The 54,379-nt window shown below is 59.8% G+C and carries 45 protein-coding genes; 27 read left to right on the plus strand and 18 right to left on the minus strand.

Features of this window, described 5'->3' with window-relative positions; all coding sequences use genetic code 11:
* On the plus strand, window positions 1-288 hold a 288-nt coding region (locus tag BM026_RS28125; protein WP_139217589.1), incomplete at its 5' end, for a transposase.
* Between the two features lie 172 nt (window positions 289-460).
* The gene (locus tag BM026_RS29085; RefSeq protein ID WP_092243576.1) at window positions 461-958 is read left to right on the plus strand and encodes a hypothetical protein; all 498 of its coding nucleotides are present in this window, start codon (window positions 461-463) and stop codon (window positions 956-958) included.
* Window positions 959-983: 25 nt separating this feature from the next.
* Here the strand turns inward: BM026_RS29085 and BM026_RS28140 are convergent, their stop codons facing one another.
* The gene (locus BM026_RS28140) at window positions 984-1,781 is read right to left on the minus strand and encodes a M949_RS01915 family surface polysaccharide biosynthesis protein (protein ID WP_071488310.1); all 798 of its coding nucleotides are present in this window, start codon (window positions 1,779-1,781) and stop codon (window positions 984-986) included.
* A gap of 377 nt (window positions 1,782-2,158) precedes the next feature.
* On the opposite strand from BM026_RS28140, the gene arnC reads away from it, so the two are divergent.
* The 12 genes from arnC to BM026_RS28200 all read left to right on the plus strand — a co-directional run bounded on the left by arnC (window position 2,159) and on the right by BM026_RS28200 (window position 15,158).
* Window positions 2,159-3,184, plus strand: coding sequence for an undecaprenyl-phosphate 4-deoxy-4-formamido-L-arabinose transferase (arnC, locus tag BM026_RS28145; protein WP_093530837.1), 1,026 nt, complete (start codon window positions 2,159-2,161; stop codon window positions 3,182-3,184).
* A gap of 2 nt (window positions 3,185-3,186) precedes the next feature.
* Window positions 3,187-5,178 (plus strand): bifunctional UDP-4-amino-4-deoxy-L-arabinose formyltransferase/UDP-glucuronic acid oxidase ArnA, encoded by a 1,992-nt coding sequence (arnA, locus tag BM026_RS28150; RefSeq protein WP_093530839.1) that lies wholly within the window; start codon window positions 3,187-3,189, stop codon window positions 5,176-5,178.
* Complete coding sequence (gene arnD, locus BM026_RS28155; RefSeq protein ID WP_093530841.1) at window positions 5,178-6,062, plus strand: 4-deoxy-4-formamido-L-arabinose-phosphoundecaprenol deformylase; 885 nt, start codon at window positions 5,178-5,180, stop codon at window positions 6,060-6,062. The genes arnA and arnD overlap by 1 nt, the downstream gene beginning before the upstream one ends.
* A complete protein-coding gene (arnT, locus tag BM026_RS28160; protein ID WP_093530843.1) occupies window positions 6,059-7,714 on the plus strand; it encodes a lipid IV(A) 4-amino-4-deoxy-L-arabinosyltransferase in 1,656 nt (551 codons plus the stop codon). The genes arnD and arnT overlap by 4 nt, the downstream gene beginning before the upstream one ends.
* Entirely contained in the window at window positions 7,711-8,058 is a 348-nt protein-coding gene (gene arnE / locus BM026_RS28165) for a 4-amino-4-deoxy-L-arabinose-phosphoundecaprenol flippase subunit ArnE (RefSeq protein ID WP_071488305.1), read from the plus strand. The genes arnT and arnE overlap by 4 nt, the downstream gene beginning before the upstream one ends.
* Window positions 8,055-8,468, plus strand: coding sequence for a 4-amino-4-deoxy-L-arabinose-phosphoundecaprenol flippase subunit ArnF (gene arnF / locus BM026_RS28170; RefSeq protein WP_092243593.1), 414 nt, complete (start codon window positions 8,055-8,057; stop codon window positions 8,466-8,468). The genes arnE and arnF overlap by 4 nt, the downstream gene beginning before the upstream one ends.
* Window positions 8,465-9,844: a UDP-glucose dehydrogenase family protein gene (locus BM026_RS28175; protein ID WP_092243595.1), complete on the plus strand. Its 1,380-nt coding sequence runs from the start codon at window positions 8,465-8,467 to the stop codon at window positions 9,842-9,844. The genes arnF and BM026_RS28175 overlap by 4 nt, the downstream gene beginning before the upstream one ends.
* A gap of 3 nt (window positions 9,845-9,847) precedes the next feature.
* On the plus strand, window positions 9,848-11,470 hold the full coding sequence (locus BM026_RS28180) for an ArnT family glycosyltransferase (protein WP_093530845.1): 1,623 nt from the start codon (window positions 9,848-9,850) through the stop codon (window positions 11,468-11,470).
* A gap of 168 nt (window positions 11,471-11,638) precedes the next feature.
* Complete coding sequence (locus BM026_RS28185) at window positions 11,639-11,872, plus strand: type VI secretion system contractile sheath small subunit (protein ID WP_139212853.1); 234 nt, start codon at window positions 11,639-11,641, stop codon at window positions 11,870-11,872.
* A gap of 175 nt (window positions 11,873-12,047) precedes the next feature.
* Entirely contained in the window at window positions 12,048-12,758 is a 711-nt protein-coding gene (locus BM026_RS28190) for an HPP family protein (RefSeq protein ID WP_093121009.1), read from the plus strand.
* Between the two features lie 141 nt (window positions 12,759-12,899).
* Window positions 12,900-14,003 carry an enoyl-CoA hydratase/isomerase family protein gene (locus BM026_RS28195; RefSeq protein ID WP_093530847.1) on the plus strand — a complete coding sequence of 368 codons (1,104 nt, stop codon included), beginning with the start codon at window positions 12,900-12,902 and terminating at the stop codon, window positions 14,001-14,003.
* A gap of 3 nt (window positions 14,004-14,006) precedes the next feature.
* On the plus strand, window positions 14,007-15,158 hold the full coding sequence (locus tag BM026_RS28200; RefSeq protein WP_092243608.1) for an acyl-CoA dehydrogenase family protein: 1,152 nt from the start codon (window positions 14,007-14,009) through the stop codon (window positions 15,156-15,158).
* 59 nt (window positions 15,159-15,217) lie between these two features.
* On the opposite strand, the gene BM026_RS28205 is transcribed toward BM026_RS28200, so the two are convergent.
* From BM026_RS28205 to BM026_RS28220, 4 genes are read right to left on the minus strand one after another with little or no spacing between them, the layout of a single operon-like run.
* A complete protein-coding gene (locus BM026_RS28205; protein ID WP_093530849.1) occupies window positions 15,218-15,991 on the minus strand; it encodes an enoyl-CoA hydratase in 774 nt (257 codons plus the stop codon).
* Between the two features lie 11 nt (window positions 15,992-16,002).
* Window positions 16,003-17,130, minus strand: a complete 1,128-nt coding sequence (locus BM026_RS28210; RefSeq protein WP_092243613.1) for an acyl-CoA dehydrogenase — start codon at window positions 17,128-17,130, stop codon at window positions 16,003-16,005.
* Between the two features lie 9 nt (window positions 17,131-17,139).
* Complete coding sequence (locus BM026_RS28215; RefSeq protein WP_093530851.1) at window positions 17,140-18,324, minus strand: acetyl-CoA C-acyltransferase; 1,185 nt, start codon at window positions 18,322-18,324, stop codon at window positions 17,140-17,142.
* A 12-nt stretch (window positions 18,325-18,336) separates the two neighbouring features.
* Window positions 18,337-19,104 carry an SDR family NAD(P)-dependent oxidoreductase gene (locus BM026_RS28220; RefSeq protein WP_093530853.1) on the minus strand — a complete coding sequence of 256 codons (768 nt, stop codon included), beginning with the start codon at window positions 19,102-19,104 and terminating at the stop codon, window positions 18,337-18,339.
* A 201-nt stretch (window positions 19,105-19,305) separates the two neighbouring features.
* Between BM026_RS28220 and BM026_RS28225 the strand changes: the two genes are divergently transcribed.
* The 5 genes from BM026_RS28225 (at window position 19,306) to BM026_RS28245 (ending at window position 29,447) form a co-directional block, all read left to right on the plus strand.
* Entirely contained in the window at window positions 19,306-20,199 is an 894-nt protein-coding gene (locus BM026_RS28225; protein ID WP_093530855.1) for a bestrophin family protein, read from the plus strand.
* 70 nt (window positions 20,200-20,269) lie between these two features.
* A complete protein-coding gene (locus tag BM026_RS28230) occupies window positions 20,270-21,328 on the plus strand; it encodes a tetratricopeptide repeat protein (RefSeq protein ID WP_092243621.1) in 1,059 nt (352 codons plus the stop codon).
* Window positions 21,329-21,434: 106 nt separating this feature from the next.
* The gene (locus BM026_RS28235; protein WP_092243624.1) at window positions 21,435-22,940 is read left to right on the plus strand and encodes an ATPase domain-containing protein; all 1,506 of its coding nucleotides are present in this window, start codon (window positions 21,435-21,437) and stop codon (window positions 22,938-22,940) included.
* Entirely contained in the window at window positions 22,937-24,607 is a 1,671-nt protein-coding gene (locus BM026_RS28240; RefSeq protein ID WP_092243627.1) for an ATP-binding protein, read from the plus strand. The genes BM026_RS28235 and BM026_RS28240 overlap by 4 nt, the downstream gene beginning before the upstream one ends.
* Before the next feature lie 163 nt (window positions 24,608-24,770).
* The gene (locus tag BM026_RS28245; RefSeq protein ID WP_093530857.1) at window positions 24,771-29,447 is read left to right on the plus strand and encodes a hypothetical protein; all 4,677 of its coding nucleotides are present in this window, start codon (window positions 24,771-24,773) and stop codon (window positions 29,445-29,447) included.
* Between the two features lie 47 nt (window positions 29,448-29,494).
* Here the strand turns inward: BM026_RS28245 and BM026_RS28250 are convergent, their stop codons facing one another.
* The 5 genes from BM026_RS28250 to BM026_RS28270 all read right to left on the minus strand — a co-directional run bounded on the left by BM026_RS28250 (window position 29,495) and on the right by BM026_RS28270 (window position 36,068).
* The gene (locus BM026_RS28250) at window positions 29,495-29,872 is read right to left on the minus strand and encodes a response regulator (protein ID WP_092243633.1); all 378 of its coding nucleotides are present in this window, start codon (window positions 29,870-29,872) and stop codon (window positions 29,495-29,497) included.
* Window positions 29,873-29,950: 78 nt separating this feature from the next.
* On the minus strand, window positions 29,951-31,144 hold the full coding sequence (locus tag BM026_RS28255; protein WP_092243636.1) for a hybrid sensor histidine kinase/response regulator: 1,194 nt from the start codon (window positions 31,142-31,144) through the stop codon (window positions 29,951-29,953).
* Window positions 31,138-31,743, minus strand: a complete 606-nt coding sequence (locus BM026_RS28260; RefSeq protein ID WP_092243639.1) for a chemotaxis protein CheB — start codon at window positions 31,741-31,743, stop codon at window positions 31,138-31,140. The genes BM026_RS28255 and BM026_RS28260 overlap by 7 nt, the downstream gene beginning before the upstream one ends.
* Entirely contained in the window at window positions 31,740-32,570 is an 831-nt protein-coding gene (locus tag BM026_RS28265; protein ID WP_012724198.1) for a CheR family methyltransferase, read from the minus strand. Before BM026_RS28265 ends, BM026_RS28260 begins: the two co-directional genes overlap by 4 nt.
* On the minus strand, window positions 32,571-36,068 hold the full coding sequence (locus BM026_RS28270; protein ID WP_092243642.1) for a response regulator: 3,498 nt from the start codon (window positions 36,066-36,068) through the stop codon (window positions 32,571-32,573).
* Between the two features lie 269 nt (window positions 36,069-36,337).
* On the opposite strand from BM026_RS28270, the gene BM026_RS28275 reads away from it, so the two are divergent.
* The 3 genes from BM026_RS28275 (at window position 36,338) to BM026_RS28285 (ending at window position 42,325) form a co-directional block, all read left to right on the plus strand.
* Entirely contained in the window at window positions 36,338-40,168 is a 3,831-nt protein-coding gene (locus BM026_RS28275; protein ID WP_093530859.1) for a hypothetical protein, read from the plus strand.
* A gap of 231 nt (window positions 40,169-40,399) precedes the next feature.
* Window positions 40,400-40,765 (plus strand): response regulator, encoded by a 366-nt coding sequence (locus tag BM026_RS28280; RefSeq protein ID WP_093530860.1) that lies wholly within the window; start codon window positions 40,400-40,402, stop codon window positions 40,763-40,765.
* Window positions 40,766-40,924: 159 nt separating this feature from the next.
* Complete coding sequence (locus BM026_RS28285) at window positions 40,925-42,325, plus strand: DUF1254 domain-containing protein (protein ID WP_093530862.1); 1,401 nt, start codon at window positions 40,925-40,927, stop codon at window positions 42,323-42,325.
* A 60-nt stretch (window positions 42,326-42,385) separates the two neighbouring features.
* Here the strand turns inward: BM026_RS28285 and BM026_RS28290 are convergent, their stop codons facing one another.
* Both BM026_RS28290 and BM026_RS28295 read right to left on the minus strand, forming a co-directional pair.
* A complete protein-coding gene (locus tag BM026_RS28290) occupies window positions 42,386-43,054 on the minus strand; it encodes a DUF3313 domain-containing protein (RefSeq protein WP_071488282.1) in 669 nt (222 codons plus the stop codon).
* A 90-nt stretch (window positions 43,055-43,144) separates the two neighbouring features.
* On the minus strand, window positions 43,145-43,639 hold the full coding sequence (locus tag BM026_RS28295) for a hypothetical protein (RefSeq protein ID WP_071488281.1): 495 nt from the start codon (window positions 43,637-43,639) through the stop codon (window positions 43,145-43,147).
* 166 nt (window positions 43,640-43,805) lie between these two features.
* On the opposite strand from BM026_RS28295, the gene ccoN reads away from it, so the two are divergent.
* The 3 genes from ccoN (at window position 43,806) to BM026_RS28310 (ending at window position 46,227) form a co-directional block, all read left to right on the plus strand.
* Window positions 43,806-45,233 carry a cytochrome-c oxidase, cbb3-type subunit I gene (gene ccoN, locus BM026_RS28300; RefSeq protein ID WP_093530864.1) on the plus strand — a complete coding sequence of 476 codons (1,428 nt, stop codon included), beginning with the start codon at window positions 43,806-43,808 and terminating at the stop codon, window positions 45,231-45,233.
* A 1-nt stretch (window position 45,234) separates the two neighbouring features.
* Window positions 45,235-45,444, plus strand: a complete 210-nt coding sequence (locus tag BM026_RS28305) for a cbb3-type cytochrome c oxidase subunit 3 (RefSeq protein WP_092243660.1) — start codon at window positions 45,235-45,237, stop codon at window positions 45,442-45,444.
* 90 nt (window positions 45,445-45,534) lie between these two features.
* Window positions 45,535-46,227 (plus strand): aspartate/glutamate racemase family protein, encoded by a 693-nt coding sequence (locus BM026_RS28310; RefSeq protein ID WP_092243663.1) that lies wholly within the window; start codon window positions 45,535-45,537, stop codon window positions 46,225-46,227.
* On the opposite strand, the gene BM026_RS28315 is transcribed toward BM026_RS28310, so the two are convergent.
* From BM026_RS28315 to BM026_RS28340, 6 genes are all read right to left on the minus strand, one after another.
* Window positions 46,224-46,736 (minus strand): GNAT family N-acetyltransferase, encoded by a 513-nt coding sequence (locus tag BM026_RS28315; RefSeq protein ID WP_092243666.1) that lies wholly within the window; start codon window positions 46,734-46,736, stop codon window positions 46,224-46,226. The two genes, BM026_RS28310 and BM026_RS28315, sit on opposite strands and share 4 nt — an antisense overlap.
* A gap of 61 nt (window positions 46,737-46,797) precedes the next feature.
* On the minus strand, window positions 46,798-47,811 hold the full coding sequence (locus tag BM026_RS28320) for a DUF1176 domain-containing protein (protein WP_093530866.1): 1,014 nt from the start codon (window positions 47,809-47,811) through the stop codon (window positions 46,798-46,800).
* Between the two features lie 62 nt (window positions 47,812-47,873).
* Window positions 47,874-48,596: an HNH endonuclease gene (locus BM026_RS29090; protein ID WP_139216851.1), complete on the minus strand. Its 723-nt coding sequence runs from the start codon at window positions 48,594-48,596 to the stop codon at window positions 47,874-47,876.
* Window positions 48,593-49,870: an AAA family ATPase gene (locus BM026_RS28330; RefSeq protein ID WP_092243674.1), complete on the minus strand. Its 1,278-nt coding sequence runs from the start codon at window positions 49,868-49,870 to the stop codon at window positions 48,593-48,595. The genes BM026_RS29090 and BM026_RS28330 overlap by 4 nt, the downstream gene beginning before the upstream one ends.
* A gap of 102 nt (window positions 49,871-49,972) precedes the next feature.
* Window positions 49,973-51,112: a glycerate kinase gene (locus tag BM026_RS28335; protein WP_092243677.1), complete on the minus strand. Its 1,140-nt coding sequence runs from the start codon at window positions 51,110-51,112 to the stop codon at window positions 49,973-49,975.
* Between the two features lie 91 nt (window positions 51,113-51,203).
* On the minus strand, window positions 51,204-52,310 hold the full coding sequence (locus BM026_RS28340; RefSeq protein WP_092243680.1) for a sugar diacid recognition domain-containing protein: 1,107 nt from the start codon (window positions 52,308-52,310) through the stop codon (window positions 51,204-51,206).
* A 160-nt stretch (window positions 52,311-52,470) separates the two neighbouring features.
* Between BM026_RS28340 and BM026_RS28345 the strand changes: the two genes are divergently transcribed.
* Window positions 52,471-53,781: an MFS transporter gene (locus BM026_RS28345; protein WP_093513256.1), complete on the plus strand. Its 1,311-nt coding sequence runs from the start codon at window positions 52,471-52,473 to the stop codon at window positions 53,779-53,781.
* 333 nt (window positions 53,782-54,114) lie between these two features.
* Window positions 54,115-54,379 (plus strand): transposase (locus BM026_RS28355; protein WP_175507987.1); only part of this gene is annotated, 265 nt, incomplete at its 3' end.

Raw genomic sequence — 54,379 nt, forward strand, 5'->3', positions numbered from 1 at the left:
GCTGCATGGCGTCGCGCCTGGGATCGGGTTATACCGTTTTTTGTTTTCCCGGCGGGCATCCGCAAAGTGGTTTACACGACCAATGCCATCGAGAGCATCAATGCCCAGTTACGCAAGATCATCAAGACTCGAGGGCACTTCCCGACCGATGAGGCCGCGACGAAACTGATATGGCTTGGGTTGCGCAACATCACCGCCAACTGGGGTCATGCGGCACACGACTGGAAAGTGGCAATGAATCAATTTGCGATCCTGTACGGAGACCGATTTACCAGACCGAGCTGGTAAAACAAGGGCCTGCCTGACGGCAGGCCCTAACCAGCCCGAACACAAAAAAACTGATACTCCCCGATAAGCCTAATCACTACCGGTCGAAGCATTTTCCTATGCTGCTTTGTAGGCGCCTTGCTTTATTTTCAGCTTTTCATCCCTGCTCATTCACTCAGACAAAGGTTACTTTATGCCTATTGACACTCCTACCTCGCGTTATGCGAACCCTAATCCCTGGGCTGTCAAGCACTCATCCATTGCTCCAGACAGCCAGCCCCCTGCGTACAACACAACACTGTATGCCCCCTCGTATTTTGCGACGGTGGAAAACAAAGCCAAGGTTGATATCTCCCGGGATGACTTCAACCAGATCAATAAGCAGGTCAATGCTCTCGATAGAAAAATCGAAAAGATAGAGCGATTTTCAACCCGATATCCAGCCGCTATAACAGGCAAAGACACTCAAACATTGCGCCAGACAATGCTCAACCTGCGCAATCATGTAGCGACTGGGAACGGCAAAAGCAATGAAATGCAGGCATTGGCCCAAACGGTCAACAATCAAACGACAGCCATTGCACTGAAAGCGTTACAGGGCGTGCAGAAGAATGAACATGGCACGCCGGCTTTCGCTCAGAATCTGCAATTGCTTTCAGATGTCGAAAATATGCAGCAAAAAAAATACTGATGGTTTTACCTTGAGGCCTTGGCAGCTAGTCGGGCTCAACCGGGCCGTCCTCGGTTTGCGGTTGGCTCCAAGTCTCATCCTGTTTCTGCATCAACGCAAACCATTGGGTGCGCATGAAATCCAAGTACGGAGCGGGCGCCTTGGCAAAGTCCTTCTCATCGCCATAACACCCCGGCAACGGCAACTCGGTGCCCTGCTCCTTGTACTGGCTGACCAGCGCCTGCTGAGCGGCCACGCTGCAGTCCTTGGGCAGCGGCATGCCGCGCAGGGCGCCGGCCTCTTCGTCCCACCAGGCCGCACCGACGCGGTCGACCCCACGCAGGCGGTACTTCTGCGACTTGCCGACGTGCATGATCAACTTGAATTCGTTGGGGCTGACATCACTGGTGCAGGTGCGCGAATAGCCCACGGTGGCCTGGGTGATGCCGTCGCCAGTGAGGTCGGTGACTTTGGTTGCAGCCCGGTCAAAGCGCAGGGACGCATCGAATTCGCAGTGCTGCACATCGTCGTAGAGCATCCACACGCGCTTGGGGCGGTTGCCGTCGATCAGGTACTGGGCCGCATACACGAATGCCGACTGGGTGCCGTCGTCATCGCGCTCGCTGACTTGTTCGGCGAGCACCAGCAGGTTCTTGCCTTGTTTATCGTCCCAGGTATACGCGGCGATCTGCTTGCCGCGCACTTCCACGCCGTCCGGCACCTGGTCGATGCTGGTCAGCGCCACCCCATCATCGGCGCATACGGTGGTGATGCACGCGACGCTCATCAACAACCCCATCAACACTGGCCGCAATTGGCCGCGTAAAAGCTGCACGCTATTCATCCGTTCACCCTGGCAAGAGACGGCTTACTTTACCGGCACTTGGCGGGCATTGCAGAGAATATTCTTTACTGATCACCGGATTGAATAACATCGCGTCGCGCTCGCCCGGACGCCTTGCCTGGCACCTCGTCCACTTAGCTGAACCCTAGCTGTCTACCTGTCAAATAAACGAGTTTTTCATCTGCCTTTCATATCTGTTCCACATTTTTACGCTTAATCTTGGATACAGCACTTCATAGCAAACCGCGCTATATCGTCTAACCTCTTGATTACGTTCTATCTTCAGTGCCGCTTTCCAACCTGCATTCTGGACGTTTGCCTAATGATTGCTGCTGTTTCCACGCTCCAAGTTGCTCTAACCCCGAGGTCATGAATCTTTGAAACCCTACCCTATTCATTGCGTGTCGATCGTTATCCCGGTCTACAACGAACAAGAAAGCCTGCCTGAATTGCTGCGCCGTACCACCGCAGCCTGCAAGCAACTGGCCTACGAATACGAAATCATCCTGGTGGATGACGGTAGCCGCGACAATTCGGCCCAACTGCTGGAAGACGCCGCCTCGGAAGACGGCAGCAACGTGGTCGCGGTAATTCTCAACCGCAACTACGGCCAGCACGCGGCGATCATGGCCGGTTTCGAGCATTGCCGAGGCGAAGTGGTGATCACCCTCGACGCCGACCTGCAAAACCCGCCCGAAGAAATCCCGCGCCTGGTCGAGCAAGCGGCCCTGGGCTACGACGTGGTTGCCACCGTGCGCAACAATCGCCAGGACTCGGCCTTCCGCCGCTGGCCATCGCGCCTGATCAACCTGGCCGTGCAGCGTTCCACCGGCGTTGCCATGAGCGACTACGGCTGCATGCTGCGCGCCTACCGCCGCACCATTGTCGACGCGATGCTCGCCTGCCGTGAGCGCAGCACCTTCATCCCGATCCTGGCCAACGGCTTTGCCCGGCACACCACGGAAATCCTGGTGCACCACGCCGAGCGGGAACACGGCGAATCCAAATACAGCGCCATGCGCCTGATCAGCCTGATGTTCGACTTGCTGACCTGCATGACCACTACCCCGCTGCGACTGCTGTCCATCGTCGGCTTCAGCCTGGCGGCGCTGGGTGTGCTGTTTGCCTTCGCATTGATCATCCTGCGCCTGGCCTTTGGCGCCGACTGGGCTGGCGACGGTTTGTTCGTGCTGTTCGCGGTGTTGTTCGTGTTCACCGGCGGCCAGTTCATCGGCATGGGCCTCTTGGGTGAATACCTGGGCCGCATGTACAGCGACGTGCGCGCCCGTCCACGCTTCTTTATCGAAAAGGTGCTGCGCAACCAACCGGCAGCACCGGCTCCCGTGGTCGTCGTGGACGGCCTGGTGTCCTCCCATACTTCTACTTCTGCTGATCAGGTCTAATCATGAGTTCAAAAGCTGTTGTATTCGCGTACCACGATATTGGTTGTGCAGGCATTGAAGCGCTGCTCAACACCGGTTACGAAATTGCTGCCGTGTTCACCCATGCCGATGACCCCAAGGAAAACAACTTCTACGGTTCCGTCGCACAACTGTGCGCGCGCAATGGCATCCCGGTGCACGCCCCGGAAGACGCCAACCACCCGCTGTGGATCGAGCGCATCGCCAAGCTGAACCCGGACTACATTTTCTCGTTCTACTACCGCAACCTGCTCAGCGAGGCCCTGCTGGCCACCGCCAGCAAAGGCGCGTTCAACCTGCACGGCTCGTTGCTGCCGAAATACCGTGGCCGCGCCCCGGCCAACTGGGTACTGGTCAACGGCGAGACCGAAACCGGCGTGACCCTGCACCGCATGGTCAAGCGTGCCGATGCCGGCGCGATCCTGGCCCAGCAGAAAGTCATCATCGAACGCAACGACACCGGCCTGACCCTGCACGCCAAACTGCGCGACGCCGCCAGCACCCTGCTGCGCGACGCCCTGCCGCAACTGGCCCAGGACAAGCTGACGGAAACCGCCCAGGACGAAAGCCAGGCCACTTACTTCGGCCGCCGCACTGCCGCCGATGGCAAGCTGGAGTGGAAAAAACCGGCTGAAGAACTGTTCAACCTGGTGCGCGCCGTGACCCAACCGTACCCAGGCGCCTTCTGCGCCGTGGGCGAACACAAGTTGATCGTCTGGCAGGCCGAAGTGGTCAAGGGCAACGAAGGCCTGGCGCCGGGCCGTGTGATCAGCGTCAACCCGCTGCGCATCGCCTGCGGTGAAGACTCCCTGGTGGTCAAGTTCGGCCAGCGCAACGCCGACGGCCTGTTCCTCGCCGGCCCAGCCCTGGCGGACGCACTGGGCCTGGTCGACGGTTCCGTACTGCGCGGCGCCGAGTCCGGCCGCAAGCCACGGCGTACCCGGGTACTGATCCTGGGTGTGAACGGCTTTATCGGCAACCACCTGTCCGAGCGCCTGCTGCGCGACGACCGTTATGAAATCTACGGACTGGACATCGGTTCGGACGCCATCGAGCGCCTGCGCAGCCACCCGAACTTCCATTACGTCGAAGGCGATATCAGCATCCACACCGAGTGGATCGAGTACCACATCAAGAAGTGCGACGTGGTCCTGCCGCTGGTGGCCATCGCCACGCCAATCGAATACACCCGCAACCCGCTGCGCGTGTTCGAACTGGACTTCGAAGAAAACCTCAAGCTGGTGCGCTACTGCGTCAAGTACAACAAGCGCGTGATCTTCCCGTCGACCTCCGAAGTCTATGGCATGTGCCAGGACCAGTACTTCGACGAAGACACCTCCAATCTGGTGGTGGGTCCGGTCAACAAACAGCGCTGGATCTACTCGGTTTCCAAGCAGCTGCTGGACCGTGTGATCTGGGCGTACGGTGACAAGGGCCTGAAATTCACCCTGTTCCGTCCGTTCAACTGGATGGGCCCACGCCTGGACCGCCTGGATTCGGCGCGTATCGGCAGCTCCCGCGCAATCACCCAATTGATCCTGAACCTGGTGGAAGGTACGCCGATCCGCCTGTTCGACGGCGGCGAGCAGAAGCGTTGCTTTACCGATATCGCTGACGGCATCGAAGCCCTGGCTCGCATCATTGATAACGAAAACGGCGTGTGCGACGGCCAGATCATCAATATCGGCAACCCGGAAAACGAAGCCAGCATCCGTCAGTTGGGCGAAGAACTGCTGCGTCAGTTCGAAGCGCACCCGTTGCGTGGCAACTTCCCACCGTTCGCCGGTTTCCGCGACGTAGAAAGCAAGGCGTTCTACGGCACCGGTTACCAGGACGTGGCGCACCGCAAGCCAAGCATCGAAAACGCCAAGCGCCTGCTGGACTGGGAGCCGACCGTGGAAATGAGCGAAACCATCGGCAACACCCTGGACTTCTTCCTGCGTGAAGCCATGCTCGAAATCGCGGACAAAAAGTAATGGATGCAGGTCTTCGCATCGACGTCGACACCTACCGCGGCACCCGTGAAGGTGTGCCACGGTTGCTCGAGTCCCTGGATGAAGCCTCGGTGAAGGCAACGTTCTTCTTCAGTGTCGGGCCTGACAACATGGGGCGCCACTTGTGGCGTCTCATCCGCCCGCAATTCCTGTGGAAGATGCTGCGTTCCAATGCGGTCGGCCTGTATGGCCTGGACATCCTGCTCGCCGGCACCGCCTGGCCGGGCAAGCCGATCGGCCGTGACCTGGGGCACTTGATGCGCCAGGCCAAGGCCGCCGGGCACGAGGTGGGCCTGCACGCCTGGGATCACCACGGCTGGCAGGCCAACACCGGGCGCTGGAGCGAGGCGCAGTTGATCGAACAGATTCGCCGTGGCGTCGACACCCTCAGCGACATCCTCGGTGAGCGCATCGACTGTTCCGCCGCCGCCGGTTGGCGCGCGGATGAGCGCGTGGTGCAAGCCAAGCAAGGTTTCAACTTTCGCTACAACAGCGATTGCCGGGGCACCAGCCTGTTTCGTCCAACCCTGGCCGATGGCAGTGCGGGCACCCCACAAATTCCGGTAGACCTGCCGACCTTCGACGAAGTTGTCGGGCCGGTGGTGGCTGCCAAAGACTTCAATGGGTTCATCCTCGACCGTTTTGCCGAGTCGAAACTCAATGTCTATACGATCCACGCCGAAGTAGAAGGGATTCTGATGGCCAACGATTTTCGCCAGTTGCTCGCCCAGGCCGGGCAGCGCGGCATCGACTTCAAACCACTGGGCGACCTGTTGCCGTTGGACGTGACCACCCTGCCCCAGCAACAACTGGTACGTGGCGCCTTGCCCGGCCGCGAGGGTTGGCTCGGAGTGCAGCAGGCATGATCCGCCGTTGGGCCTTGCCCCTGCTTCTGTTGGCGTTTGGCGTGTTCTACCTGCTGCCGCTGGCCACCCATGGCCTGTGGATCCCGGATGAAACCCGCTACGCACAGATCAGCCAGGAAATGCTGCTGACCGGCAAGTGGGCTTCGCCGCACTTCATGGGCATCCGCTACTTCGAAAAACCGGCGGCGGGTTACTGGATGATTGCGCTGGGCCAGGCGATCTTCGGGCAGAACCTGTTCGGCGTGCGGTTTGCCTCGGCCCTGAGCACCGGCTTGAGCATCCTGCTGGTGTACGGGGTGTCGCGTCGGCTGTGGAATGACCCGCGCAAAACCCTGGTCAGCACCGTGCTGTACATGAGTTTTGTCAGCGTGGCCTTGCTCGGTGGCTACGCCAATCTGGATCCGCAGTTCACCTTCTGGGTCAACCTGACCGGAGCCGCCCTGTGGTTCTGCTTCGACAGCACCACCCGCAACGGGCGCCTGGGGTCCTGGGCGTTGCTCGGTTTTGCCTGCGGCATGGGCTTTATGACCAAGGGCTTTCTGGCGTGGTTGCTGCCGGTGTTGATCGCCCTGCCCTATGCGATCTGGCAGAAGCGTTTGCGTGAGCTGCTGGGCTACGGCGTGGTCGCCGTGGTGGTGGCGATTGTCGTCAGCTTGCCATGGGCGCTGGCGGTGCACCGGCAAGAGCCGGACTACTGGAATTTCTTCTTCTGGCACGAGCATATCCAGCGCTTCGCCGGTGACGATGCCCAGCACGCCCAGCCGTTCTGGTATTACCTGCCGCTGTTGGTTGCGTTCTGCCTGCCGTGGGTGGCGTTGTTGCCGTCGACCCTCAAACAGGCGTGGCGGGACAAACGCAGCGCAAAAATCGGTTTTGTAGTGCTGTGGCTGCTGATGCCCCTGGCCTTCTTCAGCCTGGCCAAGGGCAAGCTGCCGTCCTACATCATGCCGTGCCTGCTGCCCCTGGCCTTGTTGATGGGCAATACCCTGGCGGACAAACTGGCCCAGGGTCGCAGCCGTGCGCTGCGCATCAACGGCTGGCTGAACCTGATCATCGGTGTAGTGGCATTGCTCGCGCTGACCTGGCTGCAAATGAAGAAGCCGGTGTACGAACACGGCCAGGAAACCCTCAGCCTGGTGTTGGTGTTCACTTTTCTGTTTGCCTGGATCCTGGTCAACCTGCTGCAGGCGGCCCGGCCTTTGCACCTGTGGGCCGCACCGGTACTCGGCAGTTGGCTGATGGTGGCCTTGTTGCCAGCTGCCCTGCCGCATTCAGTGGTGTACAACAAGACGCCTGACCAATTCATCATTGATCACCTGCAAGAACTGCAACCGGCCACGGCCCTGCTGAGCAATGACCTGGGCGCAGCGTCGGCGCTGTCATGGCGCCTGGCGCGCCCCGACGTGACGCTCTACAACACCGTTGGCGAAGTCAAATACGGCCTGGCCTACGCGGACGCCACGCACCACAAGGTGGATACCAACCAAGTCCAGCAATGGATGAGCGATGCGCGCCAAAAGGGGCCGGTCGGCGTGGTCATGCGGGTCAAGGGCGACGACGAAATCGCCGAAGTCGACTTGCTGCCCAAGGACGGCAAGCGCTACGAACAAGGCAACATCGTGATCCTGATCTTCCCGCAGGCCGCGCAATGATCACCTTGCTGCTGTTACTGGCCGCCTGCCTGCTCACCTGCATGGGACAGGTCTCCCAGAAGTTCGCCGTGGAACGCTGGCGCGACCTGCCGGATGGCTGGGCGCTGAAGCTGCGCTCGCCCTGGTTGTGGTCGGCGCTGGTGTGCCTGGGCCTGGGCCTGCTGGTGTGGCTGCTGGTGTTGCAACGCCTGGAAGTCGGTATTGCCTACCCGATGCTCAGCCTCAACTTCGTGCTGGTCACGCTGGTCGCGCGTTTTGTGTTCAAAGAGCACATCGATACCCGCCATTGGCTGGGTGTCGCGCTGGTGATCGGCGGCGTCGTGCTGCTGGGTCGCCAGGTATGAGCCGGATCCAGGGGTTTGCCCTGGCCCTGGGCAGCGTCGGCCTGGTCAGCGCGGCCCAACTGGGCATGCGCTGGAGCATGACGCGCCTGCCGCTGCCCAGCGCATGGCTGGATGCCTTGAGCCAGAACAGCATCGACCTGGGCGCCCTCGGCGTCGTGACCCTGGCGATCCTGGCATACGCACTGTCGATGCTCTGCTGGCTCGGTGCGCTCAAGCATTTGCCGCTGGGCCGCGCCTATTCGCTACTGAGCATCAGCTATGCCTTGGTGTACCTGCTGGCGGCCAGCCTGCCGGTGTTCAACGAACATTTTTCCGTTTCAAAAACCCTGGGGGTGGCCTTGGTCATCCTCGGTGTTCTGGTTATCAACTCTCGTCGTGCTAGCGCCACAAGTCCCAGGAATGCCCCATGAAAATCAGTGTATTTGGTAGCGGTTACGTCGGTCTGGTGCAGGCCACCGTGTTGGCTGAAGTCGGCCACGATGTCATTTGCATGGACGTTGACAAGAACAAGGTCGAGTCACTGCAAAAAGGCCATGTGACCATCTTCGAGCCGGGGCTGGCTGCGATGGTCAAGGAAAACCTGGAGAGTGGGCGGCTGCACTTCACCCATGATGAAAAGTTGGCGGTGGAACACGGCGAAGTCCTGTTCATTGCCGTGGGCACGCCTTCGGACGAAGACGGCTCGGCCGACCTGAAATACGTGCTGTCGGTAGGCGACGCCGTCGCCCGCCACCGCAAAGAGCCGGTGATCCTGGTGGAAAAATCCACCGTGCCGGTCGGCACCGGCGACACCCTGCGCGCCCACATCGAAAAAGCCCTGCACCTGGCCGGCCGGCACCTGGAGTTCGATATCGTCTCCAACCCGGAATTCCTCAAGGAGGGCTCGGCCGTGGCCGACTGCCGCCGCCCGGACCGCATCATCATCGGTTGTGAGCGCGAAGAAGTGCGCGACGTGATGCGCGACCTGTACGCACCGTTCAACCGCAACCACGACCGCATCATCTTCATGGACCTGCGCAGCGCCGAGCTGACCAAGTACGCCGCCAACTGCATGCTGGCGACCAAGATCAGCTTTATCAACCAGATCGCCGAGTTGGCCGAACACCTGGGGGCGGACATCGAAGCCGTGCGCCTGGGCATTGGCGCCGACTCGCGCATCGGCTACCACTTTATCTACCCTGGCTGCGGCTACGGCGGTTCGTGCTTCCCCAAGGACATGCGCGCCCTGATCCACAGCGCCCGGCAAGCCAACTGCTCCAGCGACCTGCTGGAAGCGGTAGAAGCCATCAACCAGCGCCAGAAGAGCAAGTTGTTCGAGCGGATCAAGGCGTTCTTCAAGGGCGACCTGCGCGGCAAGACCTTTGCCCTGTGGGGCCTGGCGTTCAAGCCCAACACCGACGACATGCGCGATGCTCCCAGCCGCGTGCTGATGGAAGCGTTGTGGGCCGCCGGCGCCAACGTGCGCGCATTCGACCCGGAAGCCATGCAGGAAACCCAACGTATCTATGGCGATGACCCACGGCTGATGCTCATGGGCACCCCCGAATCCACACTGGGCGGTGCCGATGCGCTGATCGTCTGCACCGAATGGCAGCAATTCAAGGCGCCGGACTTCGACCTGATCCACCAGCGCCTGAAAACCCCGGTGATCTTCGACGGCCGCAACCTCTACGACGGCGAGCGCCTGGCACGCAAAGGCTTCCAGTACTACCCGATCGGCCGCGGTGATTCCTGCCAGTTGCCGATTCCCCAGCAACAGTGGCTGCCACAGGTTGTGGAAGCCTGAGACGTGAACAAAGCTCAACCGTCCCCGCTGAATGCAACGATCCGCCGCCAATCCCTTGGTCTGGGATTGCTGGCGTTGTTGCTGTTTATCGCCGGCAACTGGCACCAGGCAATCATCGGCTTCGACTCGCGCTTTGTGTTGTTTGCCCAGGAAATGCTGCGTCATGGCCCCAGCGTCTTCCCCACCACCTATGGGCAGCCTTATGCGGATTACCTGGCCACCTCGACACTGTTGACCTGGCTGGTTTCACTGCCCCTGGGCCAGGTCACCAGCCTCACGGCCTGGTTGCCCACGGCGATCGCCTCGGCGTTTATCGTCACCCTGGTGTATCGCCTGACAGCGCCCTACTCCCAGCGCTGGGGGCTGCTGAGCATTGCGCTCCTGTTGTTGAGCAGCAACTTCATCAGCGAAACCCGTGCGGTGTCCCTCGACCAGATGCTGGCCGCCATCGCCCTGGCGGTGTTCTACCTGGGTTATGCCCATGATCACTTCCGGTCCGCTAAACGCCTGCATTGGCTGTACCTGCTGCTGATCCTGGGCTTTGCCGTGCGTGGGCCGATTGGCCTGGTGATTCCTACGGGCGTGCTCTGCAGCTACTACCTGATCAACCGGCAATGGCGCCAGCTGTTCAGTTTCGGCTTGCTGGCGCTGGCGCTGCTGGTGGCATGCGTGGGCCTGTTGCTGCTGATGGCCAAGTTGAGCGGTGGCGAAAGCTTCATGCAGGACGTGATCCGCATGCAGTTCCTCGGCCGCATGGATGGCAGCGAAGGCTCGAGCGGCCTGCTGTACTACTTCACCAGTTCGCTGGGCAACTACGCCTTGGCGTATCCGATGGCGCTGCTGGTACTGCTGGCCATGGTGCTCAGCGGGCGCCGCGCGCCGGGACCGGCATTGCAGTTGGTGTGGTATTGCGCCGCCGCAGGCTTGCTGGTGATGGTCGGCCTGTCGATTCCCCAGGCGAAAAAAGCACGTTACGTGCTGCCGATGTTGCCCATGGCGGCGATCATTGCGGCATACCCGTTCCAGGTCGCACACGGACGGCTCTTCGCCGGGCTGCGTGGGCTGATGCTGGGGATCTGGACGTTGTTGCCGACGCTGTTGATCGTCGGCCTGCTGTTGGCACGACCGCGCTACCCTGAGCAGTTGAGCCATCTCGGCTGGGTGTTGGGCGTGCTGGGCGGCCTGCAGGTGCTGGCCTTGGTGACACTCTTCAAGAGCCGCCTGCGTGCGGTCGGACCGGCTTTTGCCGCGGTGCTGGCAGTGTGGGCCTCCTATATCCTGGTGGTCGAGCCGCTGGAGCGCAGTATCTACGACACCCGCACCTTTACCTTGCAGGTTCATGAGCAGGTGATGCAGCAACGCGCGCCGGTGGTGCTGCATGGCTTGGGCAAAGACGCCAAGGCCATCAAGTACATGGTCAACCTCGATTGCGACCAAGTGCCGTTGTTCACTCAGCAACCCGCCGACCTCAAGCCACTCCAGGGACCCGCCTGGCTGGTGATGAGCCAAGTGGATTACGAAGGCTTGCAAGACCCGCGCTTTCGTTCCATCACGCCGACCCTGACCGGCGAATTCGACCGCAACCCTTACGTGCTGCTGCACCTGGCCAAACCTGTGCAACCTTGAGTCTGCGCCAGCGCTGCCGGCGCGGAAAATTCCCACGCAGCTTTACGTAATAACTGGTGCCGTTTCTCTTTCCTGCGTCCAAAACCCAACGGTAAACTCGCTTGCCTGGTGCGGTATTCATGTACCGCCACAGGTCATGGGTGACCACAAGGACGAGAGGACAACGCCGTGCCAGATGATGCTTCGCTTGATAACCCAGCCTTGACCAGCACCGAAGTGCATGTCGGCTATATTCCCCTGCCACCGCTGGACCGGCTGATGGGGTTGCGCGACGCGTTGGTGGCGTTGAAAGGCCCGCTGGCCAGTGAACCCGGTTTGCAGGAGAACCTGCGCAAGCGTTTTTTCGATGAAGAGTTCAGTAATCGGGTGCTGGGTAAAGTCTGCTGCTCGATAGTAGTCTGACCGTATTCCAATTCATTATTTTTGCATTCAACCCTCATTAATATGCATTGGCGCCTCTGTTCCACGCGCGGCACACTGCATGGGTTCCTTCCCCCAAATGTTGGAACTTTCAAAGGGCTTTTCCGGGCAACCAGACAAGCCTTTTTTTTGCCCGCTGTTTATGGACTGCCTCCCAATGCTCGCTCGCTGGTTCCCCGCTGCTATCAATACCCGCCCCACCGAATGGAGCCGTGCCGCGATCGGCATGGCCCTTGGCACCTTGTTCAGCGTCTGGTTGTGCTCCCAGGTGTTTGGCATGGATGTCGCGTTGCACCTGCTTGGCCCGCTGGGTGCGTCGGCCGTCCTGTTGTTCGCCGTGTCATCGGGTGCCTTGGCGCAACCCTGGTCGATTATCGGCAGCTACCTGTGCGCAGGCGTGATTGCCTTGCTGGTCACCCGTGTCCTCGGCCCGTCCCTGGGCGGCGCCTGCCTGGCGGCCGGCATGACCGTAATACTGATGTGCTGGTTGCGCTGCCTGCACCCGCCCGCCGGTGGCCTGGCCATGACACTGGTCCTGGCAGACCCGGCGTCCGCCGCCCTGGGCTGGTATGAGCTGGGTGCGGTATTGCTCGGCGCCGGTGCGCTGCTGGCCTGCGCACTGGCGTATAACAACGCCACGCGCACGCGTTATCCCAAAGGCGCGGTGGAAGCACCGGCACCGCTACCGTTCAGCCCCAGGGCCGACCGAGACCCTGGTATTACCGCCGCTGATTTGACACTGGCGCTGGCGCAAATGGAGCGGTTCTACGATGTGGAGCCCAGCGAACTGGAACAACTCATCCACGCGGCGCAAACCCACGCCAGGCGCCGTAGCATCGGCGAAACACTGGCCAGCCGGTTACCCTGAGCCGGTCGTGCGCTTGCTGCATAAATGCAAAAACGACCTGCAGGATTGAAGGTTGTACTAGGCAAATTTGCACTGGTACGATCGCGAGAAGGTTCATCCGTGAACATCTTGATAAAGAACAATAAAAGCAGGGAGTTATCGATGACTGCTCAGGTTTCATCCGAAGCAAGCCACGCCCAAGTACTTCAGGACGAAGTCCTCGCCGAGGTCCGCAACCACATCGGCCACCTCACCCTCAATCGCCCCGCCGGCTTGAATGCCATTACCCTGGACATGGTGCGCAGCCTCACGTCCCAGTTGCAGGCATGGGCTGACGATCCGCAGGTGTATGCCGTGGTCCTGCGCGGTGCCGGTGAAAAAGCTTTCTGTGCAGGTGGCGATATCCGTTCTCTGTACGACAGCTTCAAGAACGGCGACACCCTGCACCAGGACTTCTTCGTCGAGGAATATGCTCTGGATCTGGCCATCCACCACTACCGCAAGCCAGTCGTGGCACTGATGGACGGGTTTGTCCTCGGCGGCGGCATGGGCCTGGTGCAGGGCGCTGATTTGCGCGTAGTCACCGAGCGCAGCCGCCTGGCGATGCCGGAAGTGGCCATCGGTTATTTCCCTGACGTGGGTGGCAGCTACTTTCTGCCGCGCATCCCCGGCGAACTGGGGATCTACCTGGGCGTGACCGGGGTACAGATCCGCGCGGCCGACGCGCTGTATTGCGGGTTGGCTGATTGGTACCTGGAAAGCCACAAGCTCGCCGACCTTGACCAGAAGCTCGACCGCCTGCAATGGCACGACTCGCCGCTCAAAGACCTGCAGGGCGTGCTCGCCAAGCTGGCCGTGCAGCAATTGCCCGATCCACCGTTGGCCGCTCTGCGCCCCGCCATCGACCACTTTTTCGCGCTGCCGGATGTGCCGAGCATCGTTGAACAATTGCAGCAAGTCACCGTGGCCGACAGCCATGAATGGGCGTTGACCACCGCTGACCTGATGCTGACCCGCTCCCCCCTGGCCATGGCCGTTACGTTGGAGATGTTGCGCCGCGGCCGGCGCCTGCCCCTGGAAGACTGTTTTGCCTTGGAGCTGCACCTGGACCGCCAATGGTTCGAGCGCGGCGACCTGATCGAAGGCGTGCGCGCCCTGATCATCGACAAAGACAAAAGCCCGCGCTGGAACCCGCCCACCCTGCACGGGCTGGCCCTCAGCCACGTTGAGAGCTTTTTTCATCACTTCGAGAAGGTTGCGAAATAAGCCATGCAAGACATTGAATACACTGAAGAACAAGTAATGATCCGCGACATGGCGCGTGACTTCGCCCGGGGTGAAATCGCACCGCACGCCCAAGCCTGGGAGAAAGCCGGCTGGATCGACGACGCCCTGGTGGCAAAGATGGGCGAACTGGGCCTGCTGGGCATGGTGGTGCCGGAAGAATGGGGCGGCACCTATGTCGATTACGTCGCCTATGCCCTCGCCGTCGAGGAGATTTCCGCAGGTGACGGTGCCACTGGCGCACTGATGAGTATCCATAATTCAGTGGGTTGCGGGCCGATTCTCAACTACGGCACAGATGAACAAAAACAGACCTGGCTGGGCGACCTCGCCAGCGGCCAGGCGATTGGCTGCTTCTGCCTGACCGAACCCCAGGCCGGTTCCGAAGCGCACAACCTGCGTACCCGTGCCGAACTGCGCGACGGCCAGTGGGTAATCAACGGGGCCAAGCAGTTCGTCAGTAATGGTAAACGCGCCAAACTGGCGATTGTATTTGCGGTGACTGATCCCGACCTGGGCAAGAAAGGCATCTCGGCGTTCCTGGTGCCCACCGCAACCCCGGGATTCGTGGTGGATCGTACCGAACACAAGATGGGCATCCGTGCGTCCGATACCTGCGCCGTGACCCTGAACCAGTGCAGCGTGCCCGAGGCCAACCTGCTGGGTGAGCGTGGCAAAGGCCTCGCCATCGCGCTGTCCAACCTGGAGGGTGGCCGCATCGGCATTGCCGCCCAGGCATTGGGCATCGCCCGCGCGGCATTTGAAGCAGCGCTGGCCTATGCCCGTGATCGGGTGCAGTTCAACAAGGCAATCATCGAGCACCAGAGCGTGGCCAATTTGCTGGCCGACATGCAAACCCAGCTTAACGCCGCACGCTTGCTGATCCTGCACGCCGCACGGCTGCGCAGTGCCGGAAAACCCTGCTTGTCGGAAGCGTCCCAGGCCAAACTGTTTGCCTCGGAAATGGCCGAGAAGGTTTGCTCATCGGCGATGCAGATTCACGGTGGGTACGGATACCTGGAAGATTATCCGGTGGAGCGTTACTACCGGGATGCGCGGATCACGCAGATTTACGAAGGGACCAGTGAGATTCAGCGGATGGTGATTGCCAGGGAGCTGAAGAACTATCAGCTCTAGCAATGTGGGAGGGGGCAAGCCCCCTCCCACCTTTGATACTCAGTGTCTTTGACACCGGGTTATTTGTCCTTGAACTCCGGCGCGCGCTTGGCCACGAATGCCGCCATGCCTTCCTTCTGATCCTGCGTGGCGAACGCCGCATGGAACACCCGGCGCTCAAAGCGCACGCCTTCCGACAAGCTCACTTCGAACGCTCGGTTCACGCTTTCCTTGACCATCATGCTGATCGGCACCGACTTGCCGGCAATCAGCGTCGCGACTTTCAGCGCTTCGTCCAGCAGTTCATCGGCGGGTACGATACGCGCAACAATCCCGCAGCGCTCCGCTTCCACCGCATCGATAAAGCGCCCGGTCAGGCACATTTCCATGGCCTTGGCCTTGCCCACCGCACGGGTCAGGCGCTGGGTGCCGCCCATGCCGGGCAGTACGCCGAGGTTGATTTCCGGCTGGCCGAACTTGGCGCTGTCACCGGCCAGGATGAAGTCGCACATCAACGCCAGTTCGCAACCGCCGCCCAGGGCGAAGCCGTTGACGGCGGCGATGATCGGCTTGCGGCGGTTGGCCACGCGGTCGCTGTCGCTGAACAGATCGTCGAGGTAGATCTGCGGGTAGGTCAGCTCGGCCATTTCCTTGATGTCGGCACCGGCGGCGAAGGCTTTTTTCGAGCCGGTCAACACGATGCAGCCGATCTCCGGGTTGGCTTCAAGGCCATCCAGCGCCTGGTTCAACTCGTTGACCAGTTGCGCGTTCAGGGCGTTCAAGGCTTGCGGGCGATTGAGGGTAATCAGCCCGACGCGGCCCTGGACTTCAAGCAAAATGGTTTCGTAACTCATGTATCGGCTCCTTAGAGATTGCGTGAGATGACCATGCGCTGGATATCGCTGGTGCCTTCGTAAATCTGGCAGACCCGCACGTCGCGGTAAATCCGCTCCAGAGGGAAGTCGCTCAGGTAACCGTAACCGCCCAGGGTTTGCAAGGCGGCCGAACAGACTTTCTCGGCCATTTCCGAAGCAAACAGCTTGGCCATCGAGGCTTCCACCAGTGCAGGCTTGCCGCTGTCGCGCAGTGCAGCGGCGTAATGCACCATCTGCCGGGCAACCGCGATTTGCGTGGCCATGTCCGCCAGACGGAAAGCGACGGCCTGGTGCTCGATGATGGGTTTGCCGAAGCTTTCGCGCTCGCGGGCGTAGTCGCGGGCTGCTTCAAAGGCGGCGCGGGCCATGCCCACCGATTGCGAGGCAATGCCTACGCGCCCACCTTCCAGGTTGGCCAGAGCAATCCTGTAGCCTTCGCCCTCCTCCCCCAGACGGTTGGCGACAGGAACCTTCACGTCCTCAAACAGGATCTGGCAGGTATCGGAGGCATGCTGGCCCAGTTTGTCCTCAACCCGCGCCACGCTGTAGCCCGGCGAGTCGGTCGGCACGATAAACGCGCTGATCCCGCGCTTGCCCGCCGCCGGGTCGGTCACGGCAAACACAATCACCACGCCGGCGTTCTGTCCGGAGGTGATGAACTGTTTGCAGCCATTGAGTACGTAATGGTCGCCTTCAAGGCGTGCGCGGGTCTTCAGGCTACTGGCATCAGAGCCGGCCTGGGGCTCGGTCAATGCGAACGCACCGAGCATGGCACCACTGGCCAGGGGCTTGAGGAATTGCTCTTTCTGCTGGTCGTTACCGAACTTGAGAATCGGCACGCAACCCACAGAGTTGTGCACGCTCATGATGGTCGAGCAGGCCCCGTCACCGGCGGCAATTTCTTCCAGCGCCATGGCGTAGGCCAGGTAACCGGTGTCGCAACCGCCCCACTGTTCCGGCACCAGCATGCCGAAAAAGCCCAGCTCGGCCATTTCACCAATGGCTTCCCTGGGGAACCGGTGCTCGCGGTCCCACTCGGCGGCAAAGGGTTTCAGGCGTTCCTGGGCAAATTGCCGGGCGGCGTCGCTGATTTGCAGTTGTTCTTCATTGGGCAGCATGGTGGTTCCTTAGTACAGGCATTCGACGGCCATCGCCGTGGCTTCACCGCCGCCGATGCAGATGGCGGCGACGCCACGCTTGAGGCCTTTCTGGCGCAGGGCCGAAAGCAAGGTCACCAGGATCCGTGCACCGGAGGCACCGATCGGATGGCCCAGGGCGCAGGCACCGCCATGCACATTGACCTTGGCATGGGGGATCTCCAGTTTGCTCATGGTCACCAGGCTGACCACGGCAAAGGCTTCGTTGATTTCGAACAGATCGACGTCACCCAGGCTCCAGCCGGTCTTGCTCATCAGTTTGCGGATCGCTCCCACCGGTGCCACCGGGAACAGCCCTGGCTCGTCGGCGAACGCCGCATGCCCATGGATCACCGCCAAGGGCTTGAGGCCACGTTTCTGTGCCTCGGACTGGCGCATCAGCAACAAGGCCGCCGCACCGTCGGAAATCGAGCTGGAGTTGGCCGCCGTCACGGTGCCGCCTTCACGGAAGGCCGGTTTCAGGCTGGTGATCTTGTCCAGCTTGGCCTTGGGAGGTTGTTCGTCATGCAGGATGGTTTTCTGTTCTTTGCCCACGGTGACCTGCACCGGGACGATTTCTGCGGCAAAGCTGCCATGGGTAATAGCTTCTTGCGCCCGGGTCAACGAAGCGATGGCGAACGCATCCTGGGCCTCGCGGGTAAAACCGTTGTGCAGGGCGCAGTCTTCGGCAAAGGTGCCCATCAGGCGGCCCTTGTCGTAGGCGTCTTCGAGGCCGTCGAGGAACATGTGATCGAGCACCTTGCCGTGGCCCATGCGGTAGCCGCTGCGCGCACGGTCCAGCAGGTACGGCGCGTTGGACATGCTTTCCATGCCACCGGCAATCACCACGTCGACACTGCCGGCCAGCAGTGAATCATGGGCCAGGATCGCGGCCTCCATGCCCGAACCGCACATCTTGTTGAGGGTGGTGCAGCGCGTGCCCTTGTCCAGCCCGGCACCCAGCGCAGCCTGACGTGCCGGTGCCTGGCCGAGGCCTGCGGGCAGTACGCAGCCGAACAGTACTTCATCCACGGCGTCGGGGGCGACACCGGCACGCTCGACGGCGGCGCGAATCGCAGCGGAACCCAACTGCGGCGCGGTCAGGCCCTTGAGGTCGCCCTGGAACCCACCCATGGGCGTGCGCACAGCGCTGACGATAACGATAGGATCGGTCATGGGAATTGCTCCTTATTTGGCCGCCATGCGCAAGGCACCGTCGAGACGGATCACCTCGCCATTGAGCATGCTGTTTTCAATGATGTGCCGCACCAGCGCTGCGTATTCGGCGGGTTTGCCCAGACGCGGCGGGAATGGCACGCCAGCGGCCAGGGAGTCGCGCACTTCCGGCGTCATGCCGGCCATCATCGGGGTCTCAAAGATGCCGGGGGCGATGGTCATCACGCGAATACCAAAGCGCGCCAGCTCACGTGCCGCAGGCAGCGTAAGGCTGGCAATGGCGCCCTTGGACGCGGCATACGCCGCCTGGCCGATCTGCCCGTCAAACGCCGCTACCGAAGCGGTATTGATGATCACGCCGCGTTCGCCATCGGCATTTGCCTCGGTTTCGGCGATGGCGGCGGCGGCCAGGCGCAGCAGGTTGAAGCTACCGATCAGGTTGACGTTGATCACCTGGGCAAAGCTCGCCAGCCCATGGGGGCCGTTCTTGCCGAGGATTTTCTCGCCACGCACCACACCGGCGCAGTTCACCAGCCCATGCAAACCGCCAAACGCCGCAAGCGTCGCCCGCACCGCCGCTTCGGCAGCCGCTTCCTGGCTGATATCCGCCACGCAGCTGCGTGCGTTGTCGCCAAGCTGCCTGGCCTTGGCTGCCACGGCGTCGGCATTCAGGTCCACCAGCATGACCTTGGCGCCGGCGTCAATCAGCATCTCGGCAGTCGCCGCGCCCAAGCCCGATGCGCCCCCGCTGACCAGGAAGCTCTTGTTCTCAATCTGCATTGTTGTTTCCTTGAACGGTCCGAATCGTCGAAATAGTCGCGCCAGAGCCGCCCGCCGACAATGGTCAAAGCCTTCAACCTGCCTGACTGTTTTGGCCAGTCATCGACCCCACCGATCATCCGGTCGGCCCAAGCGATTGGACGCTTGCGACGCTTGCTTCTAACCTGATGGCTTGCGCCACCTGAAGAAGCCCATCTCTGCATGATAGTCCGTCCCAAACCCAACCTCCTCGGCATCCTGTTCTCGCTCAAGGGTTCGATTGCCAAGCGCATCGCCCTGCGCAGCCTGCTGGTCACGCTGCTGGCCTCGGTGATCGTGCTGGTGGAAACCCTGCACCCGGCCTACTTCTCCAAGGTCAATGCCACGCCGTTCACCCTGCTCGGGCTGTCGTTGTCGATTTTCATGAGTTTTCGCAACAACGCCTGCTATGACCGCTGGTGGGAAGGCCGCAAGCAATTGGGGCAGATGATCATCGATGTGCGTTCGCTGATCCGCGAAACCCAGGTGCTTACAGATCCGGCTGAGCGTGCTGGCCTGCTGCGCAGCCTGTGCGGCTTCGCCCACGGCCTGGTTGCACGGTTGCGCCATGAAGATGAGGCCCAGGCCATCAAGCCGTGGGGCACTGTCCAGGCCAGTCACCCCAACCTCCCCGACAGCCTGCTGCAACGGCTGGGCGCCCGGTTTTCGGTACTGGCCGAGCAAGGTGTGATCAGCGAGTGGCGCTACACACAATGGGAAACCCGACTGGTGAGCCTCAGCCAGGTGCAGGCGTCCTGCGAGCGTATCAAGAGCACGCCGCTGCCCTTTCCCTACACTCTGCTGCTGCATCGCACCATTTACCTGTTCTGCATTTTGCTGCCGTTTGCCATGGCCGAGCCGCTGGGCTGGTTGACGCCAGTGTTCACCGCGATTGTCAGCTACACCTTCTTCGGCCTCGATGAAATCGGCGATGACCTGGAGGACCCGTTCGGTTTTGACGAGAATGACCTGCCCTGCAATGCCCTCCTGCGCACCCTGGAACGCGAAGTATTGGCCGCCCTCGGTGAAACCGACCTGCCGCCGCCCCTGGAGCCGGTGGACTACGTGCTCACCTGACGCGGGTTTGACACCCGCCGTGGTCTGACCGAAGCTGACGGCTTTGCTGCCCTCGCTTTCGGACGCCTGCATGTCAAAGTCACGCCGTTATTCCATCGTCGGCCTGTGCGCCCTGCTGTTGATTGTGCTGATCACCTGGTATTTCTCTCGCGCCACCCCGGTAGCCGTGCCTCCCGCGATTGCCCACGGTTATTCAAAAGCCTTGAAACAGGCGCGCAACGGTGAGCCTGGAGCGGCACGCGTGCTGTATCAGCAACTGGGTCGGCCGGATCTGTCGCCCGAGCGCCGCGCCGCGTTGCACGCCGAACTGCCCAACTACCCCAGCCCCCAGGCGCTGAAACTGGCGGACAAAGACCTGGCCAGTGACTCACCGCTGGTACGCGAGGCTGCCATCCACAGCATTGTCGGCCTGGTGCCCACCGGCCAGCGCACGCTGCTGCTCGGCCCGGTGTTGGATGATCCCGAGCAAGAGGTACGGTTTGCCGCCGCCAATGCTTTGCTTGGTCTGTCTCCCGATACTCTGGGCCTGTACTTCGGGCCGTTGCAGCAGGTGCTGGATGAGTTTGTGAAAAAGCTCAAGGCCCAGCCCGAAACCGCTGAAGGCTGGATTCAACTGGCGCGCCTGTACATTCACAGCGCCCTGCTGCCGGACGCGCAAAACGCGCTTGAGCAGGCCATGCGCCTGCAACCGGATAACCTGCAAGCCGTGGTCGCGCAGATCGAGCTGCTGGACAAGCAAGGCAAGACCGAGGAGTCCCGCCAATTGTTGGCACGCCAGCTGGCCGCGCATCCGGAGTCGGCCTACCTGCAACATGCGCTGGGCATGTGGCTGCTGCACCATGGTGAACGCCCCTACGCCCTGCTCGGCCTGTCCAAGGCGGTGGAGCTGGAGCCGGATAATCAGGATTACCGCTACGACCTCGCGACGACGTTGCATGCGCAAGAGGAATTGGAGGCTGCGCAACGCCAACTCGAAGAGATCATCCAACGCCACCCGGCCAATCGCAAAGCCCGGGTATTGCTGGTCAATTATTGGAAAGAAAGCGGCCAGTTGCAGAACGTCCAGGTCCTGCTCGCCCAGCTCGAGCAACAGAATCCGGACGATCCTGCATTGCAGCAAGGCCTGTAGGCCGGACTGGAATTTGTTGAACCGCCACAAATTGCTACGGTCAAGAGAACATGGCGCGTCCATTTGGGCGCGCATCCTCTACTCGTATGTGACCTGAGGGCACTTCTTGTCTACATCCCAAGCGCAATTACCCGAAGAGAAAGCGGCCACTGGCATTGACGGTCTTGATGACATTCTTGCCGGAGGGCTCTCGCGCAGTCACCTGTTCCTGCTGGAAGGTGAACCCGGCACCGGTAAAACCACGGTCGCCCTGCACTTCCTGCAGGCCGGGGCCAGAGCCGGCGAGCGATCGCTGTACATCACCCTGTCGGAAACCGAGCGTGAGTTGCGCCAAGGCGCCAAGTCCCATGGCTGGGACCTGGATGACAATATCCATATCTTCGAACTGACGCCGCCGGAAAGCCTGCTCAACGCCGACCACCAGCAGAGCCTGCTGTACTCCTCCGACCTGGAACTGGGCGAGGCCACGCGCCAGATCTTTGAAGTGGTGGAAAAGGTCAAGCCAAAGCGTGTGGTCATCGACAGTCTTTCGGAGATCCGCCTGCTCGCACAAAGCTCCCTGCGCTACCGTCGGCAGATCCTCGCGATCAAGCACTATTTCGTGCGTTACGACACCACAGTGCTGCTGCTGGACGACCTGACTACCGAATCCCTCGATAAAACCGTGCACAGCGTGGCGCATGGCGTGATCCGCCTGGAAGAGCTGACCCCCAACTACGGTGCCGAGCGCCGTCGCGTGCGGGTGGTCAAGTACCGGGGCCAGAAATACCGGGGCGGCTTTCACGACTTCACCATCATGGGCGACGGCGTCCATGTATTCCCGCGCCTGGTGGCGGCCGAACATCGTGGCGGCTACAAGCGCGAGACCTTGAGCAGCGGCATCGCTGCGCTGGATGCGTTGATGGGCGGCGGTGTCGAGACCGGGTCCAGCAGCCTGATCCTCGGCCCGGCCGGTACCGGCAAGTCGTTGATCTCGATGATCTTTGCCGCAGCGGCCGTGGCGCGGGGCGAGAAAGCCGCGTTGTTTATCTTCGATGAAGAACTGGGGCTGCTGTTCGAGCGCATGAGAAACATGGGGATCGATCTAGCCGCCCTGCAGGCGACCGGTAACCTGCTGATCGAACAGGTGGATGCGGCCGAATTGTCCCCGGGCGAGTTTTCCCACCGGGTGCGCCGCTGTGTCGATGAGCGCGGCATCAAGACGGTGGTGATCGACAGCATCAACGGCTACCAGGCGGCCATGCCCGAAGAAAATGCGCTGATCCTGCATATGCACGAGTTGCTGCTCTACCTCAACCGCCGCGGCGCGGCGACGTTCATGACCGTCGCCCAACACGGGCTGGTCGGCGACATGCAGGCGCCTGTGGACATCACCTATCTGGCCGATACGGTCATTCTGCTGCGCTACTTCGAAGCATTGGGCAAGGTGCGCCGCGCCATCTCGATCATCAAGAAGCGCACCGGCAGCCATGAAGCCACTATTCGTGAATACCGGATTGGCGCCCAGGGGATGACGGTTGGCGAACCGCTGGATAATTTCCAGGGGGTCCTGCGCGGTATTCCGACCTACATGGGCGCCGGCTCCCCGCTGCTCAAGGATGAGGGGGTGTGACGGGCCTCATTCCGGTCTCCGAGCGTGCAATCGTATTGGCGCCAATGGGACGCGATGGCTCGCTGGCGCTGATGATGCTCAATGAAGCCGGGTACGCCGGCATCGTCGCCAGCAACCTTGGGGCATTGTGCGAGGCCCTGCATGAGGGCGCCGGGCTGCTGATCATCGCCGCCGAAGCCCTGCGTGGGGTGGATCTTGACCCGCTGTTGACCTACCTGCACCAGCAGCCGGCATGGTCGGACTTGCCCATTGTGTTGATGACCCACCACGGCGGGACCGAACAGAATGGCTCCTCCCACCTGAGCGGCCTGCTGGGCAATGTGACCTTCCTGGAGCGCCCCTTCCACCCGGTAACGCTGATCAGCCTGGTGAGCACCGCCTTGCGCGGTCGCCGTCGGCAATACGAAGCCCGCGACCGCCTGATCGACCTCAGCGAAAGTGAGCTGCGCCTGCAACGCACGCTGGAGACCCTTGAACAGCAAGTCGAGGAACGTACCGCCCAACTGCGCAGCAATGAAGAGGCACTGCGCCAATCACAAAAAATGGAAGCCGTCGGCCAATTGACCGGTGGTATCGCCCATGACTTCAACAATATGCTCACCGGTATCATCGGCAGCCTGGAACTGCTGCGAAGGCGTGTGTCGCGAGGCAAGTTGGACGACCTCGACAGCCTGATCGACCTGGGGGTGACCTCGGCCAACCGTGCCGCCGGCCTCACCCACCGCCTGCTGGCGTTCTCGCGCCGTCAATCCCTTGATTCCAAACCGGTGCAGATCAACCGCCTGGTTACCTCCATGGGGGAGCTGCTGCAACGCAGCATCAACGAAAGTATTCGCTTGGATATGCGTCTGGCGACTGATCTATGGACGGCCGAGGCCGATCCCAACCAATTGGAAAGTGCCCTGCTCAACCTGGTCATCAATGCCCGCGACGCCATGCCCGGTGGCGGCAGCCTGTCCGTGGAGACCACCAACCGGCATCTCGACAGCGTGTTCACCGCCGCCTATGGCACCTTGAAGCCCGGTGACTACGTTGAGTTGAGCGTCAGCGACACCGGCTGTGGCATTCCGGAAAGTGTGATGGGCCGCGTGTTCGACCCGTTTTTCACCACCAAGCCCATCGGCCAGGGCACCGGCCTTGGGCTCTCGATGATCTATGGCTTCGCCCGCCAGTCCCATGGCCATGTGACCATCCATAGTGAAGTGGGAAAAGGCACCACGGTGAGCCTGTTCCTGCCACGGTTTATCGGTGAAGTTGTCGCCGATGCCGTGGTGGATCCGGCGTTGCTGCCGTTCGCCAATGCCGGTGAAACCGTGCTGATTGTCGAAGACGACCCGGCCGTGCGGGTGCTGGTCAGCGCGGTTCTGAAGGAGCTGGGCTACGGGTATGTGGAAGCTGTCGACGCCAACTCCGCCGTGCCCATTATCGAGTCGGAACAGCGTATAGATTTGATGATCAGCGACGTTGGCCTGCCCGGTATGAATGGTCGTCAATTGGCGGAAATCGGCCGGCAGATACGCCCGCAACTCAAGGTTCTGTTCATTACGGGGTATGCCGAGCATGCAGCCGTGCGGGGTGGGTTCCTCGACCCGGGCATGCAACTGATCACAAAGCCGTTCACGTTCGATCTATTGACGGCAAAAGTCCGAGAAATGATCAAGCAATAGCTGCCCGCGTCAAATGGTGGTGCGGGCTCTTGGCCGACATTTCCGGCAATCATTGAGTGTGGCTCAATCGGAATCGATAGTAGTTATTTGGATACAAATGCTCAACAGGCTGGGCAGCGCACGTGCTCACCCGTATTCAATAGCCCGTCCGTTGAGAGAGCCTATGACGACTGCAACCCATGTTCAGACCGCGCAAAACCCGAAGCCAATCTCGCTGATTCAACCTCCACCCCCGATCACAGTGCAGCATGCTCCCCGCCTTGAAAGCGCAGCGTCGCAAGCCGTTGCCGAAAGCAGCCGGACCGAAGGTGATCTGGAGCTGTCCAGGCAGTATGGACGGGCATTGGCCAGCGCACCCAGCGGCTACAACTCTGACATGCCTGTCTCCCCTATTGCTCCCCATTCAACCTTCGGTCAATGGTGGGCGCAGTTGAGGCACGCCTTCCAGGCGCCCGACTTCGCCCAGTGGATGAATAGCAAAGACATCGACCCCGACTCGGTAGAACTCAACCCGGGGACGGGGAAGATTTTTTACAAACTCAAGCGTCATTCGGATCCGCGTCAGATCAAGCGCTCATTGGGAAAGGATGACGCGGAATGGGCTGCGATTGGTAAGCCGTTGATGATCGCGGCGCGTGTTATTGCGTCAGGTGCGTATTTCCTCACATTCAAGCCTCCCCAAGCGAAAACCAGCAATATCGCGCCCTTAGGGCTGATCAGGGATTTCTACAAGGAACTGCACATTAATCCAGCCCCCTCCAATCAGGAGCGGGCAGCCCAACTCGAGGCAGGAGCAGGTTTCCAACTGGTGAATGACCCAGTGTTTTCGGCGTTGCAGGAGGCGCGCAGCGAACACGAATTGGCCGCTCATAAAGCTATGCTGGGGAGCAACCAAACCCGTCTGAATGTGGTCGAGCTGATGACGTCATTGGCTAAAATGCTTGAGTCTGGCCCCGCTGACATACCGGAATATATGGCGGAATATCATCTCTCGGTTCATCGCGACACTCATAATGTACACGCTGGCACCACCCCTACTCTCAAGCAGTTTTTCGAAAGCGAGGGGTGGGAGGTGCCAACCGATCTGGCGCAAGTGCAGAACCTCATAAAAAAACTACGCACCCCACCGCTTCAAAGTCCCCCCAATGGTAACTATGGGGGGGCGCTGGCCTGGCCTGTTGCACTGGATGAAACCTCTGTAACTCAATTGGAAGCCGACCTGCGACACGGCAAATTTGGCGACATTGACCTCACGCGCTTCAAGAACGTACTTGAGTATTTGATGGACGGGCAATTTATCGAGCCTTCAGCCTTCAACAAACCGCGTGATTTGATTGACACACGGATTAAATCGCCAAAAGGCCAGGCGCTGGGGCAAGCCGTTCAAGCCAAGTTCGCTGCCCGGTCAGTCAAGGGCACGCTCACTGAATGGCTGTTCACGCTTATGCATGTGGACTCCTCGCGCGCCGAGCACGGTAAACATCAGGTAGCAGGGTTTCTGTTGACTGATGCGAGAAACGGTGGGTGCTCAGCGTCGGATCTCATCCTGGATATCACCAATCACTTGCTCGATACCGGCCAGTCATCGTCCTACGAAAAAGCGCGACTTCAAGCATATATTTATTTATCAGTCAAAGCCCCGGAAATGCTGGTCAAGGAGATTCCCAATGAGGTGAAGTTCGGCACTCATATGTGGGTCAGTTTGGTCACGGCCGTCAGACGCCTTGAAAAGGCTGCGCCTGGTGTAACGGCAACAATGACCTACGAGCATGTCATGCGTATTGCGGACATCGCCCCCATTACACAAGAGGAACGCCTGACAGAGTGCCTGGCCCAGCAAGAAGCACTCAAGGACTGGGCCGTCGTCAATGGCATGGACTGTCCACAGACTGCTGAGGCGATGCGCGCGGTGCAGGTCGCCTTCGATCAACAGTTGAACGAATTGAGGGCGGCTTCAGCAGCGCACTCAATGGAAGTACCTGACGTCAAAAGGAAGGGCCTGGAAGAGCTGAAAAAAGCCTTCCCGGATATGGACCCCGCACTTTTCGAGAAGAAGTGCATCCAGTTGAAACGTCAACATCTGGACTTTCCAGGCCCCTATTCAGTCCTGGACCTTTACATCCATGACGCTGCACGGGGAACCCCTGGGTTTTATGATGGAATCACACGCGACCAGGCCGATTCAGCAAACAAATGGGTATCGACCTCTCGTGATGTCGACTTCGACGCGATGCAAGACACGCTCAAAAGCCTTCCGAACTTGCGAGAGTACTTTCGGGTCGCCTTCCCGAACTATTCAGACAAAATAAATAGAAGCGTGGCGACCCAGGTCAAGCATTTGATCGCAGGGCTAAGCCTGTCAGATCGGCAAAACTTCGAATTCGGAAAAATCACGCTGGCCAAGCCCGTCATTCATGAGTACTGGCCTTACAGTCAGGCCCCAAAGAGCAGCACGACGGTCTCCGAAGGTCATAGTTTTCTGGTCAGGACCGAGCGCGCCGGCAAGGTCAATATTTATGAAATCGATATCAAGCAAAACAAGATCCGCACCCGTGACGACCTCGGGGATTTCGTCGTGGGCGAGGCCCGTCCCAGAGGCGTCTCGCGCTATACGGAGTACCAGGCCGTCATCCCATCGGGAAATTATGCTGACACAATAACCGATGAAACAAAGGGTGCAGCGGGTATCCCCCTCAGCTTCAGCAGCGAGCGTACATCTTACATAGCGAACGCCATGGTAAAAGAGGTGGATACTGAATCGTCCAGACAACTTGCCGCGGGCCAGACCACATTCGATGTCGAGGTGCCCTTTTACAAGAACGCCATGGAGTTCATGCTGAACCTGATTCCTTTGAGGTCTGCAATCAATAACTTCAAAGAGGGACGCTATGGCGACGGTATCGTGGACCTGACACTTGATGCCTTCGGCTTCCTTCTAGGGGCAGCGGGGGCGGCAAAAGGTATCAAGGCCCTCCAGGGGGGGGCTTCAATACTGACCAAAGCGGCTTATGGCGGGAAAATACTGGGGCGAACGGCGATCGGTGCGCTCAACCCGCTTGATGGCGTAGGCGACCTGGCCATCTCCCTGGCAAATGCCGGAAAGAAAGGCTCCACTCACGCCTATCGGCTGCTGCGTGGAACCAACAGTTATGACCTGATCAACGCCAGCAAACGGTTCGACGCCAGTGCTCTCGGAACATTCAAGCTGCAAGACACGATCATGGAAGGCCCGGCCGTCCTGAGCGGAGGCAAATGGTACGCCTTCGACAGCGTGAAGGGTCTCCCATTTGGCAAGGCGCTGGACGACTTTCAACCCTCAGTTCTGTCAGGGGAACAGGCGTTGGGCAAATGGGAAACAACAGAGCGGGTAATGACTCCGGCGTCAGCACGCACGCGTCAACGCTGGTCTGAGATGGTTGAACGCCATCAAAACGCGGCAGACAAGACGCAATTCCAGAAGGGATATGACAATGGTGATCCGAAATCAGTACCGGGTTATCGCGCGGCTATGAAATCTGAAGACATCATGAAGCTGGCAACCCAAGGACAACTGACGCCGGAGCAGATCGGCACGTTGGTTCGACACGTAGAACGGCTGGCGGTACAGCACGGTTTTAAAGGGGTCAACCGATTCTATGAAAGTATCAGCGAAGCCGGTGGCCGCTTTGTAGCAGCCCCTCAGGTGTTCTATCTCAGTCAGACCAATCCACTCTCCCAAGGCCAATGCTCAGCCATGTCCAGACTGATGGCGAGCGCCATGCAGCAAGGCACCGAGGCTAAGTTTATTGGCAACTTGTACACGGCCGCCGCAAACCCGACCGACCCTGCTTCGCGGGCGTTCATTGACCAGTTGACGACCGTACAAAAACAACTGACCGGTCCGACGTTATTTCATGCTGGCAAGATGCGCCGAGAAATGGGTTACCACGAAATGCTTGATGAGTTGGCGACGTCCGATACACCGAAAACGCTGATGATTGGCATCCCTGGGCACGCAATGATGGCAGGGGTCATGGGCGAAGGCGTGAATAAAAAGTGGTTTTTTTATGACCCCAATTTTGGGATAGCAACGTTCAGTACCCCGGAGGCCATGAAGCGAGGCCTGCACAAGGTGTTCACCGATAAAGACCTGCCGGTTCAATACACAACTCACAGCAAAAACCCGGACAAGTTGGAGTTTGAAGTCAGCGTGTATGACGACTCATGGAAAAAGACTACCGCCGTCTCGGACAAAACCGTGAAGGAGTTGAGTGAAATGCCAATCGTCATTAAATCGCAAACAGCGACGTCCGTGCCAATGCCATCAAAACCGGTGCCGCCACATGCCCCCATAACAACAGGGAAGGCTGAAAAATTTGAGGTATTCACGGGCCAGTCGCATACCGTCAATGACCGGACTACCGTGCTCAGCACCAATGGCCTGAGTGACTGTTCGGCCGTGGTAGTGCTCTCAGACATGAAGGACGGCATCTACCAGAAACGCACACTGGTGCACTTGAACGAGAGCAACCTGGCGCAGCCCGTCAACAATGGAAGTAATGGGTTTACGTGGTTGAACGGTGTTGAAAAAGACTTGGCGAACGGTGGAAAAGTCATCTTCGTCGCAGGCACTCGTACTCGAAGTGTCGTCGGAGTTGCCAGCGCGATTCGGCAACAGGACGTCTATAACAACAAACCCTTGTTAGCGATGCTGCAACGCAAGGATGTGTCCGTTACCTACGCCAATTCCGTCGGGGTTGAAGTGGCGCCTGATGGAACGTTCAAGCTGCGTGACGACGGGGGGGAAGGCATCTTCGATGCCAATAAGGTCAAGGAGATACTGGACTTAGCCAGAGACTGAGGAGCGTCGTTGATTGCCATGGCGGATCCCCGCCATGGCAAAGGTCATCACGCCAACAACCGCTGGATATGCTCTTGCAATGTATCGAGATCAAACGGCTTGGCCAGGATCGGCGCATTGCGCGTGATCGGGCTTTTACAGTCGAGGATCTCCTGCGGATAGCCACTGATAAAGATCACTTTCAATTCCGGTCGCAATAACAGCGCAGGCTCGGCAATCTGCACCCCGGAGATCCCCCCCGGCAAACGGTAATCCGTGACCATCAGGTCCAGGTGCGGCTTGGTCGCGAGAATTTCAAAAGCCTGCTCCCCGTCGATTGCCTTCAACACCCGATAGCCCAGGCCGGCCAGGTATTCACCCAACACAAACATAATGGATTCGTCGTCCTCGACGATCAGAACGACATCTTGTGCATCTTCACTCATGGGAAGCCTTTGTCCGGTCAATAGCTGCAATTACGACCATGGGGTCACGCAGAGGTTGCGTCGAGGTGACGATTGAATTCAAGCCGTCGCCTGCAACGGCAGGCACACCCTGAACAAGGCGCCCTCGCCTATCCGGCTCTCGACTTCGATGGTGCCGCCATGGGCTGCAACGATCTGCTCGGAAATAAACAGCCCCAGGCCCAGGCCTGCCGCAACCTGACTGGCCGATACCCGTTCGAACTGCTGGAAGATACGCTTCTGGTTGTCTTCGCTGATACCAATGCCGTGATCGCGCACTTCTACGCGAGCTTCGTCATGCTCGCTGTACACGCGCACTTCTATCGGACTCTTGGCCCCGTAGCGCAAGGCGTTGGTCAACAGGTTGGTGACCACCTGCTCAATGCGGAACTCATCCCAGTGACCCTCCACGGGGCCTTCGGCAGTCAGGGTCATGGATGAATCCGCCGCCGCGACCTGGGGCGCGAAGTTCTCCACCAGGCTGCTGACAAGCTGTGTGAGGTCAAACCGCGCCGGGCGTATCGACAGTTTGCCGGTGCGGATGCGCGACACGTCGAGCATGTCTTCAATCAGACGGATCAGGCTCTGGATCTGCCGTTCGTCACGGTCGACCATGGCGTGCATCTTGTCCAGGGTGAACGCGGCGGCGTTGTCGCGGGCCAGGTGCATCTTGCGCAACTGGGTTTCGAGGATCAGCCCGTTGAGGGGCGTACGCACTTCGTGGGCGACGATCGACATGAAGTCATCACGCATGCGCACCGCCTGCTCCAGCTCGGCCTGGGTGGCCTGCAGACGCGTCAGCAGCAGTTCCTGCTCGCGACGGCTGCGCTCCAGGGCTTCGACCTGTAGCTTCATGGCCTTGCTCTGGCGGTACAGGTCGACGAACACGTTGACCTTGCTCTTCACCGCATGGATATCCAGCGGCTTGTGCAGGAAGTCCACGGCACCGCTTTCGTAGCCCTTGAAGGCGTAATTGAGTTCGCGGCCGGCGGCGCTGACGAACACAATCGGGATGTTCTTGGTTTTCTCGGTGCCGCGCATCAGTTCGGCCAGCTCGAACCCGTTCATGCCGGGCATCTGCACGTCGAGAATCGCCATGGCGAACTCGTGCTCCAGCAACAGGGACAAGGCCTCGTCGGCGCTCAATGCCTTGAATACCTGGCGGTCCTCGCGCTTGATCAGCGCTTCGAGGGCGAGCAGGTTTTCCGGCAGATCGTCGACGATCAGCAGTTTGGCCTGGACAGTACTTAACATGGGGAATATTCCAGCGAAGCCAGCAATGAGCCAATGCGGCTCAACGTCAGAATGTGGTCGGGTGTGTGCAGCGCCAGGGCTGCTCGGGGCATGACGGCGACACGTGCTTCAGTGGGCTCCTGCACCACGGTGGTTCCGCCCTGCTGCTTGACGTGGGCCAGGCCACGGGCGCCGTCCTGGTTGGCGCCGGTCAACAGGATGGCGAGCAAGCCCGTGCCGTAGGCATCGGCGGCGGACTCAAACAGGAAGTCGATTGCGGGCCGCGAATGGTGCACGCGGTCTTCCTGACTCAGGGACAGGCTGCGATCATGCTCCACCGACAGGTGATAACCAGGTCCGGCAAAGTACAGCGTGCCGGGCTTGAGCACTTCCTTGTCGCGCGCCTCCACCACCGACATGGCGACGCGGCGATCAAACACTTCGGCCAACTGGCTGCGGCGCTCGTCGGGCAGGTGCAGCACGGTGATGATCGGCAGGCCGAAGTCCGCAGGCAATTGGGCAAATACCGTCAGCAGCGCCTCTACGCCACCGGCGGAGGCGCCGATCACAATAGCCTCTATGCCCCGGACCTGTGCCGGGTTGGCAGCCGCTTGATTCATAGCTTTCGGTAGATCCGTTCCTGTTTGACCAACGGTTCGAATTGCTTGCCGTACGCGGAGAAATCCAGGGTCTCCTTGCTGCCCAGCACCAGGAAGCCGCGATGACACAGCGACTCATGGAACAATCCAAACGCTCGATCCTGCAATTTTTTATTGAAATAAATCAGTACGTTACGACACGAAATTAATTGAGTTTCCGAGAATACACTATCGGTCGCCAGGCTGTGATCGGCAAAGGTCACATTCTCACGCAGCGTTTTATCGAAGATCGCGTAATCGTAAGCCGCGGTGTAGTAGTCGGCAAATGAACGTTGCCCACCGGCCTGCTGATAGTTGGCGGTATAGGCGCGTACGTTCTCCAGGGAAAAGATGCCCTGCTTGGCCTTGTCCAGCGACGCCGGGTTGATATCGGTGGCGTAGATGATCGTACGCTCCAGCAACCCCTCCTCGCGCAGCAGGATGGCCATGGAGTACACCTCCTCGCCGGTGCTGCAGCCGGCGATCCAGATCTTGATCGACGGGTAGGTCTTGAGCAGCGGCACCACTTCCTGGCGGATCGCGAGAAAGTGCGACGGGTCGCGAAACATCTCGCTTACCGGGATCGTCAGGAACTGCAGCAACTGCATGAACGCCGCCGGGTCGTGCAACACGCGCTCCTGCAAGGCGGAAATGGTCGCGCAATCAAACTGGCGCAAGGCATGAGCCACGCGGCGCTTGACCGACGCCCCGGAGTAATCCCGGAAGTCGTAGCTGTACTTGAGGTAAATCGCCTCGATCAACAGGCGCAGCTCAATATCGCTGCTTTTTTCCAAGAAACTTCGCTCCACTTAAATGCGTTCCATCTTCGGTAGCCACACGCGAATCAGTGAGAACAGGCGATCCAGGTCGATCGGCTTGGCCAGGTAATCGTTGGAACCGGCCGCGAGGCAGCGCTCCTGATCGTCTTTCATGGCCTTGGCCGTCACCGCGATGATCGGCAGCTTTTTCCAGCGCGGGTCCTGGCGGATCAAGGCAGTGGCCTCGTAACCATCCATTTCCGGCATCATCACGTCCATCAGCACCAGGTCGATATCTTCGACTTCATTGAGTTTGTCGATGGCCTCACGGCCGTTACGCCCGATGACCACCACCGCGCCTTTGTGCTCCAGGGCGCTGGTCAGGGCGAAGATGTTGCGCACATCGTCGTCCACCAGCAGGATCTTGCGCCCCTCGAAGACCTTGTCGCGGCTGCGGGCGGTCTTGAGCATCTTCTGGCGATCATGGGACAGCTGGGATTCGACTTTGTGCAGAAAGAGTGTGACCTCATCCAGCAGGCGCTCCGGCGAGCGGGCGCCCTTGATGATGATCGAGCGCGAATACTTGCGCAGTTCGGCTTCTTCATCGCGGGTCAGGTTGCGCCCGGTATAGACGATCACCGGCGGGAACGAGCAGATATCCTCCGTGGCCATGCGCTTGAGCAGTTCGTTGCCGAGCATGTCCGGCAGCTTGAGGTCGATGATCATGCAGTCATAGACGTTAGTGCGCAGCAGGTCCAGAGCGGCCTGTGCGTAGCCGACGTCGGTGATCTCGATGTCATCGTCACCGATCAGGCGGGCAATGCTGTCGCGTTGCAGGTCATCATCCTCTACCAGCAGCACGCGCTTGACCTTCTGGGTCAGCTTGGCTTCGAGGCGCGCGAACACGTCCTTGAGCTCTTCGCGGGTGGTGGGTTTGACCGCATAACCGATGGCGCCCATGTGCATGGCGGCTTCCACGCGGTCTTCCACAGAAATCACATGCACCGGGATGTGCCGGGTATTGGCGTGTTCCTTGAGGCGCTGCAGCACGGTCAACCCGGAATGGTCCGGCAGGCGCATGTCCAGCAGGATGGCGTCGGGCACATATTCCTCGGCCAGGCTGTAGCCTTCGTCCGCACCGTGGGCCACCAGGCAGTGGTAGCCCAGCTCATGGGCCAGGTCGAACAGGATGCGGGCGAAGTTAGGTTCGTCTTCCACCACCAGGATACAGCGTGTGGTGAACGGGGCCTTGTCGCGGTCATCGGCGAAACGCGGGATCTGGCTGGCATCGGCCACCGGCAGCGGCGACACCTTGGCTGGAGCCGGTGCGGGCACCACCACCACTTGGCGCGGCGGCTCGATCGGTGCTGCGTCCTCCCCTGGCTCTGCATAATGTTCCGGCAGCACCAGCGTAAAGGTGCTGCCTTTGCCCGGGGCACTGGTCACGCTGATATAGCCACCCAACAGGGCCGCCAGGTCGCGGGAAATCGACAGGCCCAGGCCGGTGCCGCCGTAACGGCGGTTGGTGGTGCCGTCGGCCTGGCGGAAGGCTTCGAAGATGCTTTCCTGCTGGTCTGGCGCAATGCCGATGCCGGAGTCGCGTACCGTAAAGGCAATGCCCTCCTCCGATGCTCGCGACACCGACAGGCTGACCTCGCCCTGTTCGGTGAACTTGACCGCGTTGGACAGCAGGTTCTTCAGGATCTGCTCCAATCGCTGGCGGTCGGTGAACAGCATGGTCGGCGTGCCTTCCTGCACCTCTACCTGGAAGCCCAGCTTGCGATCAGCCGCCAGCGGCTCGAACATGCCGCGCAGGCCGTCGACAAGCCGTGCCACGCTGGAGTTTTCCGGGCGCATCTCCAGCTTGCCGGCCTCCACCTTGGAAATATCCAGGATGTCATTGATCAGGTTGAGCAGGTCATTGCCGGCGGAATAGATCGACTCGGCAAACTTGACCTGTTCGGCGCTGAGGTTTTCCTGGGGGTTCTCGGCCAGCAACTTGGCCAGGATCAACGAGCTGTTCAGCGGCGTGCGCAGCTCGTGGGACATATTGGCGAGGAATTCGGACTTGTACTTGCTGGAGCGCTGCAGTTCTTCGGCGCGTTCTTCCAGTTCGAGCTGGGCCTGGTTGAGCTCGATGTTCTTGCGGTCCATGGCGTCGCGTTGTTCGGCCAGGGTCTCGGTCTGTTCGGCGAGTTGCTCGTTGGTCTGTTCCAGCTCGGCCTGCTGGGTTTCCAGGTGGGCCTGGGACTCCTTGAGGATGCGCGACTGCTCTTCCAGCTCTTCGTTGGCGGTCTTGAGTTCTTCCTGCTGCACTTGCAGCTCTTCGTTGAGCTGCTGGGTTTCGGCCAGCACTTCCTGCAGGCGCTGGCGGTACCGCGCCGCTTCGATGGAGGTGCCGATATTGCCGGCGATCAGCTCCAGCAGCTCTTCGTCACGCTCTTCCAGCGGGCGCAGGAAGCCCAGTTCGACCACGCCGTTGACGCGGTCATCATCACTGGTGGGCATGACCAGCACGCTGCGCGTCGGCCCTTCACCCAGACCGGAGCTGACCTTGAAGTAATCCACCGGCACATCATCCAGGCGAATCAGGCGATCGAGCTGGGCAGCCTGGCCGACAATGCCTTCGTCACTGTAGATCGCTTGTTCCCGCTGTTCCTGTTCGCGGGAAAAACCATAAGTGGCCACGCGCTTGAGACCGCCGTGTTCTTCGCGCACATACAGCGCGGCAACAGCCGAGCCCATGTACTGGGCAAAAAATTGAAGGATGTTGCGCCCGAGCATATTCAGGGTCAACTGGCCGAGCACCTGCTCGGCCAGTTCGGTCTGGCCATTACGCAGCCAGGCTTGTTGTTCGAGGCGTCGCGCAATCTTCTGTTGTGACATGAGGTTTGCGCTGTAACTATCTGATAAAGAAACAAGATTTTTACGGCCGATATACGCCAGGAAGCCACTCAAGCCCAGCACAAAGACCAAATACAGGGTGACGCTGATCACCGTGGTGCGGGTGACTTGTTCGTTGCGGGTGATGCGGAACTGCTGCTCCATCGCCACCGCGTCTTCGTATTCCTTGCGGATTTCATCGGTCAGGCGCTTGCCGCGGCCGGCCTTGACCGCGCTGCGGTAGTCACCGCTGGTGCGCTGCATATCTATCATCGACTGGGCGTAGTTGTTCCACTCGGCCTGCAGGGCTTCCAGGCGCTTGAGGCGATCCACCTGCTGCGGGTTGTCCGCTACCAGCTCCTGCAGGTTACGCAGGTCGGCGATGATGCGCGGCTTGGCCACTTCATACGGGTCGAGGAAATGCTCGTCGCCGGTGATCAGGAAGCCACGCATGCCGGTTTCCAGGTCCACGGTCAGCTTGGACGATTCATTGAGGTTATTGATAACCCGGTCGGTGTGTTCAACCCACTGGATCACCGACAACAGGTAGGTGATCAGGCACACGAAAAACACCGCGCTGAGCACGCCCACGCCCAGGGGCAATGCAACGTTTCGGCTCAGCAGATTACGAAAGCTCTTTTCATCGACGGACGAAGCGGGAGTCATGGGCATGCCTTGGCCAAGTGCAGAAAACCCAGGAGTTTGCCCCAAAGTTGGGGTTGAACGCTATTTTTATGCCAGAGAACCGTGAGATGAATGACAGCCGATTGTGAGAACCGCACGTCAAACCAGGCCATATACGTCGCTTTTACCGAGCGAACGAGCGGACACAGGAACGCAGGTGGCAGAGGCCGGCACTCAGTAAAGCGCCGTGGCGATACGGAACGTCCACAGGCAAAGACTGAATCAAGTCCATCTCTAAAGGGTACCCAGCCATGACCAGTCTCTACGCGGTGTCTTTGTCAGCCCCCAACCCATCCATGCGTGCGTTCAGTCAAACCCATCAGCTGTCCCAACCCACTTCGCCTGGGAGCATTGCGCAACAACAGGCAAACCCGGCGCCACAACCGACTTCTCTCACAACAGCCAACCTCTCCAGCAAAACCCTGATTGGCAATGCGCGTAACCTGCATACCCTGTCGCAAGCGCTGCACAAAATTGCCAAGACACTGGGGCACAATGCTTCTCCCCCGGCCGTCTCGAACGCACTCAAAACCACCGCGATGGAAATCCACCCGCATTCATCCTTTCCAACGCAGCCCGACACACTCGTCACATTGGAGAGTTTCATCCGCGGCATTGGTCTTGGCCTGCCCACCAATCATTTTTCCTTGACCGCGCTGGCGGATGCCGTCAGCGAGAGAGCGCTGGCGAACCCGTTTGGCGATTTCGGGGGAGCTCTGTCCTGGCCCGCACCTTTGAGTCCGGACGATCAACAAACGTTGCACACAGCGGCCCTCCAATACATCAAGGATCACACCAACTCATCCGAGACGGGCAATGGACAGGGTATCCTTGAACTCCTCAATGACAATAAACCCCTATCTGGTGACGCCAAGACAGACCCCGTCAAAGCGTTTGAATCCATGGTGAACGGTCCCACAGGCCAGGCACTGGGTCGGGCGATGCGAGCAGTTATAAAGGGATTCGACACAGACATCAGCATCCATGACTATCTCCTGGTATTGATCAACCGGATCCTGAACCCCGAAGCGCTTACAAACCCGCAGCGAAACAAAGTAGCCGGGTTCGACCTGGCGCAGTCGGCCCATTGGGGCTTGCACCCGTCAGCCGTGGTGGAGGCGCTGGTCAAACACCTGATTGAGCGCGGCCTGGCTGGCCCGGAGATGGCCAAGGTTGCCGCCATGATATTGCTCGCGCAGGCAGCGCCCGCATTCCTGGTCAAAGGCATTCCCGACAACGTCACTTATGGCAGCCCGGCCTGGACCCGATTGGAGATCGCGGTGGCGACCCAGGAAGCTGAGTCACCCGGGTCGGCGATGACCATGGGCTTCGACGAAATCATGATCAGGGCCGAAAAGGCCGCCCAGGCCGATCCGGCGGTGACCGAGCTCGCCCAGCAAACCGCACTGGTCGATTGGGGGGTCGTTAACGGCCTGATCAAGAGAAAAGATGACAAACAGTACACGAATCAAGAACTGGATCAGTTAAGAACCCAATACAACCGCGAGTTTGCCGAGCAGATTGACGCACAAGCGTTAGCCAATGCTGAAATACCCAACCGTAAGGACATCGCCCTTGCCAAACTGAAAGAACGTTTTGGTGAAGGTATTCCGTTTGAACAACCCCTGTTGAAACTCCAGACATCCGGCCATCAATCCACGGCGATGCCGCTTTATGACCCGAACTTGCGGCCTGAAGGGTATTTCTCGATGCTGGACATTGCGATGATGGAAAACCGTCATTACACCTGGACGACCGAGGACCCTCGTATCCCCCTCGCCGAAATCAATGATAATCCTGTGCTCGGCGTGAATGCAGCTTTCAAGCAACACTTCGACGAGGCCATTGTTTCGCGAAAGAAAGGTTTGAGTGCGACCGTCAGGCACCTCATTTCCAAACTTCCCCTGGATCAACGCAAAGACCTGGAATATGGAAAGCTGCGCTTCTTTCATGAGTCCGAGTACAGAATCAATCTCACGGATAAAACACTTCTCCACAAATACTCCACCTTTTCGATAAAAACCGAACGCGACAGCGTGTCGTCTGTTTATGAAGTTGACATCCAGAAAGGCACGATCACCAAGCTGGGGAGCGGCAACCATTACGATGAAACACGCTATGGTCCAGGCTCACGGCAAATTCACCGAACCGAGTTCCGGCCGACCCGCTATAGCCAGGAAAATCAAAAGGAAAACACCGGCGACACGTCAGTCACGCCGAAAAGCTTCAGCAGTGACCGGAGCACCTACATTGCCGATGCGTTCGTCGAGCACCTGGATATCGACAATGCCGATGTTGTAAAAGCGGCCAAAGGTTCTACGCAGTTGGACAAACAGTTTGAAGCACAGGATCGCGCGGCCAACTTCTTCCTGGACCTGATCCCGTTGAGATCGGCCATCGTCAACTTCATAAACGGCAACTATGTGGCGGGCGCTCTTGATCTGACGATGGATGTCATGGGGTTCCTGACCGCTGGCGCAGCGACCGCTGCCAAGCTGGTCAAGGTAGGGGCTATCACCGCCTCTGCGGCTACAAAGCTGGCCAAGGGTGCGCGCGTGATTGGAGCGGCGACCGTCAGTGCGTTCAATCCGCTGGGGGGCGCAGACGACGTGGTATTTGGCGGTGTAAGACTATTGGGCAAAAGCCCTCGGGCACTGGCTAAAGGCATACAAATACTGCGAGGTACATCAGACAGTTACGGGTTGCTGAAAAGCCTCAGCAACCAGTACGACGTAGCCGCGATAGGCAGCTACAAGGTCGGCGAGACAAAGATGCATACGGCTGCCGTGTTCAACGATGGGCAATGGTACCGCTACGACCCGGTCAAGGCTCAACCCTACGGGGCACCTCTGGAAAACTTCACGCCCTCTGTCGCAGCCTCCGGGGGTGAAATCAAAGGGTTGACGGAGTCGGCGACGACCGAGTGGTTCGCCAGTTGGTGGGGCTCCCCGCCTCCTGCCGCCCAGCCCGACCCCAATTACGCCGAGAAATTCACGAACTTGAAGGCGGACGCGTTGAAAACGGATCCCGACGGCTTCCACCTTGGTCTCAACAGCCGGACACCGCCGTCGATTGAGGGTTACTCAACCTCCCTGAACGTTGAGCAGCTCAAGCGACTTGCACTGCAAGCCAATCCGAGCGCGCAAGAGTTGGGACGCCTGAAGCGCCGCATAGATGATCTGGAAGAACTGCCGAACACGTTCTACACCAAAATGGAAAGCCTCAAGGCGTTCGAGGCGGACAGTTTCAAGCAGGGTTACAAGGCGGGAACGCCCGATTCGATAAAGGGGTACAGGCCTGGCCTGAGAATCCCACAACTTCAGGAACTGGCCTTGCAACCCGGGTTGACGACTCAAGAAATGGGGTGTCTGTACCGACAGGTTGAAAAGCGCGCGATCGAGTTGAATCTTTCCCTTGCCAAACACTTCAGTGAAAACATCAAGACGGCAGGCGGAACCTTCATTCCAATGCCACAGGGCTTTTACCTCAGCCAAGTCAGTCCTATCTCGGGGGGGCAATGTGCCGTGTTTGCGAACTCGATGGCCTATGCCATTCAGGAAGGCAAGCAAGCCACCCTGCTGGAGAATTTATTCACGGTAATGGCTAATCCCGAGCATCCGGCCACACTGGTGTTTCAACAAAACATGCAACGCTTCCAGGCCAAGCTCAGGCATGACTTTCATGTGGGCCAATATAAGCAGCAGCAGACGGCTGCAGAAATCATCGAGCAACTGGCGAATGCCAGTACGTCGACCAGCCTGATGATAGGTAATACAACACACGGAATTACCGCCGGGGTTGTCATCAATGGCGGCAAAAAAGAATGGTTCTACTTCGACCCCAACTTCGGGTTGGCCACATTCAACTCCGAGGCCTCCATGCGCGCTGGAATAGAAAGCGCGATGATCTCGGGGTCAACGAGCCACTGGTTTCCACCCAATCCGGGCTCCTTGACCTATTCTGTTTCGCAATTCAGTGAGTTGCACTTGATGAACACCGTCGAGAGCATCAACGGCGTGCATGATATGGTATCCAATAAGATCTCAATCGCCTCCTCCAGATCGGTATCAAATGCCGGCTGAGGTGCGAGGTGAAGAACCGGCATCCTGCGCTTCCCGCAGATGCCGGGGACTCTCATTAGTATTGCGCTGCGCCCCTGTAGAATATCGGTCGCAGACTCATGCGGGACATTCTTTTCCAACACCGGCACAATACCGGCTTCGGTGAGGGAACTTGCCGAGATCGCCGCGACTCATTAGAGGATGGTCTTTGCACCGCTCACGGCCAATCCTTTTCACTCTCGGGAATTTTTTATGTCCGTCACCGCCTCCACCATCCTTGTCGTCGAAGACGATGCCATCGTGCGCATGCTCATCGTCGATGTCCTGGAGGAGTTGGAATTCAACGTACTGGAGGCCGGCGATGCTGAAGAAGCGCTGACCCTGGTGCGAAACACCGACCAGGTGATCGACCTGATGATGACCGACGTCGGTTTGCCGGACATGGATGGCAAGCAACTTGCCACCAAGGTGCGCGAACTGCGTGCGGACCTGCCGATCCTGTTCGCCAGCGGCTATGCGGAAAACATCGAGGTGCCGACTGGCATGCACGTGATCGCCAAGCCGTTCTCGATCGATCAATTACGCGACAAAGTCAAATCGATGCTGCCCGTACGTTAATTCCAGCCTGTACTCCTCGATGCCGCCTGCATGGGCGGCATCTTCGCGTCAGGTGCTCAGAGATTAACGTGACGTTCGGTGAATAAAATCGGAAACTCGGCGCATTCGCGCGCCATTCAGCGCGACCCTGCAACCCGCACTCAGGAAGGACGCAACAACATGATTGGAAAACCGACGCGCCTGCTGTTGGCGAGCCTCTCGATACTCATGAGTACCGGCGCCTGGGCCGACTTCACGGCAACCCCGGCCGAAGCCCGGGCCATTGCCAAGGAAGCCTATCTGTATGGGTTTCCGGTGGTGGACATGTACAAGACGCTCTATACCCAGGCCGTTGACAAGGGCGGTGCCAACTTCAAGGCGCCGTTCAACCAGATCGGCAATACCGCGCAGGTGTTCACGCCCAAGGACACGGCCTTCGTCACGCCCAACGCCGACACGCCCTACTCGTTCGTCTGGATGGACCTGCGCCGCGAACCACTGGTGCTGACCCTGCCCAAGATCGAAGACGATCGCTACTACTCGGTGCAGTTGATCGATCTTTATACGCAGAACTTCGCTTACCTGGGCACCCGCAGCACCGGTAACAACGGCGGCCACTACATGATCGCCGGCCCCGACTGGAAGGGTCAGCAGCCGGTGAATGTCGACCGCGTGATCTACAGCGAAAGCAATATCGCCTACGCCCTGTACCGGACGCAGTTGTTTGATGAAAAAGACCTGGGCAAGGTCAAGCAGATCCAGGCCGGCTACAAAGTGCAGCCACTGAGCAGCTACGTGAAACAACCCGCGCCAGCCAAGGCGCCCAAGGTCGAATGGCCAAAGCCCACGGCGACCATGACCGAGGGCCCGCAACTGTTTCGCTACCTGAACTTCATGCTGGCCTTCGCAGCCCCGCAGGACAGCGAAAAAGACCTGCTGGCCCGGTTTGCCAAGATCGGAATTGCCCCGGGCGCGCCGTTCAAGGTCAAGGAGTTGACCGTCGAACAGCGCAAGGCTCTGGATGAAGGCATTGCCGACGCCCATGCCGAATTTGCCGCGTTCAAGAAAGACAAAGTGGACACTCACCAGGTCACCAGCGGTGATCTGTTCGGCAGCCGCGACCACCTGAACAACAATTACCTGTACCGCTATGCTGGCGCCAACCTGGGCATTTTCGGCAACTCCGCCGACGAAGCCGTCTACATGAGCTACTTCATCGACAGCGAAGGCAAGCCTGCCAACGGCGCACGACACAGCTACACCGTGCACTTTGCCAAGGACCAACTGCCGCCGGCCGATGCGTTCTGGTCGCTGACCATGTACGACGCCAAGACCAAGCTTTTGGTGCCCAACCACAAGAAGCGCTACCTGATCAATTCGCGAATGCTGCCCACCCTCAAGCGTGACGCCGATGGCGGCCTGACACTGGCCCTGCAGCACCACGAGCCGCCGAAAGCCGAGCAAAGCAACTGGTTGCCGGCACCACCCGGTCCGTTCTATGCGGTATTGCGCATTTACCTGCCCAAGCCTGAGGTGGGTAACGGCCAATGGAAGCTGCCGCCGTTGACGCCGCTCAAGTAACGTCACGCGCCCGGTCGCCACAAGGGTGAGGGCACCGCAGCCCTCACCTTCTCGCACGTTCTAGCGTGTAAGTTTCACGTACGACTGATGCAGGTCCGACGCCCAGCCGTCAATCACGCTTTTCACGTCATCGGCCTTCATCACCTGCGAATCGTTGGACAGCGGCTTGCCAGTGCCTTTGCGCACCACCTGGGCGAGCACCTTGCCATTGGCACCATCGAGGAACTGCGCCTCGGTGCCCAGGGTGGTTTCCTGATCACGGATCCCGGTGCCGGTGCTTACCGCCGCCACGACGAAGGCCACCGGAATGTACTCATAGGGTTTGAGGCCTTCGGTCTTGCTGCTCACGGCGGTGATTGCTGCGCGCACCACGATCACGCCTGGACCTGGCGCATTGGCCAGGGGCAGGGATTTTTCCAGCTCACGCTTGAGTGCCTGGTTGTAGTAGGTATTGATGCCGTTGAGGGTGGTTAGCGGAATTTTCGCGGTGGCCTGGGGCTTAGGGTAGAACTGGGTCGGTTCGACGTACACTGCGTGATAGCGGCTCAGATCCAGCTCGGGATCGACCCAGCGCATCACCTCGGCCCCCGATGGAGACTTGGCTTCCTTGAGCCGGCTGTAGTCCGAGAGAAAGCCGGAATACTCATCCGGCGCGGTGATCTTGCTGGCACACCCCGCCAGCCCGAGCGAAGCGATGCACAACGTGCAGAGCAAATGCCTAAGTGTCATGTCTGAACTCCCTGGCGGTCGACGTTGGAACACTGAGCTGTAGGTATAGCCAATCCTGGCAAAATAACCCTGTTCCCATCATTCGACGTTTCAGCTGCGTTCGCGGGGGATCAGGCTTTGCAACTGCGAGGCCAGGAAGTTGGCGTCGAAACCAAAGGTGTCCGGATCTTTGAGGCCATTGGTTTTCTTCCACAACCAGTCGTTCTTATCCGCGGGCAATACCAGCGACACACTGCCGTGGCGCGCCGCGGTCAGGCCCATGACCGACACGGAGATCAAGCCGCCCGCGCCCATTACATCCGGCACGAACTCCACCGGTTTGCCGGTGATCTGCACGGTCAGTTTCTCGGTCTTGAATGTCGAGGTCTCCATTGGCACGCTCGGGCCGCTGGCTACGTAAGCTTCACGGTGGACTTCAAGCAACCCCACCGTCTTCACCGGCTCAAGCCACTGCTCGATCTGCCCGAACAGCTCATCGAGCTTCTGCGCCCAACGGGCCGACTGCACGTCGAACTGTTGCTTCTTGTGCGCTTCGCTGTCGGCGTAATGACGAAGCATCTCGCCCAGTTGCTGTACATCATCCATTGCGGCGTTCCTTGGGTGAGCCTGGTTGCGAAGCCTGATCATGGCAGATGCAGCCATTCGACGTACGGCTAAAAACTGATCCGCAACAATGAGGTTTTTCTGAGCCTGTTTTGTTTTACCCATGCTTCCTAAAGTGCCGCCACTTGGAACCGTGGGAGGACTGAGCATGAGCAGCGCAACAATCGGACAGGCCTATAACTATAAAGTCGTCCGTCAATTCGTTATCGCCACTATTGCCTGGGGCGTGGTGGGCATGGCCATGGGCGTGTGGATCGCCTCGCAACTGGTCTGGCCGCAGATGAACCTGGATTTGCCATGGACCACCTTTGGCCGCCTACGCCCCCTGCACACCAGCCTGGTGATTTTCGGTTTTGCCGGCAGCGCGCAGTTCGCCGCCAGCTATTACGCGGTACAGCGTACCTGCCAGGTACGGCTGTTTTCCGACCGCCTGGCGGCGTTTACCTTTTGGGGTTGGCAGTCGGTGATCGTGATCATGCTGGTCAGCCTGCCGCTGGGTTACACCACCACCAAGGAATACGCCGAGATCGAATTCTCCGGCGCGGTGTGGATGGCGGTGGTCTGGGTGGCGTATGCCATAGTGTTTTTCACCACTGTGGTGCGACGCCAAACCCGGCACATCTACGTGGGCAACTGGTTCTTCGGCGCGTTCATACTGGTGATCGCCATGCTGCATGTGGTCAACCACCTGGCGATCCCGGTGGATTGGTTCAAGTCCTATCCGGTGTATTCCGGGGCGACCGATGCCATGGTGCAATGGTGGTACGGGCATAACGCCGTAGGGTTTTTCCTGACCACAGGTTTCCTGGGGATGATGTATTACTTCGTGCCGAAACAAGTCGGGCGCCCGGTGTACTCTTATCGCTTATCCATCGTGCACTTCTGGGCGTTGATCACCCTGTATATCTGGGCCGGTCCGCACCATTTGCACTACACCGCCCTGCCCGACTGGGCGCAGTCGCTGGGCATGGCCATGTCGCTGATCCTGCTGGCGCCTAGCTGGGGCGGCATGATCAACGGCATGATGACCTTGTCCGGCGCCTGGCATCAGTTGCGCACCGACCCGATCCTGCGCTTTCTGGTGCTGTCCCTGGCGTTCTACGGCATGTCGACGTTCGAGGGGCCGATGATGGCGATCAAGACCGTCAACGCCCTCTCCCACTACACCGACTGGACCATCGGCCACGTACACGCCGGAGCCCTGGGCTGGGTGGCGATGATCACTTTCGGTTCGCTGTACCACATGATCCCCAAGGTGTTCGGCCGCGAGCAGATGCACAGCGTGGGGCTGATCAACCTGCACTTCTGGCTGGCCACCATTGGCACCGTGCTCTACATCGCGTCAATGTGGGTCAACGGCATCACCCAGGGCTTGATGTGGCGGGCGGTCAACGATGACGGCACCCTGACCTATTCGTTTGTCGAAGCCTTGCAGGCCAGCCACCCGGGGTTTGTGGTGCGGTTTGCCGGTGGTGTGTTCTTTCTGACCGGCATGCTGCTGATGGCCTACAACATCTGGCGCACGGTGCGCGTCGCGGATCTGCAAATAGCGCAGCTTGATGCGCGGATCGCCTGAAATGTGGGGCCTGTTGATGGTGGTATGCCTGTATGGCGCGGTGGAGTATTGCTTGCGCGGTCAATCGGACAAGAGCCTGGACGACGCCAGCCTGATGCCCTTTGCCGATGACCCGCAAGTGGCGCGGCGTGTGGAGTTGGCGACCGGCAAGCGGGTGCACGCAGTGGCACTGGATGAGGCCAGGCCCGGCTGGACCAGCCTGGACATGTGAAACTGCACCGGTCATTTCGCGGGCAACTGCGTATGACTAATCAATGGCCGATGGGTAAGGTGAAGCGACTTTCCTTGCCAGGAGCATCGCATGCGCACCATCGGCCTTATCGGCGGCATGAGCTGGGAGTCCAGCGCCGAGTACTACCGCATCATCAACCAACGCGTGCGCGACCAGCTCGGCCCGCTGCGCTCGGCACAACTGTTGATGTACAGCGTGGACTTCGGCCCGGTGGAGCAGGCGCAACATGCCGGGCGCTGGGATGACACCGCGCTGATCCTCGAAGACGCCGCGCGCCGTCTGCAAGCCGGTGGCGCCGACTGTGTGGTGCTGTGTACCAACACCATGCATTTGGTGGCGCCACGTATCGAGGCGGCAGTGTCGATCCCCTTCCTGCACATCGCCGATGCGGCGGGTGCGGCTGCCGTTGAGGCCGGCACGCTGACGGTCGGCCTGCTCGGTACGGCGTTCACCATGGAACAGGATTTCCTCAAGTCGCGCCTGGCCGCCCAGGGGCTGACCGTGCTGGTGCCGGAGGCCGACGAGCGCCAGGCCGTGCACCGGATCATCTATGAAGAATTATGCGTCGGCGTGATCAGCGAGGCGTCACGCAAAGTCTACCAAGGTGTCATCGAGTCGCTGGCTGCACGTGGCGCCCAGGCGATCATCCTCGGTTGCACGGAAATCGGTTTGCTGATCAAGCCTGAACACAGCGACCTGCCATTACTGGACACCACCGAGCTGCATGCGCAGGCTGCGGTGGCGTTTGCTTTGCAGGATTAAACCGACTGGCGCAGGCGCGCCATGCTCACGGTGTCGACAAACTGGCCGTCACGCAGGGCGTAATCACGCAATACGCCTTCGACCGCAAAGCCGAACTTGCGGTACAGCCGCTGCGCCGCTTCGTTGTCGGCGTACACCGTGAGTTCCACGCGGTGCAGGTTCATCCAGTTGTCGGCCACGTCCAGCGCGGCCGTCAGCAGCCGCGAACCGACGCCCTTGCCCTGCCACGCCGTTGCCACGCCCATGCCGAACGAACCGACATGAGCCTGGCGCACGCGCAGGTACTGTTCCAGGCCCAGCTGGCCGACCACCTCACCACCATGCAACGCCACCAGTTGCAGCCGCCGCTCGTTGTCCATCACCAGGCGTTTGCGCCACATCTCGACCGACTGGAAAGGCATTTGCAGCACCTGACGGCACACGGCCGGTTCGTTGTAGAGCGCAGCGACGCCTTCAAGGTGGGCCTCGGTGAAGCGCTGGATCACGATAGGGGGTTCAGGCGTGTGCATGGTGTTTCATCCTTTGAAAGACACGTGGCCGGCCAGTGTAGGGGCGACATTGAGCCGATGGCTAGGGGGCTGGCACGGTTGACCACAGCGACGGCCAGTCACCGTAACCGACCCCGGTGCAACGCGGCATCCGGTGGAACTCGCTGAGCTGGAAGCGCTTGCCGTCGAACACCCAGGAGGCCCCGCCGCCGCAATCACCGATGCCACGCTGCTTGTAGAAGTAACTCAGTGTGCCGGAAGCCTCGTCATAGCCGACCGAGCCTTGCAGCGCGGCGTCTTCCAGAGGCAGCGGCTGCAGGTCCATCAGCGTTTCGGTATAGGGCGCCTGCCGCTCACGGCTGCTGACATTGAACTCGCAGTTGTAGGCCGCGCAGTCATAACGTGTCACGGTCATTGCCTGGCGTGCCGTCAGGGCACCGGCTTTTGCCTCGGGTTCACCCTCTTCCGGCGTGACGGCCTGCAATGCAGCCGCCACCAACCCGGCCTGCTCCTGCGCGGTCAACGGCGGCGCTGGCGTAAACTTGCGCAATATCGGCGTTGGCGCCTGTGGTGGCACCTCGCTGGGCGCGCCCTTGCCAGGTCGAGCCAGGGCCGTCACGTTGTCCACGCGTCCCTGTACTGCATCCATCAACAGCAGCGAAGCACTCAACCCGCTCAGCGATACGTGCGCGGCGCCCTCGCCTGGCAACTGCAGGCGCTGGCCATTGCGCAGACGCTGCAACCAGCGCCGCGTCGCTGCGTCATCAATCACCCCGTACGACTGCACCTCGGGATCACCGCCCTGGCCGTCCAGCGTCAAAGTGGAAAGGTCAACGTCCTGACCTCGATGATCGAAGCGCAAACGCGGATACCCTTGCGGGCCGGCCTGATGCCAGATGTGCAACGTCAACGAGCTGTAGTCCTCTTCATCCACGCCGCTGGGCGCGCTGAGGGCATGACAATTGCGCAGGTTGTCGCAACCGACCACCCACTGCTTGATCTCACGCAGCAGCGGTACGGTTTCGGAGGGTGGTTGGGCGAAGACCGGGGGGGTGGCGCCAGTGAGTAACAGGACCAGGAAGGCGGGGCGCAGCATGGGGACTCTCCGTGTCGAAAAGGCGCGGATTGTCCCATGTTCGGGGTTTGTGGCGGTAGCTGTCAGGGTCTGGCTTGACCACGAACTCGGGCTGCGCGTTTTTCCAGGTTTTGCGCGTGACGCTCGGCTTGCTGCTTGAGGGCCAGGCAGTACTCAGGCAGGCAATGTTGAGCGTCTGGTTTTACGACGTCATCGGCCAGACGCCGAGCGGTTGCGGCAGAAATAGGCGTGCCGCGTGGTTTCAAACGGCCTTTGATGACGGCAGCCCGATCATTGACCAGCGTTGGATGGTTGAGTTTGAGCACTTCGACCGTGGCAATCGCCTCGGGAGTCAGGCCCTCTACATAACCATCACGGGAGTATCGAAACTGCCGCTCGATATTGGCTGTTAGCGGTGAAACAAACGGCTTTGTCACCGTGTTGTAATCGGCCTTTTCCACCGCGCCGTAGCCGCAAGCGACTTTGCTTTGACTGGACGGATAGCAGGCGACTAAGTTTTTGTAAGCAATGTTGCTGTCAGCCTGTTGGTGCTTTTGTGGAATGATGTGCTCGATATGGCAACTGAACTGCGTGCCATGATCTCGAGCCTGACACTCAACGGCTGTCGGCAGCCGTCGCAAGGTATAGGCGCATAAATGAAACTGTTCCTTCAGGAGCGCCTGGCGCACTGCTTCACTCGGGAAGGTGCTTCCCTTGCCGTAGAAAAGGTTGTGGGGGGTGTCGCGATTTACCCTTCGCCACTCAATCAATGCTCGTGGTTCAGCCCCTTTTCTGATCGACTTCACGCTTCGCCCTCTTCGATTGACCTCAGAGAGTCGATATTGGCTTGGGCTTCGAGCACATCAGGTATTTTCCCGACGCTCTCGCGTAATTGCGTTAGTTGGGCTTGGGCCGATTCGAGATTGTCATCGTCGAGATCGCGGTAGATTTTTCTGAGTTGATGACTGACATGTTTGTTCTGGGCAACGCCCCCCATCAGCTCTTCAATGACTTCGCCACTGCGAAGGCCCAGCGAGCGCTCTGGGTGGCCCAGATATTGACCGTCTTTCAAAAGCATCACGGCCCCGGCAGGCAGCTCACCCAGGATTTGCGGAGAATGGGTGGTAATGATGAACTGGCAATTGGGAAACGTGCGCTCAAGCTTTTCAACGACAGTACGTTGCCAGCCTGGATGAAGGTGCAGGTCTAGCTCATCAATAAGCACGACCCCCTTTCCTTTAAGCGGTTCAAGCACTTCTCGGTTGAGTAACGTAAGCCTGCGCGCCAGATCCCCGACCATCGCTAACAGACATTTCTCGCCATCAGAAAGCTGTAAAACGTTGAATTCAAGGTTTTCTTTAAGAACAGTCATTCTCAGGGTTGGCTTACGGCGAATCCTAACGTCCTTGAAACCAGTGAACGTTTCGATCGCATCACGAACTGCCGAAAGCTCCGAGTCTCGATACCCGGGCAAGTCGCGGCTGCGTTCATTTTCGAGATCTTCCTGATTGCGGAACCAAATGAAAAATCTCTTGAAGTCCGCACCTCCGTGGCCAAGTGCATCGTCATAGCCTTCAGCGATTGCATTGATCAAACGCTCCCTGACTCGTAACGGCACATCCAGAACAGCTCTATGGACGTCGTAATAAACAGCTAACGGCAATTCGACAGGCTCGCCGCCGATCAACTCGTAATTGAATGCACTGGTTTCAACAGGAGCAATAGCCCTGTTCAAACGCACCAAGTCACTACTTTGCTCTTTAGGATGCTTACCCTTACCGGAGCGTCGGTTCAACGCGATAGCCCAGTCGACCTCCTCATTAGCCAATGAGACTACAACCGCCAGGCGCGAGTAGTCTTTGCCAACTGTGATGTCGTCTTTGGAAATGGCTCTGGATTTCGAAGCTTGATCAATGATCCGGCATGTCAAATTCGAAAGCGTAATAGCCAACGCATCCAGAATCGAAGACTTGCCCACCCCATTGACGCCCACTAAAGCGACAGTCTGCCTACCCTCGAAATCGAGCTCCATCTTCTCGATACCGCGGAAATTGACAAGGGTAAAACGCTTGATCTGCATGATCGGCTTCCAACGTGCCTGGCCGGGTCAGCCAGTCCTCAAAGTAAGCACGGATCATAGTAATTATCGACTGATCTGTCACGACGCTGACGGTGGCCGCTATCAGCACTCCGTTGCTACGCGCCACACCCGTGCAATAGCCGCCGCGCGCTCGCGCAACAAACGCGGCGCCTCAGCGCAGGCCTGTTCCAAAGTCATCGGTCCTGAGGGCAAGGCAAATGCCGCATCCACGCCATGGGCATACATCTGCTCGTAGCCATCGCCCAAGGTGCCGGCGATCACGATAACGGGCACCTTGTGCTGCCGGGCGATGCGCGCCACGCCGAACGGGGTTTTGCCGCGCAGGGTCTGGGCGTCGAAACGGCCTTCGCCGGTGATCACCAGGTCGGCGCCGCGTACGGCGGCGTCCAGGCCGACCAGTTCGGCCACTACCTCTACGCCAGCGCGGAACTGCGCGCCGAGAAAGGCCTTGGCCGCAAAGCCCAAGCCACCTGCGGCGCCGCTGCCGGGTTCATCGCGTACATCCTTGGATAGCACGTTGGCGCAGTGATCGGCGAAGCGGCCAAGGGCAGCGTCGAGTTGTTGGACTTGCTCGGGATTCGCGCCTTTTTGCGGGCCGAAAATCGCCGAGGCGCCGTGGGGGCCGCACAGCGGATTGTTCACGTCCGCGGCGATTTCAAAGCGTACCTGCGCCAGGCGTGGGTCGAGGTGTTCCAGGCTGATCCGCGCCAGGCGCGCCAGGGCCAGGCCACCGGGTGGCAGCGGTTGGTCGTCGGCGTCGAACAGCTGCACACCGAGCGCCTGCATCGCGCCGGCACCGCCATCGTTGGTGGCACTGCCGCCAATCGCCAGGATGATGCGCTCAGCGCCGGCATCCAGTGCCGCACGGATCAGTTCGCCAGTGCCATGGGTGGTGGTGGTGCATGCGTCGCGCTGGCCCGGCGGTACCAACTGCAGGCCGCTGGCCTCGGCCATTTCGATGATCGCGGTGTGGCTGTCGGCCAACCAGCCCCAGTGTGCTTCAACTGCGCTGTCAAGCGGGCCACGCACGACGTGGTGGCGCAATTGGCCGTTGCACGCCGCGAGCACCGCATCCACTGTGCCTTCACCACCGTCCGCCATGGGGCATTGGACCAACTCGGCATCGGGCCACACCTGTGCCAGCCCTTCGGCAATAGCCTGGGCGACGCCTTCGGCACTGAGGCTGTCCTTGAACGAGTCGGGGGCGATGATGATTTTCATGGGCTTTCTCCGGTTTTTATAACCCCCATGCTGCCAGTTGGCACGGCTGCTGACGCCGGTCCAATGCACAAGTGTGGCGGTGCTTTGTTGTTCATTCCGACAAAGCCTGGGGCAACAGCTGTACGCCCAGGTAGAGGGCGAGCATGCCGTCCAGGGTCAACGGGTCGACGCCACTGAGTTCGGCAATCCGCTCCATGCGATAACGCAGGCTGTTGCGGTGAATACCCAGGGCGTCGGCGCAGGCCTGGCTTTGCCCGTCGTGTTCGCACCAGCTGCGCAGCGTGGCCAGTAGTTGGCCATTGCCGTCCTTGGCCAGCACTTTGCGCAGCGGGTTGAGCAGTTCGTCGAGGGCGTCGTCGTTGCGATGGCGCCAGAGCATTACCGGCAGGCGATAGCGGTTGAGCGTCAGCAAGCGTGACTGCGGCAACACATCGCGACCGTAGGCGAGTAAATCACCGACACGCCGATAGCAGCGACGCAGCCCCGCCAGCCCATCCGCTTGCCCGCCCACGGCGACACGCAGGACATGCCAGCCGAGGCCGTCGAGTTTTTCCAGCAGGCGCGGGTTGTCGACCGGCACCGCGGCTGGCCGGCACCACAACAATGAATACTGCGCCGAGCTGACACACCAGCTGTCCGGATAACGCGAGGTCAGCCAGCTACCCAACGCCTCTGCCGATTGCCCCGCGCCGAGTTCAAACAGATAAGGGGTGCGCGCCATCTGCGGCTTGAGCCCCAGTTGCTGGGCTTCGTCCACCAGGCGTGGCGAGTCGCCGGTTTCCGCCAGCAGCAGGGCCAGCAGGTCATCGCAACGCTGGCGCCGCCATTGTTGTTCGGCCTGCTGGTGGCGATGGCTCACCAGCATTTCGGCGGTCATGCGCACCAGTTCGGCGTAGGTACGCAGGCCTTCCGGTTCGCCGGTGATGCCCAGCACGCCGATCAGGCGGCCGTCGTGCAGCAGCGGCAGGTTGATACCCGGCTGCACGCCCTTGAGGTGCTTGGCGGTCTGGCCGTCGATTTCCACCACTCGGCCATTGGCGAGCACCAGTTGCGCGCCCTCATGGCGGGTATTGATACGCTCGGGTTCGCCGCTGCCGAGAATCAGGCCCTGGCTGTCCATGACATTGACGTTGTGAGGCAGGATCGCCATGGTCCGATCGACGATATCCTGCGCCAGGTCATGATCCAGCTCGAACATGCGGCTAAGTTCCTTGAAAGGATGATTGTTCATCGGCACAGCGCAAAGCAGGGTTCGCTGTGCGCAAGCACAAAGACAGCGGCCCGCCAGAGGGCCGAGACTCTTCAGGCGATCAACGTTACCCTCGCATCGCGAAAAATCATAATAAAGAGAGACTCCCATGTCACAGAGCGCCGCAGCCACACTGGCCACCGATGACGATAAAAACGCCATCTACAAGCGCATTACCCTGCGCCTGATCCCCTTCATTTTCATCTGCTATCTGTTCAACTACCTGGACCGGGTAAACGTCGGCTTTGCCAAGCTGCAGATGCTCGACGCGTTGAAATTCAGCGAAACCGTGTACGGCCTCGGGGCCGGGATCTTCTTTATCGGCTACGTGCTGTGCGGGGTGCCGAGCAACCTGGCGTTGACCAGGTTCGGTCCGCGCCGCTGGATTGCGTTGATGATGATCGTCTGGGGCACGCTGTCCACCTGCCTGCTGTTCGTCACCACACCGACGCACTTCTACACCCTGCGCCTGTTCACCGGTGCCGCTGAAGCGGGCTTCTTCCCCGGTGTGGTGCTGTACCTCTCGCAGTGGTTCCCGACGTTCCGCCGTGGGCGGATCATGGCGTTGTTCATGTCGGCCATTCCGGTGTCCGGTTTGCTCGGCAGCCCGTTCTCCGGCTGGATCCTCAACCACTTCGCTGCCGGCCAGGGTGGCCTTGCAGGCTGGCAGTGGATGTTCCTGCTGCAAGGCATCCCGACCGTGATTCTGGGCGCCCTTGCCTACTTCCTGCTCAGCGACAGTTTCGCCAACGCCAAGTGGCTCAAGCCCCACGAACGCGCGGTGCTGGAAGCCGACCAGGCGACTGACCTGGCCAATAAGCCGAAAACCACCACCGATTCGCTGGCCGAAGTGTTCAAGAACCCGGCGATCTGGGCGTTCGGCCTGATCTACTTCTGCATCCAGAGCGGCGTGTACGCCATCAACTTCTGGCTGCCGTCGATCATCAAGAACCTGGGGTTCAGCGATAACCTGGTGATCGGCTGGCTCAGTGCTATCCCCTACCTGCTGGCGGCGGTATTCATGCTGCTGGTGGGCCGTTCCGCCGACTTGCGCAAGGAGCGTCGCTGGCACTTGGTGGTGCCGATGCTGATGGGCGCAATCGGCCTGGTAATCGCGGTGAACTTCGCCACCACGCCGGCGATTGCGATCCTTGGCCTGACCATCGCCACCATGGGCGCCCTCACCGGCCTGCCAATGTTCTGGCCGGTGCCCACCGCCATGCTCAGTGCGAGCGCGGCGGCAGGCGGCCTGGCGTTGATCAATTCCATGGGCCAGATGGCCGGCTTCCTCAGCCCGTATATCGTGGGTTTTGTGAAGGATGCCACCGGGTCCACGGATGTGGCGCTGTACCTGCTGGCGGCGGTGATTGTCGCCGGCAGCGTGTTGGCGTTGCGGATGACGCGTACCCTTAAGGGCTAAGCGGCCTGCGTCAATAAGTGATTTTCGAATCGGGTGCTACGGGTTTCCCCTCCAGCACTCGCTTCTGGTCATCCGTCAGTGGTCTTTGTTCGGTGGGTTGCCGGCCTTGAATCGTGCCGATAATCGACTCGATGAGGGCGTTGGCCCCTGGGAACGGTGTGGGGTGATTTACTGTTGACATGGGCTCTCTCCAGAAAATGAACGTGAAGGGCTGCTCGGCTCGAGCAGCCCTCATGGGCTATGTGGTCTGCCGGACAATTTCGTTCAATCACCTTTCTCAGAGACTGTCAGAAATTTTGTGTTCGGGCATAACATGTAGCTAGAGGTGCATGTATGCCGACCAAAAAGAAGTCCGCCAATGCAACAGCGAGGGAGTTGCCCTCGATTCCCCAAGAGCTGATCGAGCAGTTTGTTAAAGGCCCGATGAGCGCCGAAGCCATTCAAGACGCGTCCATGGCGTTCAAGAAGGCTCTGATCGAGCGTGCGCTAGGCGCCGAGCTGGGTCACCACCTTGGTTACCCTCAGGGCGCGGAGCGCCCTGAGGAGTCGACCAATCAGCGCAATGGCAAAAGCAGCAAGACGGTTCTGACCGACGACG

Source organism: Pseudomonas sp. NFPP24 (genome assembly GCF_900112095.1).
Lineage (GTDB): Bacteria > Pseudomonadota > Gammaproteobacteria > Pseudomonadales > Pseudomonadaceae > Aquipseudomonas > Aquipseudomonas extremorientalis.

Excerpts from the sequence above, each read along its gene's own strand:
- BM026_RS28250 (WP_092243633.1), bottom strand. The coding sequence starts at position 29,872 with ATGAGTGAAGATGCACAAGATGTCGTTCTGATCGTCGAGGACGACGAA.
- ccoN (WP_093530864.1), top strand. The coding sequence starts at position 43,806 with ATGAGCAGCGCAACAATCGGACAGGCCTATAACTATAAAGTCGTCCGT.
- arnE (WP_071488305.1), top strand. The coding sequence starts at position 7,711 with ATGATCACCTTGCTGCTGTTACTGGCCGCCTGCCTGCTCACCTGCATG.
- BM026_RS28335 (WP_092243677.1), bottom strand. The coding sequence starts at position 51,112 with ATGAAAATCATCATCGCCCCCGACTCGTTCAAGGACAGCCTCAGTGCC.
- BM026_RS28340 (WP_092243680.1), bottom strand. The coding sequence starts at position 52,310 with ATGTTCGAGCTGGATCATGACCTGGCGCAGGATATCGTCGATCGGACC.
- BM026_RS28275 (WP_093530859.1), top strand. The coding sequence starts at position 36,338 with ATGACCAGTCTCTACGCGGTGTCTTTGTCAGCCCCCAACCCATCCATG.
- BM026_RS28245 (WP_093530857.1), top strand. The coding sequence starts at position 24,771 with ATGACGACTGCAACCCATGTTCAGACCGCGCAAAACCCGAAGCCAATC.
- BM026_RS28290 (WP_071488282.1), bottom strand. The coding sequence starts at position 43,054 with ATGACACTTAGGCATTTGCTCTGCACGTTGTGCATCGCTTCGCTCGGG.
- BM026_RS28285 (WP_093530862.1), top strand. The coding sequence starts at position 40,925 with ATGATTGGAAAACCGACGCGCCTGCTGTTGGCGAGCCTCTCGATACTC.
- BM026_RS28310 (WP_092243663.1), top strand. The coding sequence starts at position 45,535 with ATGCGCACCATCGGCCTTATCGGCGGCATGAGCTGGGAGTCCAGCGCC.
- BM026_RS28200 (WP_092243608.1), top strand. The coding sequence starts at position 14,007 with ATGCAAGACATTGAATACACTGAAGAACAAGTAATGATCCGCGACATG.
- BM026_RS28295 (WP_071488281.1), bottom strand. The coding sequence starts at position 43,639 with ATGGATGATGTACAGCAACTGGGCGAGATGCTTCGTCATTACGCCGAC.
- BM026_RS28320 (WP_093530866.1), bottom strand. The coding sequence starts at position 47,811 with ATGCTGCGCCCCGCCTTCCTGGTCCTGTTACTCACTGGCGCCACCCCC.
- BM026_RS28345 (WP_093513256.1), top strand. The coding sequence starts at position 52,471 with ATGTCACAGAGCGCCGCAGCCACACTGGCCACCGATGACGATAAAAAC.
- BM026_RS28210 (WP_092243613.1), bottom strand. The coding sequence starts at position 17,130 with ATGCTGCCCAATGAAGAACAACTGCAAATCAGCGACGCCGCCCGGCAA.
- BM026_RS28315 (WP_092243666.1), bottom strand. The coding sequence starts at position 46,736 with ATGCACACGCCTGAACCCCCTATCGTGATCCAGCGCTTCACCGAGGCC.
- BM026_RS28225 (WP_093530855.1), top strand. The coding sequence starts at position 19,306 with ATGATAGTCCGTCCCAAACCCAACCTCCTCGGCATCCTGTTCTCGCTC.
- BM026_RS28215 (WP_093530851.1), bottom strand. The coding sequence starts at position 18,324 with ATGACCGATCCTATCGTTATCGTCAGCGCTGTGCGCACGCCCATGGGT.
- BM026_RS28270 (WP_092243642.1), bottom strand. The coding sequence starts at position 36,068 with ATGACTCCCGCTTCGTCCGTCGATGAAAAGAGCTTTCGTAATCTGCTG.
- BM026_RS28260 (WP_092243639.1), bottom strand. The coding sequence starts at position 31,743 with ATGAATCAAGCGGCTGCCAACCCGGCACAGGTCCGGGGCATAGAGGCT.
- BM026_RS28205 (WP_093530849.1), bottom strand. The coding sequence starts at position 15,991 with ATGAGTTACGAAACCATTTTGCTTGAAGTCCAGGGCCGCGTCGGGCTG.
- BM026_RS28220 (WP_093530853.1), bottom strand. The coding sequence starts at position 19,104 with ATGCAGATTGAGAACAAGAGCTTCCTGGTCAGCGGGGGCGCATCGGGC.
- BM026_RS28190 (WP_093121009.1), top strand. The coding sequence starts at position 12,048 with ATGCTCGCTCGCTGGTTCCCCGCTGCTATCAATACCCGCCCCACCGAA.
- BM026_RS28195 (WP_093530847.1), top strand. The coding sequence starts at position 12,900 with ATGACTGCTCAGGTTTCATCCGAAGCAAGCCACGCCCAAGTACTTCAG.
- BM026_RS28280 (WP_093530860.1), top strand. The coding sequence starts at position 40,400 with ATGTCCGTCACCGCCTCCACCATCCTTGTCGTCGAAGACGATGCCATC.
- BM026_RS28140 (WP_071488310.1), bottom strand. The coding sequence starts at position 1,781 with ATGAATAGCGTGCAGCTTTTACGCGGCCAATTGCGGCCAGTGTTGATG.
- BM026_RS28175 (WP_092243595.1), top strand. The coding sequence starts at position 8,465 with ATGAAAATCAGTGTATTTGGTAGCGGTTACGTCGGTCTGGTGCAGGCC.
- arnF (WP_092243593.1), top strand. The coding sequence starts at position 8,055 with ATGAGCCGGATCCAGGGGTTTGCCCTGGCCCTGGGCAGCGTCGGCCTG.
- arnT (WP_093530843.1), top strand. The coding sequence starts at position 6,059 with ATGATCCGCCGTTGGGCCTTGCCCCTGCTTCTGTTGGCGTTTGGCGTG.
- arnD (WP_093530841.1), top strand. The coding sequence starts at position 5,178 with ATGGATGCAGGTCTTCGCATCGACGTCGACACCTACCGCGGCACCCGT.
- arnA (WP_093530839.1), top strand. The coding sequence starts at position 3,187 with ATGAGTTCAAAAGCTGTTGTATTCGCGTACCACGATATTGGTTGTGCA.
- BM026_RS28305 (WP_092243660.1), top strand. The coding sequence starts at position 45,235 with ATGTGGGGCCTGTTGATGGTGGTATGCCTGTATGGCGCGGTGGAGTAT.
- BM026_RS29085 (WP_092243576.1), top strand. The coding sequence starts at position 461 with ATGCCTATTGACACTCCTACCTCGCGTTATGCGAACCCTAATCCCTGG.
- BM026_RS28230 (WP_092243621.1), top strand. The coding sequence starts at position 20,270 with ATGTCAAAGTCACGCCGTTATTCCATCGTCGGCCTGTGCGCCCTGCTG.
- BM026_RS28255 (WP_092243636.1), bottom strand. The coding sequence starts at position 31,144 with ATGTTAAGTACTGTCCAGGCCAAACTGCTGATCGTCGACGATCTGCCG.
- BM026_RS28330 (WP_092243674.1), bottom strand. The coding sequence starts at position 49,870 with ATGCAGATCAAGCGTTTTACCCTTGTCAATTTCCGCGGTATCGAGAAG.